This window comes from Pseudomonas knackmussii B13 (genome assembly GCF_000689415.1).
GTDB classification, from domain to species: Bacteria; Pseudomonadota; Gammaproteobacteria; order Pseudomonadales; family Pseudomonadaceae; genus Pseudomonas; species Pseudomonas knackmussii.
Window position 1 is genome coordinate 1791396 of record NZ_HG322950.1, and the last position, 55767, is coordinate 1847162.

Below are 55767 nucleotides of genomic sequence, written 5' to 3' on the forward strand. Positions count from 1 at the left end.
CGGCGACGCGGTGGAGCTGTCCGGCCCCTATGGCCAGTTCTTCGTCCGCGCCTCGCAGGCCGGCGACCTGATCTTCATCGCCGGCGGCTCCGGCCTGTCCAGCCCGCAGTCGATGATCCTCGACCTGCTGGCCCAGGGCGACACGCGGCAGATCACCCTGTTCCAGGGCGCGCGAACCCGCGAGGAGCTGTACAACCGCGAGCTGTTCGAGGACCTGGCCGCGCGGCATGCCAACTTCAGTTACGTGCCGGCCCTCAGCCAGGCCGCCGAGGACGGCGAGTGGGGCGGCTTCCGCGGCTACGTGCACGACGCGGCGAAGAAGCACTTCGACGGCCGCTTCGCCGGGCACAAGGCCTACCTCTGCGGCCCGCCGCCGATGATCGACGCCGCCATCAGCTGCCTGATGCAGGGCCGGCTGTTCGAGCGCGACATCTTCATGGAGCGCTTCCTGACCGCCGCCGACGGCGCGGGGGAAGGCACCCGCTCGGCCCTGTTCAAGCGCATCTGACCCGCAGCGTTCCGGCACCCCGTTGGCTCGGGGGGCCGGCCTGCACCCGACCGATAACAAAAACAAAGGTTGAATCCATGCACCAGCCCCTTGCGAACCTGTTCCGCTTCACCGTCTGCGCCTCGCTGTTCGGCCTCGCCAACCTGTCCCATGCCACCGAGAACGGCGGCACTTCCTACCCGCTCGGCGCGGAGAACTACATGTCCGGCGCCATGCCGCCGCCGGGCTTCTACGGCCAGGTCTTCGCCAACCACTACGAGGCCGACAACCTGCGCGGCAATGACGGCCGCAAGCTACCGGTGGACTTCAGCGTCCGCGCCAATGCCGTGGTGCCGCGGCTGATCTGGGTCAGCGACTACATGCTGTTCGGCGGTAGCTTCGCCCTGCACGCCATCGTCCCGCTGGTGGACCTCGACGTGCACCTCAACGGCCAGTCGCAGAGCAAGCGGGGCCTGGGCGACGTGATCTTCGGCCCGGCCCTGGGCTTCCACCACAGCGACAAGTTCCACAGCGTCCTGGCCTTCGACATGATCGCCCCCACCGGTAGCTACGATAAGCACGACCTGGCCAACACCGGGCGCAACTATTGGGTGTTCGAGCCGGTGTACGCGATGACCTACGTCGACCCCAACGGCCTCAACGTAGACGCGAAGGTGATGTACGACTTCAACCGCGAGAACCCCGCCACCGACTACCGCTCCGGCCAGGAATTCCACGTCGACTACGCCGTCGGCTGGGGCCTGGGCAACGGCTGGGTGGTGGGCGCGGGCGGCTACTACTACCGGCAGACCACCGACGACAGCCAGGACGGCGAACGCATCGAGGACAACAAGGGCCGCAGCTTCGCCATCGGCCCTTCGGTCAAGTACAGCGGCGAGGGCGGCTGGTTCGTCACCGCCAAGTGGTCCAAGGAAACGGATGTGCGCAACCGCGCCCAGGGCGATGCCTACTGGCTGAAACTGACGGTGCCCTTCTGACGCTCCGCTTGCTCGCCCGGCGCCCCTTGCCGGGCGGGTTTCAGGCGGACGCAAGTCCGCCTTTTTTCATCCGGCCACTTTCAGCTGCGCCACTGGCGGATCGCGATAACCCGCCGGCTAGGGCTCGACCCCCGCCAATGGCTGCACGGCCGGCGGTGTCGGGCTGGCGAGCTGGTCCAGCAGCGTGCGGTAGGTGGTTGCGTGGTGCTGGTAGAAATCGTCCTTGCTGTTTGCCGCTGGCGGCTTCTGGCCGTAGACCCACATCACCCGGCCGGCGCTGGTGAAGTTCCAGCTCGGGCTCACCGCGATCTGCTCCAGCTTGCGGTCAGGGCCGGCCAGCTGGAGGTAGTTGTAGTAGTAGGCGTAGCCCGCCGAACTCTCCCGCGTGTGCTTCTCCAGCACGTGGCCCAGCCCCCGGCGGATGTAGATGCCGAAGGTGGAGATGCCGCGCACCGCGCGCGAGAGGAGTGACTGGGTCCTGAAGTCGGTCGACAGGTCGCCGACGGTCTGCAGGGTCAGCGGCACCTGGACGATGGGGTCGAGGTCGTTGTTGATGACGAAGGCGTTGTCGGTGGCCTGGGTGATGCGCGCGAAGGACGCCGAGAAGCCCATGTCGCCCGGCTTGGGCTGGGCGAACTGGTAGGACTTGAGCCGGTAGCGCTTGCTCTTCAGGCCGAGTGCGTTGTCGCCCCTCACATCCCCGGCGAGCATTCCGTAGTGCAGCGCCGCGTGCACCAGCGTGGCGATGCCGGCGCCCTGGCTGTGGCCGATGACGTAGACGACGGCCCCTGGCGGGACCTGCTTTTCCAGCGCCGGAAGGATGCCGAAGCGCAGGTCGAGCAGGGTGCTGAAGGTGGCGTGGGCGAAGCCGCTGTGTACCGCTGCGCCCGGGTGGTCGGTGAGCTGGAAGTGTTTCGACAGGAACGAGCGCGCATAGGCCGGCTGGAAGTACACGTCGTCGACCACGCTCGGGTGGCTGGACATCACCGTGCCGCGAATCGCAACGGCAAAGCGCCCGGCGTTGACGCCCAGGCCCTGGTACAGCACCCAGGCGTTCTGCCAGGGGCCGAAGCCGTTGAGGCGCGGGTCGTTGTAGATGACGCTCGAGTCCATCAGCGATGCCATGTCGATCTTCAGCGACTCGGCGCGCTTCTCCAGGTCCTCGAAGAGTTTGTGCCAGTGGCGCAGGTCGTCCTCGGCGAGGTCGCCGCTGGCCTGGGCCGGCAGCTGCTTGTAGGCCAGGTAGGCGTCCGCCATGGCCTGGCGGCTGTCGAACAGCGGCTTGAGGTTCCAGCGCGCGGGATCGAGCTGCGGAGTGAAACCCTGAAGGTTGGCCTCCAGCGTTTGGCGCTGCTCGGGGGAGTTCTGCGCGTCCTTCAATGCCTCGCGGGTGAAGAGGCGGTCGTCCTGCGAGTCGAGGTCGACGCAGAACTCGATGGCGTCCTTCGCTTCCTGCAGATCGAACCCCTTGAAGGACGTATCGCCGCTGCTGTAGGCGAGCTCTTCGGCCGTGGGTTGCGGGAAGTTTCTGGGGGCGGACGAGCAGGAGGCGAGGGCGGCGAACAGCGGGGCGGCGAACTGTTGCCAGTGCGACAGGAATGACGTGTGCGGCATGGAGCACCTCCTTGTGTCGGGTGGGTCGAGCTTCCTCTTCGCCCTGCGTGCGCTGATCGCTCGCGCGCACTTTCCAGCGCCTGAGTGGGGGCCAGTTTAATGGCTAGGTGATGTCACGGAAGAGGGCGCACTCAAGAAAAAGCCCCGCACGGGGCGGGGCTTGGGGTCACTCCTTCTGGCTCACCACCGGCTGCTGCTCGGGGGCATTCCAGCCCAAAAGGCGCTGTTTGTAGCCGTGGCTGGCCGCCTGGTAGTAGGCGATGGCGCGGGCGATCAGCGGATCGTCGGCCTTGGCGTTGACCTCCACGCTCGCACCCAGTGCCTGGTTGTGGCGGCGCAGCGCCTGGCGCGGGCTGAGGATGGCGAGGTCGGTGCCGTCGAACAGGCCCAGGTGCTGGTAGTTGCCGATCACCACCCGCGGCGGCAGGGTGTTTTCGACCATCAGGTTGCGGCCGAAGAAGGTCGACTCGTAGCTCATGTTCAGCATCGCCAGCAGGGTCGGCGCCAGGTCCAGCTGGCTCGCCAGCTCGCCGCGCTCGCCGGTGGGCAGCAGCTTGGGCGCGTAGATGAACAGCGGGATCTGGTAGTTCTCCACCGGCAGGTCTTCCTTGCCCGCGCTGCCGGCCGTGTGGTCGGCGACGAAGATGAAGATCGTCTGGTCGAACCACGGCTTGCTGCGCACGTTCTCGAGGAACTTGCCGATGGCGTAGTCGGTGTACTTCACCGCGCCGTCGCGGCCCTTGCCCGACGGGATATCAATGCGCCCGTCCGGGTAGGTGTACGGGCGGTGGTTGGAGGTGGTCATCAGCTGCAGGAAGAACGGCTGCTGCTTGGCGAAGTCCTCGTCGGCCACGCGGGTGGCTTGGGCGTAGAGGTCTTCATCCGCCATGCCCCAGGCGTTCTTGAAGTGGATGTCCGCCTCCGGAACGCTGCTCTGGTCGACGATGCGGTAGCCGTTGCCGCCGAAGAAGGCGTTCATGTTGTCGAAGTAGCCGCGCCCGCCGTACATGAACACGGCGTCGTAGCCCTTGGCCTTGAACTGCTGGCCGAGGCTGGCGAAGCCGCTCTCGCGGCCGATGCGCTTGACGATGGAGCGGCCCGGGGTCGGCGGGATGGACAGGGTGATGGCTTCCAGGCCGCGGTCGGTACGGGTGCCGGTGGCGTAGAAATTGTTGAAGTACAGGCTCTGCTTGCGCAGCGCGTCGAGGTTGGGCGTGAGGTTGCGGTTATCGCCGTTGCTGCCCAGGTACTTGGCGCTGAGGCTCTCGATGGTCACCAGCACCACGTTCAGCTTGCGCGGCGTACCGGGGTTGCTGATGGTGCGGCGGATATCCATCGGATCGCTGCCGACGAAGTGCGCATTGGGCTCGGCCAGCTCGGAGCGGATCTGCTTGGCGACTTCGTCGGCCGGCAGGGTCGAGTAGAACTGCTGGTAGTCCAGCTCGTTGTTCCGGAAGGCGGCGAAGAACTGGTACGGGCCGTTGCTCGACAGCTCGCGCACGTAGGTGTTGCCACCGTCGCCGCGCGGATGATCCTGGTCGACCGTGAAGCCGGCCAGCAGCGCCGCGCTCCCCAGCACGACCATGCGCGCCATGCGATGGCGCAGCAGCGGCACGGGGGCGGCGCAGATGCGCGTCAGGGTGCCGTGCAGGGCCAGGGTCACCAGCAGCGAGGCGCCGGCCAGGAGGCTGAGCAACGTGCCGAGCGGGTAGGACTCGCGGATGTTGTTCAGGACTTCATCGGAATACACCAGGTAATCCACCGCGATGAAGTTGAAGCGCACGCCGAACTCGTCCCAGAACAGCCACTCGGCGACGGCGGTGAAGAGCATCACGTACACGCAGACGAACAGCGACGCTTCCAGCAGCCAGCGCCAGGCTCGCGAGCGCCAGATGCGCGCGGGCAGCAGGAGCAGGAACAACCCCATCGGCAGCAGTGCGTAGGCGAGGAAGCTCAAGTCATAAAGGATGCCGACGCCAAAGACGGTCAGGTTCGCGGCGCCGAACTCCGCCATGTGGCCAGCCAGCAGCGCCACGCGGGTCAGCAGGAAGATGACGAGCCACAGCAGGGTGGTCAGCGCCAGGAAGCGCATCGGCGCCGAGCGGAAGAGTTGCATGAGTTATTCCTTGTAATGAGTTGCCCGAGCGAGCCGGCGCACGATACCGGAAGGCGTGGCGCGGCGAAGCTCCGGGCGGGACCTTACAGGGCCGAAGGGCAAGAAAATGTCATGGTCGGACGAACGGATGTTTCGAGTTGTGTCAGCCATCGAGCAAGGTGCTTGTCCGGTGTTTCAGCGACGTTACCGGCGCAAACGCGTCCGGAAGACCGGCGTAGAGCGGATTCCCCGAAGACGCGCCGCGCGCGCTTGTCGTAGGAGCGAGCTTGCTCGCGAACCTGCAACGCACGGCGCTCCCTGTGGGCGCGGACCCTGTCCGCGATTCGCGCGCATGGCGCGCTCCTACAGGGGGCTTTGGCGCTGGGATTTCGCGGATGAGATCCGCTCCTACGGGCTGACACCGCATCTTTCGCCCACGCCGAACGGCCCCCTCTCCCGCTTGCGGGAGAGGGCTGGGGAGAGGGAACGGAGCCAATCCCGAACACCAGCGCATCCGGGTAGCGCCGTTCGCGAGCAAGCTCGCTCCTACAGGGCATGGGCGCTCGCCGGCCGTCACGTGGCCGGGGCGGCTGCCTGCCATTGCGCAATCGGTATCTAGACTCACTGGGGCCAAGGCTTTGCCTGCGCAATCAGAAGGAGCGTTTCATCATGAAAGGTCTTCCCCAACTCTTGCCCGTGCTGGCGGTGGGCGCCGCGCTGTCGGGCTGCATGAGCGATCAGGAGTTCATCGCTTCCAACCAGAAGGCTGCCCTCAGTGCCACCGAATCGCGGGCGAAGTTCGAGCTCAATTGCCAGCAGGTGGATGCCAGCGTCCTGACCAGCAAGGTCACCCATACCCGCTTCGGCTACCAACGCACCGAATACACCATCGGCGTACGCGGCTGCGGCCGGCAGGCGACCTATATCACCTATTGCCTCGAATCCACCAACTGCAACGCGATCAGCGACACGGCCCGTGTGGGCACGCAGCAGTAACCTCGCCTCCGCCCATCCGTACGGCGCATAACCGAAGGCGGTTATGCGCCGATTGGCCGATCTCGCCGGCAATCGCGCGAAGGGGCGGGCGGATCAGTCGTGCTGGCGCACTATGGCTTTGACGTAACGGGAGGGGATCTGCGCCTGGGCGTTGCTATCGCCATCCAGGCGCAGGATCAGGCTTTCGCCCAGCGACCAGACGACATGGACGTTCTTTAGCGTGCAGGCCTGATCGAGCTTCAGCATCTCGGGCGGGCTCTTTTCGCAGTAGTCATTTTTCAGGGCGATGGCGTTGGCCTCGTAAGCGCCCAGGCCCAGGCCCTTGACCACGCGTTCCGGCAGGCCTGCGAGCACACCGCTGTAGAACGCGATGGCCAGGGCGAAGAACAGTGAGAAGTGCAGGGCGTAGTTGAAGCCGCCGAAGCTTCCCAAGGCACTGATGGCGGCCAGCAGGCAGGCGCCGAGCGGGATCAGGTAGAACACGGCGATCTTCAGGTATTTGCCATCCAGCCCGTCGATGAACTTCGCCGTGTCCGCAATCACCGTGAAGGCGACGCCGCAGGCAATCAGGATGGGAACCCAGGCGTGATAGGCGAACCTGAGGATGTTGAAGCGGGCCAGGCGGAGGGTTCGTTGCAGCACAAGGCCGAATAGCAGAGCGACCAGCAAGGTCACGGTGAACAATACGAACAGGTACATCTTCGCCGAGTAGAGCAAGACCGAAGACAGGATCAGCGAGCAGAGGCAGTAAGGGCCCGCGTAGCAGATCAGAACCAGGATCACCGCTCTTCGTGTTCTGTGTTCTTCGTCGCGACCAAGCCAGTCAGCGATGTGACTGCGCACTTCTGAATGCTGGATGAAGCTGTGGAAGAACCAGAAGCCAGGCACCAGCATGCCGAACCACAACAGCCCGATGATCACGAACCCCATCAAGCCGGCTCCCAACAGCAGCGATGAGAACTGCAGCAGGTCGAAGCTCGGGTAGAAGTGGTTCGCGTAGAAGTACAGCAGGAAGACCGCGAAGCCTGCCGCAGGCGGCGCGAACTTGGCGATGGGGGAGAAGTACTGCTTGAAGAACGCCGAACTGGCGGCGGCGAATCGTTCGATCGGGTCCTGTTCCGGGACGGGGCGGTCGCTCCATCGTTCCATGCGGCTTCCTTGCTGGTGGGCTGGCTGAGTGGTGGCCATGGTATTGGGCTGCTCTCGGGCGTGTCACCTGGGCTTGTTGGGCGTGATGCGATCCGGTGTTGTTCCGGCGCCGCGATTCGTCTCCGCGTCATCCCCGCGAACGCGGGGGCCCAGTTGCCCACGGGTTGGGTGTTGCTGCGCCGCTTTGGCGTTTGTGGATGTTTCGCTGGAAGTCCTGCTCTTCGTAGGAGCGAGCTTGCTCGCGAACCCTTGGTCCCGCAGCGGCGCCGTTCGCGAGCAAGCTCGCTCCTACAGGGACGTTGCCAAGCCGGATTCCATCCAAGGGCGCACAACCGCAAGGCGGTTATGCGCCGATTCGCCAGGGTTGCCGGTCAGACGCTGGTTGGCGCGGGCAGGTCCGGCCATTGGCGGTAGGGCACCCACAACATTCCTTGCCAGTGCAGCACCGTGAGCGCTTGCGTCGGGCCGTGGAGGGTTTCGCGGCGGGGTTGGCGGGTGTCGTGGCGGTACAGGTCGCGCAGCGTCGGGATCACGTGTTGGGTGAGCCATTGGCGGATGCAGCGGTTTTCCGGGTGGTAATGGTGGATCAGCGTGGCGTACACGCCGGATTCGCTGAGCAGCAGGGCGTCCTCGTAGTCGCCGTGGCTGGCACGCAGCCAGGCCCAGCGGTGCTGGTCGTCGTCGAGGTTGCGGGTCACGCGGTCTTCCAGCAGCGGCAGGCCCATCAGGCGGCCGAGATCGTGGGCGCAGAACCAGCATTGGTCTTCCAGCAGCAGCGCGCGCAGCTGGCGCTTGTGGCGGGTGAAGACGGTGGGGATCAGGACCTCTTCAGACATGGCGCACCTCCGGGGTGGAGGGGGAAGAGGGCGGGTACAGCGAAGCGCCTTCGGGCTGAAGGCTCGGGTCGGTAGGCATATCCATTACCTCTGTGTGATTGCCCAGCTTTCTTAGGGCTGGGGTGCCGGGAGCTAAGAAACCCCACACAGAGGGCCGGACGTATTCCCCTTTCGGGTCTTGTATTAGCCCACTCCCGACGTCGCAGAGGTTTTTCGAGGACGAATGAAACCGGCGTGCTCGAAAAAGCCGCTTAACTTTCGGGAGCGGTCTGGCCGCTGTGTGACAGGCGTTTCTTAGGCGCCGGGCGAGATGTTAGGAGCTTGGGATGAGGGGGTCAACTACCAAACTTTTCTCGACTCTCAGTGAAGGCTCTATTGATTTTTTCGTGTAGAGGCGATGCGCTTGAGTTAATTGATTTTGCGTAGGTATTAACTAGCTCGGGGACGGGTAGTTCATTGATTACCTGGTATATGAATATGCTGATGTTTGTAGGGTAAAGAATTAATTGCTCAATGCAGGATTGATATTTTCCAGATATTGATTTTATTAGGTCGATGTCTTTGGGCTCTGCAATGGTATACACACCGTCCTGCTCGTTAATTAGCCAATCTATTGACTGTGCTGCAGGGTGGACTATTTGGCATAAATCTGAGTAGAAATTTTTGAAGGGTAGATTCGCCGAATCCAGTTCATCAATCATGCTGCTGGCGGTTTTTGCATTATGAGATTTAGGTGCCTTTTCATTTTTGCTGAGCTTTCGGGCAAAGATGAAGTGGATAAGAGCGTCTTCCAGTTCCTCACTAATTACGACTGACTTAAGCTCATTTCCTTGTAAGGCTTTTGCTATGTGGGCTGATACTTCAGCTAAAGTCAATGGCACTGAGCCAAGTGCGCTATACGCATCTGTGGTCGACTCCAGCAAGCCTCGCATTGACGAACAAAATGCAATGTAGTTCTCGCCTTCAATCGCTGAATTACAAGCATCTAGCCATTTTTTTGTTCTTATTAGGCTGCTTGTTGCAGCCCAGTGCGCTCTGTAAATAATCTCTTTCCAATACGTTTTTTGAATCTCACTGGGTGGAAGTTTGTTGAATTCGTCTTCGCATGCGAAGACGTAATTTCTGTCAATGGATGACTCTATCAGTGATTTGATTATTGGAGGGAGGGCGATGCCGGCTTTGGTTAGGGTTTGTTCAATAAGTTCTTTGTTCATCTAGTAAATTCCATAAAAAAGCCCCGCACAAGGCGGGGCTTTGGTCTTTCTATCGCTGCCCCAAAAATCCGTCTCGGGTATTAAGCGTTTCTAATGGTCTTGACTTGCTGCTTTGCTACTACTTCCGTCAGTCCCAGCTCAGCGCGCCGCCGGTCTGGTACTCGATCACGCGGGTCTCGAAGAAGTTTTTCTCTTTCTTCAAGTCCATGATTTCGCTCATCCACGGGAACGGGTTGCTGGTGCCCGGGTACTCTTCTTTCAGGCCGATCTGGGTCAGGCGGCGGTTGGCGATGAACTTGAGGTAGTCCTCCATCATCGCGGCGTTCATGCCCAGGACGCCGCGCGGCATGGTGTCGCGTGCGTATTCGATTTCCAGCTGGGTGCCCTGCAGGATCATCTGGGTCGCTTCGTCCTTCATCTGGGCGTCCCACAGGTGCGGGTTCTCGATCTTGATCTGGTTGATCACGTCGATGCCGAAGTTCAGGTGCATGGATTCGTCGCGCAGGATGTATTGGAACTGCTCGGCGGTGCCGGTCATCTTGTTGCGGCGGCCCATGGAGAGGATCTGGGTGAAGCCGCAGTAGAAGAAGATGCCTTCCAGGACGCAGTAGTACGCAATCAGGTTGCGCAGGAACTGGCGGTCGGTTTCCGGGGTGCCGGTCTGGAACATCGGGTCGGAGATCGAGCGGGTGTATTTCAGGCCCCAGGAGGCCTTTTTCGCGACGCTCGGGATCTCGTGGTACATGTTGAAGATCTCGCCTTCATCCATGCCCAGCGACTCGATGCAGTACTGGTAGGCGTGGGTGTGGATCGCCTCTTCGAACGCCTGGCGCAGGATGTACTGGCGGCACTCGGGGTTGGTGATCAGGCGGTACACGGCCAGCACCAGGTTGTTGGCAACCAGGGAGTCGGCGGTGGAGAAGAAGCCGAGGTTGCGCATGACGATGCGGCGCTCGTCTTCGCTGAGGCCGTCCTTGCTCTTCCACAGGGCAATGTCGGCGTTCATGTTCACTTCCTGCGGCATCCAGTGGTTGGCGCAACCATCCAGATACTTCTGCCAGGCCCAGTCGTACTTGAAGGGTACGAGCTGGTTGAGGTCGGCGCGGGCGTTGATCATCTGCTTGTCGCCGACGTGTACGCGGGCGCTGGCGCCTTCCAGGTCGTCCAGGCCTTCCTGAATGTCGAGGTCATCCAGGGCTTTCTTGGCGCGGGCGACGGCGTCGGAATCGTTGGCCGATACGGCGCGGGCGTCTTCGACGGAGCCGGCGGCTTCGTCATCCAGTTTGTCGGCGGCCTTGGCGGCGGCTTGGGCCACGGCCGGGGCGGCCTTGGCTTCGGAAGGGTCTTCCTTGTCGAATTCGTCCCAGCTGAGCATCGGTTCCTCTCCTGGTCTGGTTGCGTGATGGATGCACGCTAAAGCTTTCGTGGCTTCCCGGTTTCTGGGTTCCCGCGTTCGCGGGAATGACGAGGGGGAAGCTGTTATGTCTTGTGGGGGGGGGCTTCAAGAGCCCCTGTCCCTAGCCCTCTTCCGCAAGCGGGAGAGGGGGACTGCCTTTGCCATCTATCGGCGTGACGCTGAGCGAGTGACCGCTAGGCGCCCGGTTGGTCGGAGCCCCTGAGCGTACGACTGTACGTGATGGGGGCCGGCCAACCGGGCAACAACGCGGGCGCCGCTCAGCGCCGCGCTCGCACCCTTACTGGCAGGCTTCGCAGTCCGGGTTATCGATACTGCAGGCTTGCGGGACCGGTGCCGGTTTCGGCTCGGCCGGTGCGGCTTGCAGGCTCTCGTCGATCACCGAGGACACGGCGTTGAGCTTGCCGGTGTTGATGGTCGACTTCTCGGTGCTGGTCGCGGCCAGGGCACGGAGGTAGTAGGTGGTTTTCAGGCCACGGTACCAAGCCATGCGGTAGGTCACGTCGAGCTTCTTGCCCGAGGCGCCGGCGATGTAGAGGTTCAGCGACTGGGCCTGGTCGATCCACTTCTGGCGGCGGCTGGCGGCGTCGACGATCCACTTGGTCTCCACTTCGAAGGCGGTGGCGTACAGGTCTTTCAGGTCTTGCGGGATGCGCTCGATCTGCTGCACGGAGCCGTCGTAGTACTTCAGGTCGTTGACCATGACCGGGTCCCACAGGCCGCGGTTCTTCAGGTCGCGCACCAGGTAGGGGTTGATCACGGTGAACTCGCCGGAGAGGTTCGACTTCACGTAGAGGTTCTGGTAGGTCGGCTCGATGGACTGCGAGACGCCGGTGATGTTGGCGATGGTCGCGGTCGGCGCGATGGCCATGATGTTCGAGTTGCGGATGCCTTTCTTCACGCGCTCGCGCACCGGGGCCCAGTCCAGGCTCTCGCTCTGGTCGACTTCGATGTACTTGGCGCCACGGGCTTCGATCAGCAGCTTCTGCGAGTCGATCGGCAGGATGCCTTGCGACCACAGGGAGCCATTGAAGGTCTCGTAGGCACCGCGCTCGTCGGCCAGGTCGCACGACGCCTGGATGGCGAAGTAGCTGATGGCTTCCATGGACTTGTCGGCGAAGTCGATGGCGGCATCGGAGCCGTAGGCGATGTGCTGCAGGTACAGGGCGTCCTGGAAGCCCATGATGCCCAGGCCTACCGGGCGGTGTTTCAGGTTCGAGTTGCGAGCCTGGTCGACCGAGTAGTAGTTGATGTCGATGACGTTATCGAGCATGCGGACCGCGGTCTTCACGGTGCGGCCGAGCTTCTCGATGTCGAGCTTGCCGTCGACGATGTGGTTGACCAGGTTCACGGAGCCCAGGTTGCAGACCGCGATCTCGTCCTTGTTGGTGTTCAGGGTGATCTCGGTGCACAGGTTCGAGCTGTGGACCACGCCCACGTGCTGCTGCGGGCTGCGCAGGTTGCACGGGTCCTTGAAGGTCAGCCACGGGTGGCCGGTCTCGAAGAGCATGGAGAGCATCTTGCGCCACAGGTCTTTGGCCTGGACGACCTTGTGCAGCTTCAGCTTGCCGTACTGGGTCAGGGCTTCGTAGTACTCGTAGCGCTCTTCGAAGGCCTTGCCGTACAGGTCGTGCAGGTCGGGGACGTCGGACGGCGAGAAGAGGGTCCAGGTGCCGTCTTCGAACACGCGCTTCATGAACAGGTCAGGGATCCAGTTCGCGGTGTTCATGTCGTGGGTACGACGACGGTCGTCACCGGTGTTCTTGCGCAGCTCGAGGAATTCCTCGATGTCCAGGTGCCAGGTCTCCAGGTAGGCGCAGACGGCGCCCTTGCGCTTGCCGCCCTGGTTGACGGCGACGGCGGTGTCGTTCACCACTTTCAGGAACGGAACCACGCCCTGGGACTTGCCGTTGGTGCCCTTGATGTAGGAGCCCAGCGCGCGCACCGGGGTCCAGTCGTTGCCCAGGCCGCCGGCAAACTTGGACAGCATGGCGTTGTCGTGGATGGCGTTGTAGATGCCCGACAGGTCGTCCGGCACGGTGGTCAGGTAGCAGCTGGAGAGCTGCGGACGCAGGGTGCCGGCGTTGAACAGGGTCGGGGTCGACGACATGTAGTCGAAGGACGACAGCAGGTTGTAGAACTCGATGGCGCGTTCTTCTTTCTGCGGCTCTTCGATGGCCAGGCCCATGGCCACGCGCATGAAGAAGATCTGCGGCAGTTCGAAGCGCACGCCGTCCTTGTGGATGAAGTAGCGGTCGTACAGGGTCTGCAGGCCCAGGTAGGTGAACTGCTGGTCGCGCTCGTGGTTCAGCGCGGCGCCCAGTTTCGCCAGGTCGTAGGTCTTCAGCTTGCTGTCGATCAGCTCGAACTCGGAGCCTTTCTCGATGTACGCCGGCAGGGCCTTGGCGTAGATCTCGGCCATCTCGTGGTGAGTGGCGCTCTCGGCCACGCCGAGGAAGCCCAGGGCTTCGGCGCGCAGGGTGTCCATCAGCAGGCGGGCGGTGACGTAGGAGTAGTTCGGCTCACGCTCGACCAGGGTACGGGCGGTCATCACCAGGGCGGTGTTGACGTCCTTCTCGGCCACGCCGTCGTACAGGTTCTTCAGGGTCTCGCGCTCGATCAGCTCGCCATCGACCTCAGCCAGGCCTTCGCAGGCTTCGCGGATGATGGTCTGCAGGCGGCCCATGTCCAGCGGCTGGGTGCTGCCGTCGGCCTTGGTGATGCGGATGCTCGGGTGCGGCTGGGCGACGTCGCTGGCTACGGCGGCCTTGCTGCGCTCGTTGGCGCGGGCTTCGCGGTAGATCACGTAGTCGCGGGCGACTTTCTGCTCGCCGGCGCGCATCAGGGCCAGTTCGACCTGGTCCTGGATTTCTTCGATGTGGATGGTGCCACCGGAGGGCATGCGGCGCTTGAAGGTCGCGGTGACCTGTTCGGTCAGGCGCGCGACGGTTTCATGGATGCGCGACGAGGCGGCGGCGGTGCCGCCTTCCACGGCGAGGAACGCCTTGGTGATGGCTACGGTGATCTTGTCATCGGTGTAGGGAACTACGGTGCCGTTGCGCTTGATCACGCGCAGCTGGCCGGGCGCGGTGGCGGCCAGATCCTGGGCGGATTCGGCGGCCTGCGGCGCTGCGGCCTGCGGGTTCTCGCGAGTGGTGTCGATCTGCATGGGTGGTTATCTCCACATTCTCGTAATGGGTTTCTGTGCGGGCGCCGGGGCGCCTTCCCGAAAAACAACAAAAGAGCGTCGCGTCCGGCAGAACCGGCCACGTGAATCTTTGGACAGGGGATGGGGGACTCAGCGGCCTCCCTGGCCCTAGTCGGGTGTCCGCCCCTTATGGGCCGGAACCACAATACCTAGTGGTGTTGAACGAACGGTTGCAACACGCGTACCGCAGTGCCATCGACATCAATCGCTCCTTGCGGTCTGCGCCGCTTTGGACCTCAGTACGTCTGGATGCAGCTTTCGGGGAACCGGAGGAGCCATGGAAAAGGCTCGCGACTTCGTGCTTCTTCTTGTGTCCGGTTGTTGGCGGTCAACCCAAGATGTAGGGGTTATCCGCAACGGGGATACAAGATAATGCGCTGAGGGGGGCTTTGCAAGGTGAGGATCTGGGGAGAAGCTGTGGATAAAATGTGGGTGAAATGTGGGTGACTCGCGGGACTGCGCGGCAGGCCGCATGGCGCCGCTGTTTTGCCGTTCGTCATCTGTGACGAAGCGATTGCGGTGCCTGCGACGATGCGTTCAGGGCGTGAACCCTACCACAATATCTAGTGGTTATGGCCAGTGCCGGAACGCCCGTGCGGCCTGCCCGGCAATGTGGGTAGAATGCCGGCCTCTGCCAGGGCCTGCGCGGCCCGCTGTGCGTTGTTAGGAGGCGGTGTGGAACAAGAGGCGCGAATCCTGATCGTCGAGGACGACCAGCGCTTGGCCGAGCTGACCCAGGACTACCTGGAGAGCAACGGCCTGAAGGTCGGCGTGGAGTCCGATGGCGCGCGCGCGGTGGCGCGGGTGCTGGAGGAACGTCCGGACCTGGTGGTGCTCGACCTGATGCTGCCGGGCGAGGACGGCCTGTCGATCTGCAAGCGCCTGCGCCCGGACTACGACGGCCCGATCCTGATGCTGACCGCGCGTACCGACGACATGGACCAGGTCCAGGGCCTGGAGATGGGCGCGGACGACTACGTGTGCAAGCCGGTGCGTCCGCGCCTGCTGCTGGCGCGCATCCGTGCCCTGTTGCGGCGCAGCGACGGCGGCGAGGTTGCACCGTCGTCGGGCAAGCGCCTGACCTTCGGCAAGCTGGTGATCGACAACGCCATGCGCGAGGCCTGGCTCGACGAGGTGACCATCGAGCTGACCAGCGCCGAGTTCGACCTGCTCTGGCTGCTGGCGTCCAACGCCGGGCGCATCCTCTCCCGCGAGGAGATCTTCAACAACCTGCGCGGCATCGAATACGACGGCCAGGACCGCTCCATTGACGTACGCATCTCGCGCATCCGCCCGAAGATCGGCGACGACCCGATGCACCCGCGGCTGATCAAGACGGTGCGCAGCAAGGGCTACCTGTTCGTCGGCGAGTTGTAAGGCCCGGCCTTTTCGTCGTGGCCATCCCCGCGAAAGCGGGGACCCAATAAACAGAAAGCAACCCGGCAAGAGCGGCGATGAAATCCATCTTCCTGCGCATCTACGGCGGCATGCTCCTGACCCTGGTGGTGGTCGGCGCGCTCGGCTTGCTGACGTTGCGGGTGGTCAACGACGTGCGTGCGCAGGACTACCGCCAGGAGTTGGCGCGCGGCACCTTCCGCCTGATGTCCGACGAACTGGTGCCGATGGAGGAGGTCGACCGCAAGCGCGCCATCCTGCAGTGGAGCCGGCTGATGGGCATTCCCCTGAGCCTGCAGCACCTCGACAGCCTGGGCCTGGAAAGCCGCGCCCGTGCCCGCCTCATGAATGGCGAGGTACTGGTGGAGCAGAGCGCGCCGCACCTGTTCAAGGTCTATTCCCAGGTCAGCCTGCAGGAGAGCCTGGTGCTGGTGGGCGAGGTGGAGCAGGTCAGCGAGCAACTGGCGCGCGCCACCCTTTATATGGTGATGGACGAGCTGCGCCGCTACCCGGCGAGCGAACAGCCCTACCACCTGGCGCGCATCGTCCGCGACAAGCAGTTCGGCTACGACGTGCACCTCAAGCGGCTCAAGGAGGTCGACCTCGACGACGACCAGAGCCGCCGCGTGGAGGAGGGCGACACCGTGCTGGCGCTGGGCAAGAACGGCGATTCGCTGCGGGTGCTGGCCGGCATTGTCGGCACGCCCTGGGTGCTGGAACTCGGCCCCATCGAGCGCATGAACCCCTATCCGCCGCAGCTGCTGCTGTTGCTCGCGGCGCTCGGCCTAACGCTGATCGGCCTCACCCTCTACCTGTTGGTCAGCCGCCTGGAACAGCGCCTGCGCAGCCTCGAATCGGCCGCCGCGCGCCTGGCCCGCGGCAGCCTGGATGCCCGCGCGGAAGTCAGCGGCGCCGACTCGGTGGGGCGCCTGGCCGGTGCCTTCAACCACATGGCGGTGCAGATCCAGCGGCTGATCATGGTCCAGCGCGAGCTGGTGCGCGCGGTGTCCCACGAGCTGCGCACGCCGGTGGCGCGGCTGCGCTTCGGCCTGGAAATGATCGAGTCGGCGGAAACCGATACGGCGCGGCAGAAGTACATGGCCGGCATGGACGGCGACATCCAGGACCTCGATCAGCTGGTCGACGAGATGCTCACCTACGCGCGCCTGGAGCAGGGCTCGCCAGCGCTGAGCTACAAGGCCGTGGAACTGGGCGCGCTGATCGAGCAAGTGGTCACGGAGATCGCCCCCTTGCGCCGCGAGGTGCTGGTCACCTGCGAGGCCGGGCCGTTGGTGCCGTTCGACCAGGGCAGCTGGATCGAGGCCGAGCCGCGCTATCTGCACCGCGCCCTGCAGAACCTGCTGAGCAATGCCATCCGCTATGCCGAAGGGCGCGTGCGGGTGAGCTACCGGGTGAGCCTGGACCGCTGCCAGGTGGACGTCGAGGACGATGGCCCGGGCGTTCCCGAAGACCGTTGGGAGCGGCTGTTCACGCCGTTCTTCCGCGTCGACGACAGCCGTACGCGCGTCACCGGCGGGCACGGGTTGGGCCTTTCCATCGTGCGCCGGATCATTCACTGGCACGGCGGGCGCGCCTCGATCAGCCGTAGCGAAAGCCTGGGCGGCGCCTGCTTCACCTTGGCCTGGCCACGGCGCCAGGCATTGCTCAAGGAATAGGCCTGCGACGGGCGGTGGCTGGACAGTTTGCGACTTTATAGTATATAAATTTATATATTGTATTTTCGTAGACCGTTGCCATGTCGTCCACCGAATCCCCTGATCTGACCCGCATGCGCCAGTCCGCCGACGAAGCCGGACGCCTGCTCAAAGCCCTGGGCAATCCAGACCGCCTGTTGCTGTTGTGCCTGCTGTCGCAGGGCGAAAGCCATGTCGGCGGGCTGGAGGAGCGCCTGGGCATTGGCCAGCCGACGCTGTCGCAACAGTTGGGCGTGCTGCGCCGCGAAGGCCTGGTGGAAACCCGCAAGGATGGCAAGCAGGTCTACTACCGGATCAGCAGCCCGCAAGCGCTGGCGGTGATCCAGACCCTTTACCGGTTGTACTGCGCGGAGGATGGGCAATGAGCATCGACTGGACGGCTTTCACCCCCTGGAGCGCCTTGGCCGGCGGCGTGTTGATCGGCCTTTCCGCCGGCTTGTTCGCCGTGCTCAACGGCCGCATTGCCGGCATCAGCGGCTTGCTCGGCGGCGTGCTGGCGGGCAGCAGGGAAGGGCGCCTGGAGCGCCTGCTGTTCCTCCTCGGCCTGCTGGCCGCACCGGCGTTGTGGATGCTCTGGGGCAGGCTGCCCGAGCTGCATTACCAGAGCGGCTGGCCGACCCTGCTGGTGGCCGGCTTCCTGGTCGGCATCGGCAGCCGCTATGGCGCCGGCTGTACCAGTGGGCACGGCGTCTGCGGCCTCGCGCGGCTGTCGCCGCGTTCGCTGGTGGCCACGCTGTGCTTCATGGGCAGCGGCTTCGCTACCGTCTTCGTCCTGCGTCATCTGTTGGGAGTCTGAACATGGCTGCTGTGATCGCTCTTCTCTGCGGGCTGCTGTTCGGCATCGGCCTGCTGCTGGCCGGCATGGCCGACCCGACCAAGGTGCTGGGCTTCCTCGACCTGGCCGGCGCCTGGGACCCGTCCCTGGCGCTGGTGATGGTCGGCGCCATAGGCGCGGCCTTCCTGCCGTTCACCTGGGCACGCCGGCAAACGCGCAACCTGCTCGGTGGCGCCATGCAACTGCCGAAGGCGCGCGATCTGGATCGCCGGCTGATCGTCGGCAGCCTGGTGTTCGGCATGGGCTGGGGCGTCGCGGGGATCTGCCCGGGGCCGGCGCTGGTGGGATTGGGCGCCGGCTACTGGCAGGCGGGGTTGTTCGTCGCGGCCATGCTGGTGGGCATGGGCGTGTTCCAGAAGCTGCAGGGAGGCAAGTGATGTCAGGCCTCGACGACCCGCGCGTGTTATTCGCCGCCGAGCGCACGTTGCTGGCCTGGAACCGCACGGCGCTGGCTTTGATCGCCTTCGGTTTCGTCATCGAGCGCAGCGGCCTGTTGCTGCGCCTGCTGCACGGCGGGGCCGACACCGATGCGGTACGCCACTATTCGTTCTGGGTGGCGCTGGGCTTCATCCTGCTTGGCTGCTTCGCCGCTTGCAGCTCGGCGCTTCAATTCCGCCGGGTGGTGCGTGGATTGAAGCCGGTGGAGATTCCCGAGGGCTACCGGGTCAACGCCGGGCCCTGGCTCAACCTGCTGGTGGCCGTGCTGGGCCTGGTGCTGACGCTGTACCTGGCCTTCTGATGGATAAAGTTGACCTTCGGGTCAATGCATGCAAAATGCTCGCGGCGCGGCACCTTCCGTGCCCGCGCCGCATGCCTTCTCCCTGACTGACCCGCCCCATCGGACGCCGGAAACGGCCGCAGCGGCGAGGATGCGCCAAGCGGTATATCGTTTCTGATATAACGGATGTCCCACTCAGGAGCACCTCGATGAATCGCACCGCCGCACCTTTCACCCTGGCCCTTGCGGCTAGTCTGCTTGCCCAAGCCACACTCGCCGACGAGGTCCAGGTCGCCGTGGCGGCCAACTTCACCGCGCCCATCCAGGCCATCGCCAAGGACTTCGAGAAGGACACCGGACACAAGCTGGTGGCCTCCTTCGGCGCCACCGGGCAGTTCTACGCGCAGATCAAGAACGGCGCGCCCTTCGAGGTGCTCCTCGCCGCCGACGACGCGACTCCGGCCAAGCTCGAGCAGGAAAAGGCCACCGTCCCCGGTTCGCGCTTCACCTACGCCATCGGCAAGCTGGCGCTGTGGTCGGCGAAGGACGGTTATGTCGATGCCAAGGGCGATGTCCTGAAGAAGGGCGACTTCCAGCACCTGTCCATCGCCAATCCGAAGACTGCGCCCTACGGCCTGGCGGCCACCCAGGTGCTGGACAAGCTGGGCCTGAAGGACAAGCTGGCCGGCAAGCTCGTCGAGGGCCAGAACATCGGCCAGGCGTTCCAGTTCGTTTCCACCGGCAACGCCGAGCTGGGCTTCGTGGCGTTGTCGCAGGTCTACAAGGATGGCAAGGTGACCGCCGGTTCGGCCTGGATCGTCCCGGTCGACCTCTACGCACCGATCCGCCAGGACGCGGTGATCCTCGAAAAAGGCAAGGACAACGCGGCGGCCAAGGCCCTGGTCGAGTACCTGAAGGGGCCGAAGGCGGCGGCGGTGATCAAATCCTACGGCTACGAGCTGTAAGGCAAGGAAAGCGATGCCACTGACCGCGGCGGACCTCACGGCAATCCGGCTCACCCTCGAGCTGGCTTGCGTCAGCACCCTGATCCTGTTGCTGCTGGGCACCCCCGTCGCCTGGTGGCTGGCGCGCACCCGCTCGTGGCTCAAGGGCCCGATCGGGGCGCTGGTGGCGCTGCCGCTGGTGCTGCCGCCGACGGTTATCGGCTTCTACCTGCTGGTCACCCTGGGCCCCAACGGCCCCATCGGCCAGCTCACCGACGCGCTGGGTTGGCGGCGCCTGCCGTTCAGCTTCGCCGGGCTGGTGGTGGGCTCGGTGTTCTACTCGCTGCCCTTCGTGGTGCAGCCGCTGCAGAACGCTTTCGAGGCCATCGGCAAGCGTCCGCTGGAGGCCGCCGCGACCTTGCGCGCGAGCCCGCTGGACGCTTTCTTCAGCGTGGTCCTGCCGCTCGCGCGGCCGGGTTTCGTCACCGCCGCCATCCTTGGTTTTGCGCACACCGTCGGCGAGTTCGGCGTGGTGCTGATGATCGGCGGCAACATCCCCGGCCAGACCCGCGTGGTCTCGGTGCAGATCTTCGATCACGTCGAAGCCCTGGAGTACGCCCAGGCGCACTGGCTGGCCGGCGGCATGGTGGTGTTCTCCTTCTTCGTGCTGCTGGCGTTGTATTCCACGCGGCGCACGCGCGCGGCCTGGAGCTGAGATGAGCGCTGCCATCGAAGCGAAGTTCCGCCTCGACTACCGGGACTTTTCCCTGGATGTCGACCTTGAACTGCCGGGGCGTGGAGTGACTGCGCTGTTCGGCCATTCCGGCTCCGGCAAGACCACCTGCCTGCGTTGTTTCGCCGGCCTGGAGCGGCCGAGTCGCGCACGACTGCAAGTGAACGGCGAGACCTGGCAGGACAGCGAGCGCGGCCTGTTCCTGCCGCCGCACAAGCGCGCCATCGGCTATGTGTTCCAGGATGCCAACCTGTTCGAGCACCTGAGCGTGCGGCGTAACCTGGCGTACGGCATGAAGCGCGTGCCCACTCGTGAGCATCGCGTGGCGTTGGATCAAGCCTGCGAGCTGCTCGGCATCGGCCACTTGCTGGAGCGCATGCCAAGGCACCTGTCCGGCGGCGAGCGGCAGCGGGTCGGTATCGCCCGTGCGCTGCTGACCAGTCCGAGGCTGTTGCTGATGGACGAGCCGCTGGCTTCCCTTGATGTGAAGCGCAAGACCGAGATCCTGCCGTACCTCGAACGCCTGCACGACGAACTGGATATCCCGATCCTCTACGTCAGCCACTCGCCGGATGAAGTGGCGCGCCTGGCCGATCACCTTGTGCTGCTCGAAGGCGGCCGAGTGCTGGCCAGTGGTGCTGTAGGGGAAACCCTGGCGCGCACCGATCTGCCGACTTCGATGCTGGAGGATGCCGGCGTGGTGATCGATGGCCGCGTGCTTGGCCACGACAGCGCCTATGGCCTGCTCGACCTTGGCCTGCCCGGTGGCAACGAACGCATTCGCCTGGCCCATGCGGCGCTGCCCGAAGGCAAGGCGCTGCGCATCAAGGTGCAGGCCCGCGACGTCAGCCTGAGCCTGGATCGCCCCGAACACAGCAGCATCCTCAATCGTCTGCCGGCGTCGGTGGTGGAGATGGTCGCCACCGACAATCCGGCGCACCTGCTGGTGCGTCTGGAGGTGTCGGGCAATCCGCTGCTGGCGCGCATCACGCGCTATTCCGCCGACCAGCTCGGCCTGCGCGAAGGGCAGGGGCTGTGGGCGCAGATCAAGTCGGTGGCGGTGCTGGCCTGAGGCGAGGTCTCGCGACGTGGTTCATTGGGTCCCCGCGTTCGCGGGGATGACGCAGGAGGCGGGGATGGCCACGAGGCTGAGCAGGCGCTCGTCGAGGGTGGCGAACTGCGCGTCCAGTTCGCTTCCGCTGCACCATTGCTCGGAGAGGTCGCAGAGCAGGCGCAGGCGCGCTTGTCCCTGGTCGTTCCATTCCAGCAGTTCGGCGTGCTCGAAGTAGAAGCGCTTGCCCACTATCGGGTAGAGCGCCTTGAACAGGCTTTCCTTGAGCGAGAAGGTCAGGGTCACGGTGAACCCCAAAAGCGCCGGGTCCAGGCGTTCGCGCTCGGCGGGTGTGAGCAGTTCTTCCTGCAGTCGTGCAGCGCGTGCGTCGTCGAGCAGGCTTTCGACGTCGAGTCCCAAGCCTTGCCATTGGCTGCGCAGGGCGACCACCGCCGCGGCCCAGCCATCGCCATGGGTGATGGAGCCGCAGAGCCCGGCGGGCCAGATCGGCGAGCGGTCCGCCGCGAGGCCCGGCGCCACGGCCATGGTCTGCAATTGGCCGATGCTGGCGCGGGCGCAGAGGCGTCCGGCGAGGAATTCGGCGCGGCGCTTGGCCACCGCGCGGCCGATGTTGGCCGGCAGGTCCACGCCGTGGCGGACGAAGGCGTCGGCGTCGAGGCGCGCAGGTTGGAACTGGCTGCTGTGCAGGACGGCGCCCGGCACGGCCTGGGGCAGCGGCCAGTGCGCCTGGGGCGGGGTGAGGAAGTCGGCGGATTCGGACATGGCGCGAATTCTGCCGTTCGACGGGCGATCTGGCCAGAGGCTAGTAGTTGGTTTGTGACCGTACAGTCGCGTCCAGCCGGTCACAAACCCTTTACATTCGATTGCAAAGGTTAACGCAAGCGCTACGGATCGCCGGGCGCGGAATTGCCACACTGCGCCCCGCGTTCCTTAGGGAACGCAGGTGAGGTTGTTGTCGGAGCCGCGAGCTCCGGCTTTTTCACTGATCGTGTGCGGGAGTTCGTTTTTGCGGACTTCCGTTTTTTTTGGCCCGCGTTTTTGCATCGCCCGGCCCGCTCGGGGCCGGGCGCTTCGGGGACTAGCCGAAGACCTGCTTGAGGAACGCCTGCAGGTCGGCCCAGGACTTCTGGTCGGCGGTCTTGTCGTAGCCGACGTCCAGGCCATGGCCCTTGTGCTTGTCGGCGTCCGGGTTGGTGAAGCTGTGCTTGGCGCCTGGCTGCACGACGAACTTGTAGTCGGCGCCGGCCTGGTCCATTTCCTTCTTGAACGCCGCCACGCTGTCGGCCGGCACCAGGGTGTCGCCACCGCCGTGCTCCACCAGGATCTTCGCCTTCACCGCCCCGGCTTGCGCCGGCGTAGCGGTTGCCAGCACGCCGTGGAAGCTGGCCACGCCGAGCAGCGGCAGGCCCTGGCGCGCCATGTCGAGCACCACCTTTCCACCGAAGCAGTAGCCGATGGCGGCGATCTTGTTCGGGTCGGTCTGCGGCTGCTGCTTGAGCAGGTCGAGCCCGGCCTGGAAGCGCGCCTTGGCGGCGTCGGCGTTCTTCAGCGCTTCCTGCATGAAGGCGGTGGCCTCGTTGGGGTGCTCGGTGTGCTTGCCTTCGCCGTACATGTCGATGGCCATGGCGCTGTAGCCCAAGGCGGCGAGGTCGCGGGCGCGGCGCTTGGCGTAGTCGTTCAGCCCCCACCACTCGTGCACCACGATGATTCCCGGACGCGCGCCTTTGATGGCGTCGTCATAGGCGAAGTAGCCGATCATCTTGGTGCCGTCGGTGGCCTGGTAGGGGATCTCCTGGGTCTTGATCGCGGCTTGGGCACTCAGGCCCAGGGTCAGCAACAGCAAGGTGGCGAGCAGGCGCATGGCGCGTCCTCCCTGTGTGTGGAACTGAACAAGATAGTCGCTGCGGCGCGGCTCGCCCGGCGGGGCGCCTTCGGCTACCCTTGCCGCCCCGTGTCGCTGCTTCGAGGAAGGCCCCATGCGCTCCGTTCGTTTCCTGTCGCCCCTGCTGCTCTGCGCCGGCCTTTCGCAAGCCCCGGCGAGCCTGGCCGATGAGTTCGGCAGTTGCCTGGCGAGGCTGCAGCCGCAGGCCGCCGCCAAGGGCGTGGATGCCGCCAGTTACCGGCGCTACACCCAGGGCCTGCAGGCCGATCTGAGCGTGCTGCCGCTGCTCGATGCCCAGCCGGAGTTCGTCACGCCGCTGTGGGACTACCTGGCCGGACTGGTCGACGACCAGCGCGTGGCCGACGGCAAGGCGATGCTCGCCCAGCACGGCGAACTGCTCGACCGCGTCGCGCGGCAGTACCAGGTGGACAAGTACGCGGTGGTCGCGGTCTGGGGCGTGGAGAGCGATTTCGGCCGCATCGCCGGCAAGCGCCCGCTGCTGACTTCGCTGGGCACGCTGTCCTGCTACGGGCGGCGCCAGGCGTTCTTCCAGGGCGAGTTCTTCGCCACCCTCAAGCTGCTGCAGCAGGGCGACCTGCGCGACGCCGGCATCACCGGCTCCTGGGCCGGCGCCTTCGGCCAGACGCAGTTCATGCCCAGCACCTATGCGCGCATCGCGGTGGACTTCGACGGCGACGGCCATCGCGACCTGGTCGGCAGCGTGCCCGACGCCCTGGCGTCCACCGCCAACTACCTGAGCAAGGCCGGCTGGGTGCCGGGGCAGCCGTGGGGCTTCGAGGTGAAGCTGCCAGCGAGCTTCGCCGAATCCCAGGCCGGACGCACCAAGCGCCGCAGCGTGGCGGACTGGAAAGCCATGGGCGTGCAGCGCGCCGACGGCGGCCCGCTGCCATCGGGCGACACCCGCGCGGCCATCCTGATCCCGACCGGCAAGGCCGGCCCGGCCTTCCTGGTGCTGCGCAACTACGACGCCATCTATTCGTACAACGCCGCCGAGAGCTACGCGCTGGCGATCTCCCTGCTGTCTGACCGCCTGCGTGGCGGCCCCGGCCTGCGCACGCCCTGGCCGACCGATGACCCCGGCCTGAGCCGCGCCCAGCGCAAGGAGCTGCAGAAGCTGCTGCTCGCCCGCGGCTACGCCATCGGCGAACCCGACGGCATGATCGGCGACAACACCCGCCGCGCCATCCAGGCCGAGCAGCAGCGCCTGGGCCTGCAACCGGCCGACGGTCGCGCCGGGCAGAAGATCTTCAACGCGATGCAAGCCGCGCACTGAGCTTGCTCTTCGTAGGAGCGAGCTCCTCGCGAACGGCGTTCCCTGGCGACGCAGGTGGCTGGGACTGACGCAGATCTCTCTGCGGCATGCGCGGGATGGCTGGGTAGGGCAATTGCAGGCGCCTGGGGCAGCGAGGAGCGTTGATCGCGGGCCGGGCTCGTCTACGAGGCTGGCTTCCCGCGTTCGCGGGAATGACGATTGGTTGGGGACAGCCCCGCTCGAACTCCCAACTCCACTCCCGTCATTCCCATCATTTGCGTCATCCCCGCGTTCGCGGGGACGCACTGGCCCTCAGGCGAAATTCACCACCCCGGCACGCCGCTCATGTCCGGCAGGTGGTGGGCGATGCCCTTGTGGCAGTCGATGCAGGTTGCCTGGCCCGAGGCCAGGGCGGTGGAGTGCATCTGCCTGGCGCGCGGGCTCTGGCGGGTGAAGTCCATGAATTGGAAGTTGTGGCAGTTGCGACACTCCAGCGAATCGTTGGCCTTGAGCCGTGCCCATTCGTGTTCGGCTAGTTCGCGGCGGTGGTCGAGGAATTTCTCGCGGGTGTTGATGGTGCCGAAGATCTTGCCCCAGACCTCCTTGGACGCCTGCATCTTGCGGGCAATCTTGTCGGTCCATTTGTGCGGCACATGGCAGTCCGGGCAGGTGGCGCGCACGCCCGAGCGATTGGTGTAGTGGATGGTGTCCTTGAGCTCGACATAGACGTTGTCGCGCATCTCGTGGCAGGAGGTGCAGAACTTCTCGCTGTTGGTCGCCTCCAGCGCGGTGTTGAAGCCGCCCCAGAAGATGATCCCGGCGATGAACCCGGCCAGGGTCAGGAACCCCAGGCTGTAGTGCACGCTGGGCCGGCGCAGGACCGTCCAGTAACCGCCAAGCCAGGCGATGAGTGCTTTCATGGCCCCTCCTCAGGGTTTGCTGGCGGCGGCGTCGCGCTTGAGGATGCTGTCGATGTCTTCGAAGCTGTTGCCCACCAGCGGCTTCACGTCCTCCTGGGGCACGTGGCACTGCACGCAGAAGTAACGGCGTGGCGCCACCGAGGCCAGCACCTGGCCGTCGCGGTCCATGTAGTGGGTGATGCTGATCATCGGCGCCTGCACCTTCGCGCTGTTGGCGCGGCTGTGGCAGGACAGGCACTTGTTGCTGTTGGTGTCGATGCGATAGCCGGCGATGGTGTGCGGGATGGTCGGCGGCTGCTCGGGGTAGGCGCGTTCGCGGCGGATGTCCTTGTTCTCTTCCGGCGCCAGCGGCGGCGCCGGGCGGTCCTGGCTGATGGTTCCGCCGGGGCGGCGGCCGTCCGGGGCCGGGGCGTCCAGCGGGTAGTCCGGCTGCGCAGCCAGCAGCGGCAGGCCGAGCAGCAGGAGCAGGAACGGGATCAGGCGTTTCATGGCGGGCTCCTCAGGCCAGGCTGACCAGCTCGATGCGGACCGCGCACTTCTTGTAGTCGGTCTGCTTGGAGATCGGGTCGGTGGCGTCCAGGGTGACCTTGTTGATCAGTTTGTTGGCGTCGAAGAAGGGCACGAATACCAGCCCCTGAGGCGGTTTGTTGCGCCCGCGTGTTTCGATGCGCGCGCGGATCTCGCCGCGCCGGCTGATCACCTTTACCTCGCTGCCGCGCCTGAGTTTCAGCTTCGTGGCGTCGTCCGGGTGCATGTACACCAGGGCGTCGGGCACCGCCTTGTACAGCTCCGGCACGCGCTGGGTCATGCTGCCGGTGTGCCAGTGTTCGAGCACGCGGCCGGTACACAGCCAGAACGGGTAGTCGGCGTCTGGCGCCTCGGCCGGCGGCTCGTAGGGCAGGGCGAAGATGATCGCCTTCTTGTCCGGGTAGCCGTAGAACTGCACGCCGCTGCCCTTGGCGACGTAGGGGTCGAGTCCCTCGCGGTAGCGCCAGAGGGTTTCCTTGCCGTCCACCACCGGCCAGCGCAGGCCGCGCGCCTCGTGGTAGGCGTCGAAGGGCGCGAGGTCGTGGCCATGGCCGCGGCCGAAACGGGCGTATTCCTCGAACAGGCCCTTCTGCAGGTAGAAACCGAAGGCCTTGGCTTCGTCGTTGGCGTATCCCTTGGCCACCTGTTCGGCACCGAAGGCGTCCACCTGGCCGTTGCGGAACAGCACTTCGTAGAGGGTCTTGCCCTTGAGCTCGGGCGCCTTGGCCAGCAGGTCGGCGGGCCATACCTCGTCGGTGGTGAAGCGCTTGGAGAATTCCACCAGTTGCCAGAGGTCGGACTTCGCCTCGCCCGGCGCGCTCACCAGTTGGTGCCAGAACTGCGTGCGTCGCTCGGCGTTACCGTAGGCGCCTTCCTTTTCCACCCACATCGCGCTGGGCAGGATGAGGTCGGCGGCCTGGGCCGAGACGGTCGGGTAGACGTCGGAGACGATCACGAAGTTTTCCGGGTTGCGCCATCCCGGCAGCACTTCCTGCATGACGTTCGGCCCGGCCTGCATGTTGTTGCACACCTGGGTCCAGTAGACGTTGAGCACGCCGTCCTTGAGCTTGCGGCTCTGCTCCACGGCGTGGAAGCCGACTTTCTCCTGGATGGTGCCGGCCGGGACCTTCCAGATCTTCTCGGCGGTTTCGCGGTGTTTCGGGTTGGTCACCACCAGGTCCGCCGGCAGGCGGTGGGCGAAGGTGCCGACCTCGCGCGCAGTGCCGCAGGCCGAAGGCTGGCCGGTGAGCGAGAAGGGGCTGTTGCCCGGCTCGCTGATTTTCCCGGTGAGCAGGTGGATGTTGTAGATCAGGTTGTTGGCCCAGACACCGCGGGTGTGCTGGTTGAAGCCCATGGTCCAGAACGACACCACCTTGCGTTTCGGGTCGGCGTAGAGTTCGGCCAGGGCCTTGAGGCGTTCGGCCGGCACGCCGCTTTCCTTGGCTGTGCGCTCCAGGGTGTAGGGCTTGACGAAGGCGGCGAAGGCGTCGAAATCGATATCGCTCCAGGTATTGGCCTTGGCGGCGTTCTGCGCCTTCTTCTCCATGGGCTCATCCGGGCGCAGTCCGTAGCCGATGTCATCGACGCCCTTCGCGAAGCGCACGTGCTGGCTGACGAAGTCGCGGTTCACCGCGCCGCTCTGGATGATGTGGTTGGCGATGTAGTTGAGGATGTGCAGGTCGGTCTGCGGCGTGAACACCATGGGGATGTCGGCCAGGTCGAAGCTGCGGTGCTCGAAGGTGGAGAGCACCGCCACCTTGACGTGCGGCGCGCTGAGGCGGCGGTCGGTGACCCGCGACCAGAGCACCGGGTGCATCTCGGCCATGTTCGAGCCCCAGAGCACGAAGGCGTCGGTGGCCTCGAAGTCGTCGTAGCAGCCCATGGGTTCGTCCATGCCGAAGCTGCGCATGAAGCCCATTACCGCCGAGGCCATGCAGTGGCGCGCGTTGGGGTCGATGTTGTTGCTGCGCAGGCCGGCCTTGAACAGCTTGTTGGCGGCGTAGCCTTCCCACACCGTCCACTGCCCGGAGCCGAACATGCCCACCGAGGTCGGCCCCTTGGCCTTGAGCGCGGCCTTGAACTTCTCGGCCATGATGTCGAAGGCGGCGTCCCAGCTGATCGGCTGGAATTCGCCCTGCTTGTCGTACTTGCCGTCTTTCATGCGCAGCAGCGGGCGGGTCAGGCGGTCGCTGCCGTACATGATCTTCGACAGGAAGTAGCCCTTCACGCAGTTGATCCCGCGGTTGACCTCGGCCTTGATGTCGCCGTGGGTGGCGACCACCTTGCCGTCGCGGGTGGCGACCATGACGCTGCAGCCGGTGCCGCAGAAGCGGCAGGGCGCCTTGTTCCAGTCCAGCGTGGTCATGTCCGCCTCGGTGACCAGGTTGCTGGCGGAACTGAGGATCGGCAGCCCGGCGGCGGCCGCGGCCATGGCGGCGGCGTTGGCCTTGGCGAACTGGCGGCGGGTGAGGTTCATCGTGTACCTCCGGCGGCGAGACCGACGGGGGCGTCGGCGGCTGGTTTCTGCGGGGCGTCGGGCTGCTCCACGGTCTCGTGGTAGACCAGCACCGCGTTGAGCACCCCGGGCAGGCTGTGGATGGCTTCGAGGGTCGCGAGGATCTGTTCCTCTTGCTCGGCCTCCAGCACCACCACGAGCTTGCCCAGCGGGCTTTCCTGGTGCAGTTCGAGGTGCGGCAGGCGGGCCAGGTTTGCCTTCACCGCGCCGAGCAGTTCCGGGCGCGCGTGGACCAGCAGACTGGCTATCTGGATGCAGTCAGGCATCGGCGGTCATCTCCTCGCTGAGTTGGATGGCCTGGCTCGGGCAGGGCGCGAGGCACGCGCCGCAACCCGTGCAGGCCAGGGAGTCGAGTTGCGGCAGCGGTGGGCCGCCGAGCTGCGGGCGGAAACGGATGGCGCGGGCCTCGCAGCTGTCTTCGCAGGCGCGGCAATGGATGCCGGCCAGCGCCAGGCAGCGTTCGCCAATGCGCGCGCGCCAGGGAAAGGCCGGTTGCGCGCGGTCGAACAGGCCGGCGTCGCAGCTGTCGGCACAGGCGCCGCAAAGGCTGCAGCCAGCGTGAGTCAGGTCGAGTTGCGGAAAGCCGCCGTCACCCAGGCGCAGCACCTGTTCCGGGCAGGTGCGCACGCAATCGCCGCAGCGCGTGCAGCGGTCGCTGAAGTCGTCGGCGGTCCACGGCGGTAGGCGCGGGGTTTCCGCGCCAGCCAGGCGGCGCAGCAGGGCGCGTCGGGGATGCACGGCGCGCACCTAGCCTGGCGGTCCCGGCGGGCCGGCCAACAGCTGGTACATCCAGACGATGAATCCGTAGCCGCCGACGACAGCCACGGACAAAAGCGGGAACAGGCAGATCACGAGAAACAGGAACAGCCGGGTCTCCTTGCCCTTCGCCACTTCCACTGGGCTCTTTTCGCTCATGTGGCAGCCTCCAAGCGATGCCGTCAGGGAGTATAGACCGCAGTAGAAATGTGGCTTTCGGTGTCCCACAAGCGGACGAGCGGTTCGTTCAGCCGAGGTTCAGAGAGCTGACAGGTTGCGTTCAGTCGCCCCCGCTTAACCTGTTCTCCGTCAACTACTTACACACCTCTCTGACGGAGAATGACGATGAAAACCCTGAAGAAGCTCGCTCTCGCCACTGCCATCCTCGGCGCCAGCATCGGCATGGCCCAGGCCTCGGAAAACTTCGTAGGTCTGACCTGGGGTGAAACCAGCAACAACATCCAGAAATCCGCAGACCTGAACCGCAACCTCAACGATCCGAAGCTCGACAGCGTGATCAACAACAGCAGCACCTGGGGCGTGCGCGCCGGCCAGCAGAACGAACAGGGCCGCTACTACGCGACCTACGAGAACACGTCCGATACCTACAGCGGCATGAAGCTGCGCCAGCAGAACCTGCTCGGCAGCTACGACGCCTTCCTGCCGATCAATGAACAGGGCACCAAGCTGTTTGGCGGCGGTACTGTCGGCCTGACCAAGCTGGAACAGGAGTCGCGTGGCTTCAAGCGTGACAGCGATGTCGGCTACGCCATCGGCGCCCAGGCGGGTGTCCTGCAGGATATCGGCAAGAACGCTTCCATCGAAGGCGGCTATCGTTACCTGCGGACCAATGCCAGCACGGAGATGAGCCCGCACGGTGGTTCCAAGGTCGGATCGCTTGACCTGCACAGCAGCTCGCAGATCTACCTGGGCGCCAACTATCGGTTCTGACTGGCAACCGGCCGGGCCTCGCGCCCGGCCACCGCATAAGGAGGTTTACCCATGAAGTTACTGGTAGTGGAGGACGAGGCGCTGCTGCGCCATCACCTGTTCACCCGTCTCGGCGAGCAGGGCCATGTGGTCGACGCCGTGGGCGATGCCGAAGAGGCCCTGTACCGGGCCAGCGAGTACCACCACGACCTGGCGGTGGTCGACCTCGGCCTGCCGGGCATGAGCGGCCTGGACCTGATCCGCGAGTTCCGCAGCCAGGGCAAGACCTTCCCGATCCTGATTCTCACCGCGCGCGGCAACTGGCAGGACAAGGTCGAAGGACTGGCCGCCGGCGCCGACGACTACGTGGTCAAGCCGTTCCAGTTCGAGGAACTGGAAGCGCGCCTGAACGCTTTGTTGCGTCGCTCCAGCGGCTTCGTCCAGGCGACCATCGAGGCCGGCCCGCTGGTGCTCGACCTCAACCGCAAGCAGGCCGCCGTGGACGGTGAAGCGCTCAACCTGACCGCCTTCGAGTACCGCATCCTCGAATACCTCATGCGTCATCACCAGCAGGTGGTGAGCAAGGAGCGCCTGATCGAGCAGCTGTACCCGGACGACGACGAGCGCGACCCCAACGTCATCGAAGTGCTGGTCGGCCGTTTGCGGCGCAAGCTGGAGACCCATGAAGGCTTCCGCCCGATCGACACGGTGCGCGGCCAGGGCTACCTGTTCACCGAGCGCTGCCGATGATGCGCTCGCTGCGGGTTCGCCTGATGATCGGCGCGGCGACGCTGGCGATCCTTTTCATGCTGGCCTTGCTGCCGGCGCTGCAGCGGGCCTTCAGCATCGCCCTGGAGGACGCCATCCAGCAGCGCCTGGCCGCCGACGTCGCGACCCTGGTGTCTTCCGCGCGGATCGAGGGCGATCGCCTCGACATGCCCGAGCACCTGGCGGTCGAAGACTTCAACCTGCCCGAGTCCAAGCTCCTGGGCTTCATCTATGACCGCGATGGCACGCTGGTCTGGCGTTCGAGTTCCGCCCAGGACGAAAGCGTCAGCTACCGCCCGCATTACACCGGCAAGCTCGACGTCTTTACCCGCACCCGCGACGAAAAAGGCAGCGAGTTCTTTGTCTACGACGTGGAGATCGACCTGCTGGGCGGCCAGAAGGCGGCCTACAGCATCGTCACCATGCAGCCGGTGAGCGCCTTCCGCGAGCTGGTGCACGGCTTCCGCGAGCAGCTCTACCTGTGGCTGGGCGGTGCCCTGCTGATACTGCTGGGCATGCTCTGGCTGGGGCTGGGTTGGGGTTTTCGCTCGATGCGCGGGCTGCGCGACGAGCTGGACCAGATCGAGTCCGGCGAGCGCGAGCGGCTGAGCGACGACCATCCCCGGGAAATGCTGCGACTGACCGATTCGCTGAACCGCCTGCTGGACAGCGAACGCACCCAGCGCGAGCGCTACCGCAACTCCCTGGCCGACCTCGCGCACAGCCTGAAGACGCCGCTGGCGGTGCTGCAGGGCGTGAGCGAGAACCTCGCCGGCCACGCGCAGAACCGCGAGCAGGTGCAGGTGCTGCAGAGCCAGATCGAGCGCATGAGCCAGCAGATCGGCTACCAGCTGCAACGCGCCAGCCTGCGCAAGAGCGGCCTGGTGCGCCACCGCGTGCAACTGGGGCCGCTGCTCGACACCCTGAGCGGTGCGCTGGACAAGGTCTACCGCGACAAGCAGGTGATCCTCGAGCGCGACTTTCCGGAAAGTCTCAGCCTGCCGTTGGAGCGCGGCGCGCTGCTGGAGCTGCTCGGCAATCTGCTGGAGAACGCCTACCGCCTGAGCCTGGGCCGTGTGCGCGTCGGTGCCAGCAAGCGCAACGGCAATTTCGAGCTGGTGGTGGAGGACGATGGTCCGGGCATCCCACCCGACCAGCGCCAGCGCATCCTGCGCCGCGGCGAGCGCCTGGACACCCAGCACCCGGGGCAGGGCATAGGCACGGCGGTGGTGATGGACATCCTCGACAGCTACGGCGGCAGCCTGGAGCTGGACGACTCCGACCTGGGCGGCGCTTGCTTCCGCATGCAGCTGCCGGGGTAGCGTGTACAACCGTTCGCGGTTGTGCGCCGCTGCGCCTCTCCCTGTAGGAGCGCGCCATGCGCGCGATTTCGCGGCCATGGGCCGCTCCTACAGGTGATCCCCGACGCCTCACTCCCCCTGTTGCGTCCGGTAGGCGCCGGGGGTCAGCCCGGTCCACTTCTTGAACGCCCGGTGGAAGGCCGAGGGCTCGGAGAAGCCGAGCTGTTCGGCGATGTCCTGGATCGACAGCTCGTCGCGGCCCAGGTGATAGATCGCCAGGTCGCGGCGCAGCTGGTCCTTCAATTCCTGGAAGTTCGGCCCTTCCTCGCGCAGGTGGCGGCGCAGGGTCTGCGGGCTCATGTGCAACTGCTGCGCCACGCTTTCCAGGTCCGGCCAGTTGCGGCAGTCGCGGCCGAGCAGGCGGCGGATCTGGCTGGTCAGGCTGTCGCCGCCGTCCGGGCGGGCCAGCAGGTCGGCCGGGGAATCCTTGAGGAAGTGCTTGAGGCTGCGTTCATCCTGCAGCAGCGGCATGTCCAGGTAACGCGCCTGGAAGCTCAGCCCGGTGCTCTCCGCGCCGAAGCGTCGCGGGCAGGGGAAGAGCAGGTCGTACTCGCTCGCGTGGGCTGGCTCGGGGTAGGTGAAGCGAGCCTCCTCCAGGCGGATGCGCTGGCCGATCAGCCAGCTGCCCAGGCGATGCCAGATCACCAGCAGGCTTTCGGTCAGGAAGTGCTCCGGGTCGTGCAGCCGGCTGTGGTCGAGGACCAGCTCGGCGCGCTCGCCAACGCGGCGCAGCTCGATGTGCGGCGCTTCGGGGAACAGGTCGTAGAACAGCGAGCCGCGGGTAAGCGCCTTGTCCAGGGTGCGGCACTGGATGATGGCGTGGCACATCATGGCGAAGGTGCCGCGCTTGCTGCGTAGCTCGCCAAAGCCCATGTATTCGTCGTCGAGGCTTTCCCAGATCACCTGGATCAGCCGGCCGAACTGCTCCGGCGACACCCGCGCGCGCGCTTCCTCGAGCAGCGCCGGCTGGATACCGGCTGCGCGCAGCAGGGGCTGGATGTCCTGGTCGCGCCGCTGCGCACCGCGCAAGGCGGCGCGAACGAAATGGCTGGCGATGGTGCGTTCACGCATGGGGTGTCCTTGTTGTTGTTCGGTGGCCGGCGCGGCGAACAATCTACGGCAGCCATGGCCCTGGCGGATACCCGCCAAGTGGCGGGAAATCCGCCGCGGCTATGGCGGGTTTCCGCCAAACCAAAGGTCTTTCTGAAACTGGATGTATTTATAAGTTATTGAATTGTAAGAAATAAATAGGATTTGCTCAGGTTGGCGCAGGCATTGCTATACCTCATGTAAGACCTGCCGACGGGCAGGGCGAAAAACAAATTCTCCCATTGAAGGGAGATAACGCTTCGGCGCCCGCGCCGGCATCAGGACGATGCCCCGCCGCCCGAGAGGACCCTGCCGCCATGACCAAGCAACCCTTCTACAAGAGCCTGTACGTGCAGGTGCTGATCGCCATCGCCATCGGCATCGCCCTGGGCCATTTCTACCCGCACACCGCCGTGCTGATGAAGCCCCTGGGCGACGGCTTCGTCAAACTGATCAAGATGGCCATCGCGCCCATCATCTTCTGCACCGTGGTCACCGGCATCGCCGGCATGCAGAGCATGAAGGCGGTCGGCAAGACCGGCGGCATGGCGCTGCTGTACTTCGAGGTGGTCTCCACCATCGCCCTGATCATCGGCCTGGTGGTGGTCAACGTCGTGCAGCCCGGCGCCGGCATGCACGTCGATCCGGCCAGCCTGGATACCAGCAAGATCGCTGCCTACGCCGCCGCCGGCGAGAAGCAGAGCACCATCGACTTCCTGATGAACATCATCCCAAGCACCATCGTCGGCGCCTTCGCCAACGGTGACATCCTGCAGGTGCTGTTCTTCTCCGTACTGTTCGGCTACGCCCTGCACCGCATGGGCAGTTACGGCCAGCCGATCTTCCAGTTCATCGAGCGCTTCACCCAGGTGATGTTCAACATCATCAACGTGATCATGAAGGTTGCCCCGATCGGTGCCTTCGGCGCCATGGCCTTCACCATCGGCGCCTACGGCGTGGGCTCGCTGGTGCAGCTCGGCCAGCTGATGCTGTGCTTCTACATCACCTGCCTGCTCTTCGTGCTGCTGGTCCTGGGCAGCATCGCCCGCGCCCACGGCTTCAGCATCGTGAAGTTCATCAAGTACATCCGCGAAGAGCTGCTGATCGTGCTCGGCACCTCGTCCTCGGAGTCGGCGCTGCCGCGCATGATCGCCAAGTTGGAGAAGCTCGGCTGCGACAAGAGCGTGGTCGGCCTGGTGATCCCCACCGGTTACTCCTTCAACCTCGACGGCACCTCGATCTACCTGACCATGGCCGCGGTGTTCATCGCCCAGGCCACCGACACGCCGATGGACATCACCCACCAGCTGACCCTGCTGGCGGTGCTGCTGATCGCCTCCAAGGGCGCCGCGGGCGTCACCGGTTCGGGCTTCATCGTGCTGGCCGCCACCCTGTCCGCCGTCGGCCACCTGCCGGTCGCGGGCCTGGCGCTGATCCTCGGCATCGACCGCTTCATGTCCGAAGCCCGCGCCCTGACCAACCTGGTCGGCAACGGTGTGGCCACCGTGGTGGTCGCCAAGTGGTGCAAGCAGCTCGACGCCAGCAAGCTGCACAAGGAACTGGCCAGCGGCCCGTCCGCCGTCGAGGCCCAGGAAGCCCGCGCCGCCTGATGACGATTCTCCGGTTAGGCGTGGCGACGTGAAGCGCCGCGCCGCCTTCAAGCCCGCTCTCGTAGCGGGCTTTTTTATTTCCGAGCCATGCCCGGAGGGCCTGTGTAGCGCCGGAGATAACGGGTTTTGAGACTAGAATGGCGGGGTCGGAAATGGGGGGCTTTAAGCGCTTCCTGGAGGCCTTGGCGGCGTTTATCGGAAAGTGATTTTCAGAGGGGCTTGGTAAGTGAAGAAAGTGCAGAAGGGGCAGAAGCTGCCGGAACCGCACCCGCATATCGGGCTGTATACGCACGCGCCGGCCGAGCGTTCGCCCCATGGCTGGCCGCTGTGCGTCTACTGCGGGCAGCCAGCCGATGCGCTGGATCACCAGCCGCCGCTGTCGCGTGTCGACGATTACCAGAAGCTCTACCTGGAGCGCGAACAATACTGGCAGGTGAAGGCTTGCAAGCCTTGCTGCGAGCTGCTCGGCGATGACCTGCAGAAGGATATCTTCGTCCGAATCGAGGCGCTGAAATACCGATTGCAGCGGACGTTGCGCAGGCATGACGCGGCATTGTCCTGGGCAGACGATGACCTTGCGGAGCTGGGGCATTCACTGCGCTCCAAGGTGTCCGTCAGCGCTGCGGTGGTGTCTGCGACTCAGCCGAGGATCGATTACCAGGGCGGCTTGCGGCTGCTGCGTGAGGCTGCACGGCGGACCTGATGCCACGCTCGACGACCCACTCGTAGGCGTGGAAGGGAGCGTGACTGTAGGAGCGGACCTTGTCCGCGAAAGTGATCGCGGATGAATCCGCTCCTACGGGGAGCATCGCGCGTGAACATCGCGGATGAGATCCGCTCCTACGCCGGAGATTGGTGCAGGGCCGGACAGATCAGAGAATGATCTTGTCCTTGAGCTTCTCCACCGCCTGCTGCAGCACCTGGATCACCCGATCCTTGTCGTAGTTCTGCACGTTGTTGGTGTCGAGGTACATGGAGAAGCCCGGCAGCTCCTGCTCGATGAAGCTGGGGTTGGCGCCCAGGTCGCGGCGGAAGTCGACCACCTGGTAGATCTGCACCGGCTTGCTGAAGCCCTTCACCGCGATCTGGCCCTTGTCGCGGCACATGATCACGTCCTTCACCAGCGAATAGGTCTCGTGGCTGAGGAGGATCTCGCCGGCTTCGGCGGCGCTTTCCAGGCGGCTGGCGAGGTTCACTTCGCGGCCGATGATGGTGTAGTCCATGCGCGTGTCGGCGCCGAAGTTGCCCACCGTGCAGTAGCCGGTGTTGATGCCCATGCGCACTTCCAGCGGCTTGGTGATGCCCTGGGCGCGCCACTGCTGGCGCATCACTTTCATGTGCTTGCGCATGGCCACGGCCATGGACACGGCGGCCACGGCGTCCTTCTTCGCGCCCTGGGTGGTCGGGTCGCCGAAGAACACCATCACGCAGTCGCCGACGAACTTGTCGATGGTGCCGCCGTACTTGAGGGCGATCTTCGACATCTCGTTGAGGTAGTTGTTGAGCATGTCGGTGAGCACTTCGGCTTCCAGTTCCTCGGACAGCTCGGTGAAGCCCTTGATGTCGGAGAAGAACACCGTGAGCTTCTTGCGCTGGGTCTCCAGGCGCACGCTCTTCTTGCCGCTGAAGATCGACTCCCAGACCTGCGGCGACAGGTACTTGGCCAGGTTGCTCGCCAGCCGCGCGGCCTTTTCCTGCTCGCGGGCGATTTCGCCGCGGGCCTGGGCCAGGCGCAGGCCTTGCTGATGGACGAAGAAGGCGCCGATGAAGATGTACAGGGTGGAGAAGGCGATGCTCGCCAGGTTCACCAGCAGCGGCGGGTTGCCTTTGAAGCCCGGGCCGAGCAGGGCGCCGGTCACTGCAGCGGTGGACAGCGATACCAGCATGGCGCCGCCCAACAGGCGCAGGCCGCCGATGATCAGGCTGGTGAAGCCCAGGGTCAGCAGCAGCATCAGCGCCGGCACCACGGCGAAACCGAGCAATGCGGCGCTGGCGCCGGCGTGCACGGCGTCCGCACCTTGCAGGAACTGGCGGGTGCGTTCGGGGTACTGGATCTTGAAGCGGTTGTCCAGTTGTTGCGCGAGGTGCGGGTAGAGCAGGGCGTACGGCACCATCCACAGCAGTTCGTAGCTGAAGTAGCCGCTGAAGGTCCCGGCGGCGACCGTCGCGGCGATGCTGATGTAGGCCAGCACGCGGGCATGGTACTCGCGCAGGGGCGAGGACGACCCGTGCGACTGTGGCCGTTCCAGGACGGAGGACTTCATGCGCTGCTGGCTTCCCTGGTCAGTTCAGCGTCTCTGTAGGACGCTTCCCGCGATTGCGGTAGGAAGAATCTTAACCAAGCGTCTGTCCGGGAGCCAGCGCCGGCCCGAAACATCTTGTCGCGGACCGGCGGTCACTTTGTGGCTCAGGCCATGCTGCCGTCGGGCCGGGCGTAGATGGTCTGCCGTGGCTTGGCGAAGACGCGGCGCAGCATCGGCTCGAAGAAATCCAGCGGCAGGGTTTCGCCTTCCGGGTCGAAGGCAGCGGCGTCGTAGCGTGCGCAGAACTCGATGGTCTGCTCGAACTGCGGGTGGTCCTTGAACTGCTCGCGCAGGTGCCGGTCCAGGCCCAGGTGGTGGAAGAAGTAGTAGCCCTGGAAGATCGCGTGCTTCTCGACCATCCAGTGGTTTTCCGGGCTGACGAACGGCTTGAGGATGGCCGCGGCGATGTCGGCGTGGTTATACGAGCCCAGGGTGTCGCCGATGTCGTGGAGCAGGGCGCAGACCACGTACTCCTCGTCGCGGCCGTCGCGGTGGGCGAGGGTGGCGGTCTGCAGCGAATGGGTCAGGCGATCCACCGGGAAGCCGCCGAAGTCGCCGTCGAGCAGGCGCAGGTGGGCGAGGATGCGGTCGGGCAGCAGGGCGGCGTACTGGGCGAAGTCCTGGGCGATGATCGCCCAGTCCGCGGCGCTGCCGTCTTCCATGTGGGTGAAGGTGGCGCGGGCATTCATCGGGCTGTCCTCTTGTGCTTGTTGGGATTGGACGGCCTCCAGTCTAGGAGCGTGGCGCGCCGCGGCCAGTGTCCATGCGCGCCGTTCGGCTGTCTTGGCGGTGCGCGAATGCCCCGTCATCGCCGCCGCTGATCGCTTCAGGGGTTCTCCGGGTCGTGGCCGAGGGACTGCAGGAACAGCGAGAACAGCTCCGGTTGCGAGGAGATGTCCAGCTTGGTGTAGAGGTGCCGGCGGTGGACCTTGATGGTCTCGGGGGAAATCGCCAGGCGCTCGGCCATGGCCTTGGACGAGTAGCCACGCAGGATCAGCCGGGCGATCTCCAGCTCACGCTCGGACAGCACGTTGGCGCCGAAATGGCTGAGTGCATCGCGCACCTGGGTGGCCACGCCTTCCGCATTGGCCGGTAGCAGACGCTGGCTGCGCAGCTGCCAGTGCTGCTGCATCAGCGCCAGGACCCAGGGGCAGAGCATGGCCAGCAGGCCGCACTGCTCGCCGTCGAACGGCTTGCGCATGCCCAGCGACAGCGACAACGCGCCCTGGCCGGGCAACTGGAGGATGAACTGCACCTCGTCCTCCAGCACGTTCTCGTGGAAGTAGTTGAGGAAGTACTCGCTCTGGCGGAAATGGTCCGGGGCGATCTCTTCCAGGCGATACAGGCCGCTGGGCAGTCCCTCACGGCAGGCCTGGTAGAAGGGATCGAGCTGGTACAGGCCGTCGAGGTAGACGGACATGGCCGCCGGGCCCGCCTGCGGGTCGGCGTCGTATTCCTCCAGCCACACGGGTGTACCGCCAGCGGGGTAGTAGGCGGCCAGCGCGTTGTCGAACGGCAGCCACTGGTGCAGCAGCAGGATCAACTGCTTCCAGAAGCGCGGTTCGCCGATCTGCTCGATGGCGCGGGCAAGGTTGGCGTGCATGCCGACCTCGCGGAACAGGTTCTGCATCCCAGGGCACTCCGGAAAAAGGTGCTCCGGTTTCCTCCTTTTGGCGGCCTGCCGTCAAGGGGCGTAACCCCAAATGGTGATTGGCCGCCAGCTGCGGCAGGCCTAGATTGCGCCCCATGCAGCGTCCCAAGCAGAGGACACGCACAAGGGTTTTCGTACCTGCCTCAACCAACAATGACAATTCGAGGAAAACGACATGAGCTCTTCCGCGGCGCCCGAGGGCGCGCTCAAGCCCAGTCTGGGCATGCTCGATGTGGTAGCCATCACCGTCTCGGCGGTCACTCCGGCCAGTTCGGTCTTCGTCATCGCCCCTTTCGCCATCCAGCAAGCCGGCAGCGGCGCCTTCCTGAGCTTCGTGCTGGCCGCCGTGCTGGCGCTGATGTTCGCCTGGTGCTACGCGGAGCTGGGCCGCGCGCACAGTTCCGCCGGTGGTGAATACGTCTATGCCAAGCGCGTGTTCGGCGGCATGGCCGGCTACGCCACCTTCCTCACCGTGATGGTCTCGCTGCTGTTCATTCCACCGGTGCTGGCGACGGGCGCGGCGACCTACCTCAACGGCGCACTGGGCACGCAGTTCGATACCCAGACCGTGGCGCTGGTCATCGTGGCAGCCAGCTACGCCCTGGGCATCCTCAATATCCGCGTCAACGCCTGGGTCACCGGGCTGTTCCTGGTCTGCGAAGTGGCGGCGCTGCTGGTGATAGTCGCGCTGGGCTTCGGCAACGTCAGCCAGCCGCTCAGCGTGCTGTCGCATCCACAGTTCCTCGACAATGGCGTGATGTCGGTAGCGCCGATGGCGCTGGTGATTGGCGCGATGGGCACGGCGCTGTTCTCCTACAACGGCTTCGGCGCGGCGGTGATGCTCACCGAGGACATGAAGGACGGCGGCCGTGGCGTGCACCGCGCGGTGCTCTGGTCGCTGGTGCTGGTGGTGATCATCGAACTGGTGCCGATCACCGCGTTGTTGCTGGGCGCGCCCTCGCTGCAGGACATGCTCGCCAGTCCCGACCCCATCGGCTACCTGCTCACCACCCACGGCAACGCCACGCTGTCGCGGCTGGTCAGCGCCGGCATCTTCCTCTCGGTGTTCAACGCCATCATCGCCATCGTCATCCAGTCGGGCCGGGTGATCTTCAGCAGCGGCCGCGACGAGCTGTGGACGCCCTCGCTGAACCGCCTGTTCACCCGCATCCACCCGCGCTGGGAATCGCCGTGGCTGGCCACGCTGTTCCTCGCGGTGCCCTCGGCAGCCCTGAGCTTCAGCTCGAACCTGGCCGACCTGACCTCGTTCACCGTGCTGCTGCTGGTCATGGTCTACCTGGCGGTAGCGCTGAGCGCGCTGTTCAGCCGCGTGCTGCGCCGTGACCGCGAGCATCCGTACCGCATGCCGCTCTGGCCGGCGCCGGCGCTGCTGGCGGTAGTCGGTGCCGGCTATCTGCTGCTCAACAACATGCTCGCGGCTTCCTTGCGAGACAACATGATCATTGGCGGGATCCTCGCCGTATCGGTGATTCTCTACAGCACCTACGGCAAGTTCAGCCCGGCCTTCCAGAAACTCTGAAGACACGACAGGAGTCCGCATGCGCGCTCGTCAACTCGGCATCACCCTGGGGTTGGGTACACCCGGTGAGTTCAACGCCATTACCGATGTACCCGGCGTCCGGGTCGGCCACAGCACACTGATCGCCGACCGCGACGGCAAGCAGGTTCGTACCGGTGTCACCACGGTGCAGCCGCGAGTCGGCGAGGCGCGCCTGCAACCCTGCTTCGCCGGCGTTCACGTGCTCAACGGCAACGGCGACGCCACCGGCCTGGAATGGATTCGCGAGGCCGGCGTGCTGACCACGCCCATCGCCATCACCAACACCCACAGCGTCGGCGTGGTCCGAGACGCACTGGTCGCAGCCGAGCGCGATGCCCTGGCCGATCCGTCGGTGTACTGGTGCATGCCGGTGGTGATGGAAACCTACGATGGCCTGCTGAACGACATCTGGGGCCAGCACGTCGGCCCGGAGCAGGTGCGCGAAGCCCTGGCCCGCGCGGAGTCCGGCCCGGTGGAGGAAGGTGCAGTAGGTGGCGGCACCGGGATGATCTGCCACGAGTTCAAGGGCGGCATCGGCACGGCGTCGCGCAAGCTGTCGACGGAGCAGGGCGGCTGGACCGTCGGCGCGCTGGTGCAGGCCAACCACGGCAAGCGCGAGGAGTTGCGGGTCGACGGCTACCCGGTTGGACGCCAGCTGCGCGGGATCGCCTCGCCCTTCGCCGACCGTGGCGAGCCGGGCATGGGCTCCATCGTGGTGATCCTCGCCACCGACGCGCCGCTGCTGCCGCACCAGTGCCAGCGCCTGGCGCAGCGCGCCTCCATTGGCATCGCTCGCACCGGCGGCGGCACCGAGGACTCCAGCGGCGACATCTTCCTGGCCTTCGCTACCGGCAACACCGATCTGCCGCCGGCCAACTACGGGCGCAAGGGCCTGCCGCAGGACACCGCGGTGCGGATGCTCAACAACGACCACATCTCGCCGCTGTTCGCTGCCGCGGCCGAGGCGGTGGAAGAGGCCATCGTCAATGCGCTGCTGGCGGGCATCGACATGCACACTGCCGACGGCGTGCTGGTGCCGGCGCTGGGCGACGAGCGTCTGCTGGGTGCCCTGCGCAAGTCGGGTTGGCACGGCTGATCGTCGAGCAGCAATAAAAAGCCGGGAGCGCTCGCACGGTCCCGGCTTTTTTGCGTCTGCGTCAGGCGTGCGTCAGCTGTGCTCGCCTACGCCGGCGTCCTCCGGCTCCTCGGCCAGGCAGGCCGCGGCGGTGAAGAGCACGTCGGTGGAGGAGTTCAGGGCGGTTTCCGCCGAGTCCTGCAGGATGCTGATGACGAAGCCCACGGCCACCACCTGCATGGCCACTTCGCCGGAAATGCCGAACAGGCCGCAGGCCAGCGGGATCAGCAGCAGCGAGCCACCGGCCACGCCGGAGGCACCGCAAGCGCAGAGCGCGGACACCACGCAGAGCAGCAGCGCGCTGGGCAGGTCGACGGCGATGCCCAGGGTATTGGCCGCGGCCAGGCTGAGCACGCTGATGGTCACGGCCGCGCCGGCCATGTTGATGGTCGCGCCCAGCGGGATGGAGACCGAATAGGTGTCCTCGTGCAGGCCCAGGCGCTCGCACAGCTGCAGGTTGACCGGGATGTTGGCCGCCGAGCTGCGGGTGAAGAAGGCGGTCACGCCGCTCTCGCGCAGGCAGGTGAACACCAGCGGGTATGGATTGCGGCGCAACTTCCAGAACACGATCAGCGGGTTCACCACCAGCGCCACGAAGAGCATGCAGCCCAGCAGTACCGCGAGCAGGCGCAGGTAGCCGAGCAGCGCATCGAAGCCGGATTCGGCCAGGGTGCTGGCGACCAGGCCGAAGATGCCCAGCGGGGCGAAGGCGATGACCACGCGGACGATCAGGGTGACGCCGCCGGCCAGGTCGTCGAGCAGGTCGCGGGTGCTCTGCCGCGCGTGGCGCAGGGCGATGCCCAGGCCCACGGCCCAGCCGAGGATGCCGATGAAGTTGGCCTCCAGCAGTGCCTTGACCGGGTTGCTGGCGATGCTGAAGAGCAGCGTGCGCAGCACTTCGCCGATGCCGCCCGGTGGCGCCGTCTCGCTGGCAGCCGCAGTGCTCAGGACCAGTGTCGAGGGGAAGGCGAAGCTGACGGACACGGCGACCACGGCCGCGGCGAAGGTGCCCAGCAGGTAGAGCACCAGGATCGGCCGGATGTGCGTGCGCTGGCCGGCCTTGTGGTTGGCGATGGAGGCGCAGACCAGCACCAGTACCAGGACCGGAGCCACGGCCTTGAGCGCCGAAATGAACAGCTTGCCGAGCAGGCCGACGGCCAGCGCCGCCTGCGGGGCGAGGAAGGCGAGGGCGATGCCGGCCAGCATGCCGACGAAGATACGCATGACCAGGCTGCTGCGCTGGATGCGTTGGACGAGAGTTGGAGCCGGAAGAGTCATGACCTTACCGCTGCTTGAGAATGGGAACGCGAACCGTACGGGCCGCGGAAGGGCGCGGATTATGCCGTCATGGGCGGGGAAATGCTCGGCAGTCGTCGGAAAGCGCGTGCGCATTGGGGGTTGGGACCGGCTCAGTATCCCCTGCGCACTCCGCCATTGCGTTGACCTATGCCAGCCTTGTCGGAGAACGCCGCGTGCCTTCAGTCACGCAGGCACTCCGCATCCAGATGCAGTTCACCGATGCGCTGCACGGCGCCACGCATATGCACGCGATAGTCGTCCTCGACCCGGATGCGCAGCAGGCCGCCGGCCAGGTGAACGGTAATCTCGCTGTCGCAGTAGCCTTTCAGCCGGGCCACGGCCGCCGCCGCGCAGCTGCTGGTGCCCGAAGCGAGGGTGTAGCCGGCGCCGCGCTCCCAGATTTCCACGCGCAGGTCGTTGCGCCCGAGCACCTGGACGAACTGCACGTTGGTGCGGTTGGGGAACAGCGCATGGGATTCCAGCAGCGGCCCCAGTGTTTTCGCCAGTTGCGCCTCGGTGTGTTCGACGAAGACCACGCAATGCGGATTGCCCATGGAGACCGCGTTCAGGCGCAGGTCGTGGCCGTCCAGTTGCAGCGGAATGTCCAGCGCCTGCGGGGTGTCGACCCGCACCGGGATGGCGGCGCTGGCGAACTGCGCGTGGCCCATGTCCACCTCGACCTCGCGGCCCTGGTCGAACACCTGGCTGGTGACCGGCCCGGCCACGGTGACGATGCGGAACGGCTGTTCATCCACCAGACCCTGGTCCCACAGGTAGCGGGAGAAGATGCGCAGGCCGTTGCCGCTGCGCTCGGCGAGCGAGCCGTCGGGATTGAGGATGCGCAGGCCGAAGGCGCCGGCGTCGCGGCCCTCGGGGACGAGGATGCCGTCCGAGCCCAGGCCGCGATGGCGGTCGCAGATGCGCACGACCGCTGCGTCATTGAAGGGGAAGGGCTCGCTGCCGGCGTAGACCAGGTAGTCGTTGCCCAGGGCGTGGTACTTGAGGAAGCGCATCGCGGATCGGGTCCCAGGTGGCGGAGCCCAGCACTATAGCCAGGCCCGCGCGCGCCCGCCCGATTCGCCTCAGCTGTTGGGCAGCGGGGCGCGCCGCGACGCCGGGCGCAGCAGGCGTTCGCCGAGGATCACCAGCAGGCAGGCGAAGATGAACGGCGAGGTCATGAACGGAATGCCGAGGGTGACCATCGCCCGCTGCAGCAGCAAGGCCAGCACGGCGCCGGCGGCTGGGGCGATCAGGCTCGGGCTGCGCAGGGCCAGGGCGAGGGCGGCCAGGGCGCTGTTCATGCCGAGCAAGCCGCTCTGCACGTCGCCTTGCGGGATGCCGGCGAAGACCGCCACCGGCAGCACCATCACCGCGCCGAACAGGGCCCATGTCGCCGCACGCGGCGCGCCGAGCAGCAGGCCGAGGAAGATAAGCGCGCCGGCCAGGGGCGCGTCGAGGAAGATCACCTGGCCGAAGGCGCGGCTGGTGGCTTCGAGGAAGGCCGGCAGCGGCAGGTTCAGCAGGCCCGCGCCGGGCGCGGCGGCGCCCAGGCCGAGCCAATGGCCCAGCGGCTGCAGGCTCCAGCCGAGCAATACGAAGGCCAGGGTGTAGGGCGGCAAGCCACGGCGGTGACGCGAGGCGTTCAGCAGCAGGTGCTGCAGCAGCACGCTGGCGATGCTGGCGAGCAGCACCAGGATCACCAGCGCCGGCGACCAGGCGAACTTCAATGGCAGCAGCATTCCGATGAGCACGGCGTTGTAGCCGTACAGGCCGGCGTCGATGTCGTCCGCGCGGTAGCGCAGCAGGCTGGCGCAAGCCGGGCCGGCGATGGCGCCGAGCAGGGCGCCGGGCAGCAGGGCGGGCGCGCAGGCGCCGATCAGGGCCAGGCAAAGCAGGCCGAACAGCGGAGCGGGCTGCAGGAATACCTGGCTGAAGCCGCGCAGCCAGAGGGTCAATAAAGGAAGTGGGCGCATCTGAGGTCTGGGCAGTCAAGGGGGATCCGGGCTTCTCCGGTTCCGCGTCGGCGGCCGTGCCTTCCATCGGGGGAGGGCATCGCGGGAAGCTCCGTGGGCAGAATCTGCGGGCGCCATTCTGCCACGGCACCATTTTGGGGCGTGAATAAAAAAGAGGCCGGTCGCCGGGATCGCCGGCGGGTGGCCTCGAATGTCCATAGCCTGCGTGGGAGGTTGCGAGGATGGCTATGGCCGACAGTCGTTGCGGGCCGTTCAAGGCCAATCCCGGACGGACGGGGTCGCGGCCCCGTTTTCCCGGCCCCGTCCGTCCGGGAGTGACGCTGTGTGGAGGCACGCCTTGGCGTGGCTCCGGAATGCTTTTTCTCGCGCCGTCAGGCGCGAGGCTATTCGCGAGCAAGCTCGCTCCTACGAAGCGGAGAGTGCCGGCGCTACTGTCTCGATGCGCAGCATGTTGGTGCTGCCCGGCTGGCCGAACGGCAGGCCGGCGGTGACCACCACGGTGTCGCCACGCTGCGCCATGCGCTGGGCGAGGGCGATTTCCAGGGCGGTGGCGCAGATTTCGTCGACATGCGCCAGCTGTTCGTTGACCACCGAGTACACGCCCCAGGCCACGCTCAGCCGCCGCGCCGCGCGCAGGTTGGGCGTGAGGCTGAGGATCGGCGCCTTCGGCCGCTCGCGGGAGGCGCGCAGGGTGGAAGCGCCGGACTCGGTGTAGTTGACCAGCACCGCCACCGGCAGGATGCGGCTGATGCGGCGGATGGCGCAGCTGATGGCGTCGGAGACCGTGGCTTCCGGCTCCGGGCGGTTCAGCTCCAGCTGGCCCTGGTAATCCGGCTCGGCTTCGACCTGGCGGATGATCTTCGCCATCATCTCCACCGCTTCCACCGGGTACTGGCCGGAGGCGGTCTCGGCGCTGAGCATCACGCAGTCGGCGCCTTCGCTGACGGCGGTCGCCACGTCAGTCACTTCTGCGCGGGTCGGTGCCGGCGAGAAACGCATGGATTCGAGCATCTGCGTGGCCACCACCACCGGGCGCCCCAGCTCGCGGCAGACCTGGATGATGCGTTTCTGGATGCCCGGTACGTTCTGTGCCGGCACCTCCACGCCGAGATCGCCCCGGGCAACCATGATGGCGTCGGCCAGGCGGGCGATCTCCTCGATGGACTGCACCGCCGAGGGCTTCTCGATCTTGGCCATGATGAAGGCCTTGTCGCCGATCAGCGCGCGGGCTTCTTCTATATCTTCCGGCCGCTGCACGAAGGACAGCGCCACCCAGTCCACGCCCAGCTCCAGGCCGAACTCCAGATCACGGCGGTCCTTGGCGGTCAGCGGGCTGAGCTTGAGCACCGCCTCGGGAACGTTGACGCCCTTGCGGTCGGACAGCTCGCCGCTGTTGAGCACGCGGGTCTCGATGGCGTCGCCGTGGTTGTTCAGCACCTGCAGGCGGATGCGGCCGTCGTCCAGCAGCAGGCTCATGCCTGGCTCCAGCGCCTGGATGATTTCCGGGTGCGGCAGCTTCACGCGGCGCTCGTCGCCCGGTGCGTCGTTGAGGTCGAGGGTGAAACTCTGGCCCTTGTTCAGTTGCACCGCGCCGCTTTCGAAGCGGCCGACACGCAGCTTCGGCCCCTGCAGGTCCATGAGGATGCCGATGGGCGTATTCAGCTCGGCCTCGACTTCACGCACCCACTGGTAGCGCTGGGCGTGGTCGGCGAATTCGCCGTGGCTGAAGTTCAGGCGGAACAGGTTGGCGCCGGCGTCCACCAGGGCGCGGATGTCCTCGCGGCCCTTGATGGCCGGGCCGAGGGTGGCGAGGATCTTGACCTTCTTGTCGCTGTTCATTGCTCGGCACTCTCGAGAATCAGGATGGCGCGGAAGTCGTTGACGTTGGTGCGGGTCGGCCCGGTGGTGACCAGGTCGCCCAGCTCGGCGAAGAAGCCGAAGCCGTTGTTGTCGTCCAGTTCGTGCAGCGGATTCAGCCCGGCGGCGAGGGCGCGCTTGTAGCTGCACGGGCTCATCAGCGCGCCGGCGTTGTTCTCCATGCCGTCGATGCCGTCGGTGTCGCCGGCCAGGGCCCAGATACCCGGCTCGCCCTTGAGCGCGGCGGTGAGGCTGAGCAGGAATTCGGCGTTGCGCCCGCCACGGCCCTTGCCGCGCACGGTCACGGTGGTCTCGCCGCCGGAGAGGATCAGGCAGGGCGCTTTGAGCGGCTGGCCATGCTTGCGCACCTGGCGGGCGATGCCGGCGTGGACCTTGGCCACGTCGCGCGATTCGCCCTCCAGGTCGCCCAGGATCAGTACCTCGAGGCCGGCTTCGCGAGCCTTGGCGGCGGCCGCGTCGAGGGCCTGCTGCGGGGTGGCGATCAGCGTGAAGTAGCTGCGTGCCAGGCACGGGTCGCCGGGCTTCACGGTCTCCGAGCGCGGGTCTTCCAGCCAGGCACGGATGTGTGCGGGCACTTCGATGCCGTAGCGCTTGAGGATCGCCAGGGCGTCGGCGGAGGTGGTCGGGTCGCCCACGGTGGGGCCGGAGGCAATCACCGTGGCCTCGTCGCCGGGCACGTCGGAAATCGCGTAGGTGTAGACGCTCGCCGGCCAGCAGGCGCGGGCCAGGCGACCGCCCTTGATCGCCGAGAGGTGCTTGCGCACGCAGTTCATCTCGTCGATGGCGGCGCCGGACTTGAGCAGCGCTTTATTCAGCGCGCGCTTGTCGTCGAGGCTGATGCCTTCGGCGGGCAGTGCGAGCAGGGCCGAGCCGCCGCCGGAAAGCAGGAAGATGACGCGGTCGTCCTCGGTCAGGCCGCTGACCAGCTCCAGCACGCGGCGGGCGACGCGCTCGCCGGCGTCGTCCGGCACTGGGTGCGCGGCTTCGACCACTTCGATGCGCTGGCAATTGGCGCCGTAGCCGTAGGGGGCGACCACAAGGCCGTCGACCTCGCCGTTCCAGTGCGCTTCGGCCACCTCGGCCATGGCGCCTGCAGCCTTGCCGGCGCCGATGACGATGGTGCGCCCGCCGTGCACGCGCGGCAGGTGGCGGGCCAGGGTCTGCGCCGGGTGGGCGGCGGCGATGGCGGTGTCGAACAGCTCGCGCAGCAGGGTGCGTGGGTCGAGGCTCATGTCGGGTTCCTCAGGTTCTTGTTGTCCTTGCGGCATTCCGCAGGCGCCTGGCGAGAAGCGCCTGGGGGATGCCTTCGAAACACCCGGCCGGCGAGGCCGTGATTCACACCGGCCGGGGTTCGAAAGCTTCGTTGCTGCCTGCCGGCCCCGGTCACTCCCATAACCAGGGGCAGCAGGTGGCAGCCGATTCCTCAGTCCTTGCGGATCGAGAAGTTGGCCATGTGCTCCAGGCCCTTGATCAGGCCGGAGTGGTCCCAGTTGGCGCCGCCGATGGCCGCGCAGGTGCTGAACACCTGCTGGGCGTTGGCGGTGTTGGGCAGGTTCAGGCCCAGTTCGCGGGCGCCGGCCAGGGCCAGGTTGAGGTCTTTCTGGTGCAGGGCGATGCGGAAGCCCGGGTCGAAGGTGCCCTTGATCATGCGTTCGCCGTGGACCTCGAGGATGCGCGAGGAGGCGAAGCCGCCCATCAGCGCTTCACGCACCTTGGCCGGGTCGGCGCCGTTGCGGGCGGCGAACAGCAGGGCTTCGGCCACTGCCTGGATGTTCAGCGCGACGATGATCTGGTTGGCCACCTTGGCGGTCTGGCCGTCGCCGTTGCCGCCGACGCGGGTGATGTTCTTGCCCATGGCCTGGAACAGCGGCAGGGCGCGTTCGAAGGCGTTCGGGCAGCCGCCGACCATGATGCTCAGGCTGGCCGCCTTGGCGCCGACTTCACCGCCGGACACCGGGGCGTCCAGGTATTGCGCACCGGTGGCCTTGATCTTCTCGGCGAAGGCCTTGGTCGCGGTGGGCGAGATCGAGCTCATGTCGATCACCACCTTGTTCGGGCCGACGCCCTCGGCGATGCCGTCCTTGCGGAACAGCACGTCTTCGACCTGCGGGGTGTCCGGCACCATGACGATGATGAACTCGGCTTCCTGGGCCACTTCCTTCGGATTGGCCAGGCCGATGGCGCCGCCGGCGACCAGGGCGGCCGGAGCGGCATCGTGATGGGTGGAGATGAAGAGCTGGTGGCCGGCTTTCTGCAGGTTCTGCGCCATGGGCAGGCCCATGATGCCGGTGCCGATGAATCCGATCTTGGCCATGAGGGTATCTCCTGGTTTCTCGTGTGGGGTTCGCGCTGGGCGCGGCGTGTTTGTGGTTTTTGGGCCCCCAGGTTCGCGTGGACCCAGCAAAAAGCATCAGATCGCGTTATGGCTCTTCAGCCAGCCGAGGCCCGCCTCGGTGGTGGTCGCCGGCTTGTATTCGCAGCCGACCCAGCCCTGGTAGCCGATGCGGTCCAGGTGGCCGAACAGGAAGCGGTAGTTGATCTCGCCGGTGCCCGGTTCGTGGCGGCCAGGGTTGTCGGCGAGCTGGATGTGGTTGATCGCCGGCAGGTGTTTTTCCATGGTCCGGGCGAGGTCACCTTCCATGATCTGCATGTGGTAGATGTCGTACTGCAGGAACAGGTTGGGGCTGCCGACCTTCTCGCGAATCTCCAGGGCCTGCTTCGTGGTTTGCAGGTAGAAGCCGGGGATGTCGAGCGTGTTGATCATCTCCATGACCAGCTTGATGCCCGCGGCCTCGAGCTTCTCGGCGGCGTACTCCAGGTTGTTCAGGAAGGTGTTCTCGATGGTCGCGCAGTCGTAGCCCTGCGGGCGGATGCCGGCCAGGCAGTTGACCTGCTGGTTGCCCAGCACCTTGGCGTAGGCGATGGCCTTGTCGACGCCGGCGCGGAATTCCTCGACGCGGTCCGGATGGCAGGCGATGCCGCGTTCGCCCTTGCCCCAGTCGCCGGCCGGCAGGTTGAACAGCACCTGCTGCAGGCCGTTGACGTCCAGCTTCGCCTTGATGGCTTCGGCCTGGAAGTCGTAGGGGAATAGATACTCGACACCACTGAAGCCGGCCTTGGCGGCGGCGTCGAAGCGGTCGAGGAAGTCCACTTCGGTGAACAGCATCGAGAGGTTGGCGCAGAAACGGGGCATGTCGGGGCCTCCTGGTGATGATTCTTGTTTCCTGGGGTGGGCCTGCGATGGGCGGGTCGTGGCTTTCCCTGCCACGGGATCCGCCCACGCGGGGCCCGGTACTTGCGTCAGTCCAGCAGCGAGATCGCAGTCGGGGCGTCGTCGCGGCTCTCGGCCAGCGCTTCGAACTCGTTGATGGCGTTGATCTCGGTGCCCATGGCGATGTTGGTCACGCGCTCCAGGATCACTTCCACCACCACCGGCACGCGGTGCTGTTGCATCAATTCGCGGGCTTGGGCGAAGGCGGCGCCGATCTGGTTCGGGTCGAACACACGGATCGCCTTGCAGCCGAGGCCTTCCACCACCGCGACGTGGTCGACGCCGTAGCCGTTGAGTTCCGGTGCGTTGACGTTGTCGAACGCCAGCTGCACGCAGTAGTCGATCTCGAAGCCGCGCTGCGCCTGGCGGATCAGGCCCAGGTAGGAGTTGTTCACCAGCACGTGGATGTACGGCAGGTTGAACTGCGCACCGGCGGCCAGCTCCTCGATCATGAACTGGAAGTCGTAGTCGCCGGACAGCGCAACGACCTGGCGGCTCGGGTCGGCTTTCACCACGCCCAGCGCTGCCGGGATGGTCCAGCCGAGCGGGCCGGCCTGGCCGCAGTTGATCCAGTGGCGCGGCTTGTAGACGTGCAGGAACTGCGCGCCGGCGATCTGCGACAGGCCGATGGTGCTGACGTAGCAGGTGTCCTTGCCGAAGAACTCGTTCATCTCCTCGTACACGCGCTGCGGCTTGACCGGCACCTCGTCGAAGTGGGTCTTGCGCTGCAGGGTGCGCTTGCGCTCGCGGCAGGCTTCGACCCAGGCGCTGCGGTCCTTCAGCTTGCCGGCGGCTTTCCACTCGCGGGCCACTTCGAGGAAGGCATCCAGGGCGGAGCCGGCGTCGGAAACGATGCCCAGGTCCGGGGTGAACACGCGGCCGATCTGGGTCGGTTCGATGTCCACGTGAACGAAGGTGCGGCCCTTGGTGTAGACGTCGACCGAGCCGGTGTGGCGGTTGGCCCAGCGGTTGCCGATGCCGAACACCATGTCCGATTCCAGCAGGGTGGCGTTGCCGTAGCGGTGCGAGGTCTGCAGGCCGCACATGCCGGCCATCAGCGGGTGGTCGTCGGGAATGGTGCCCCAGCCCATCAGGGTCGGGATGACCGGCACGCCGGTGATCTCGGCGAACTCGACCAGCTTGGCGGAGGCATCGGCATTGATGATGCCGCCACCGGCGACGAGCAGCGGACGCTCGGCGGCGTTGAGCATGGCCAGCGCTTTCTCGGCCTGGGCGCGGGTGGCGCGCGGCTTGTGGACGGCCAGCGGCTCGTAGGCGTCGATGTCGAACTCGATCTCGGCCATCTGCACGTCGAACGGCAGGTCGATCAGCACCGGGCCGGGACGGCCGCTGCGCATCTCGTAGAAGGCTTTCTGGAAGGCATAGGGCACCTGGCCCGGCTCCAGGACGGTGGTCGCCCACTTGGTCACCGGCTTGACGATGCTGGTGATGTCGACGGCCTGGAAGTCTTCCTTGTGCATGCGGGCACGCGGCGCCTGGCCGGTGATGCAGAGGATCGGGATGGAGTCGGCGGAGGCGGAGTACAGGCCGGTGACCATGTCGGTGCCGGCAGGGCCGGAGGTGCCGATGCACACGCCGATGTTGCCGGCGTTGGTGCGGGTGTAGCCTTCGGCCATGTGCGAGGCGCCTTCGACGTGGCGGGCCAGCACGTGGTCGATGCCGCCGATTTTCTTCATCGCGGCGTACATCGGGTTGATGGCAGCGCCCGGCACGCCGAACGCGGTGTCCACGCCTTCGCGACGCATGACCAGAACGGCTGCCTCGATTGCTCTCATTTTGGCCATGGCCTTTCCCCTTGAGTCGGTGGTTTTTCTCGTTGGGGGCAAGGATGCCGACTGTGCCAAACCGGCGGAATTGATGGATACTTCAGTTCTGTCGATATCTGGAGTATCGAATGGACCGCTATACCCTCATTCGCAGTTTCGTCCTGGTAGCGGACAATGGCAGCTTCGCCGCGGCCGCCTTGAGCGAAGGCGTGACCCCGGTGGTCATGGGCCGGCGCCTGGACGCCCTGGAGCAGCACCTCGGGGTCAAGCTGATGCACCGCTCGACCCGCGGCCTGCAGTTGACCGACCTCGGCGAGCAGTACCTGGAGCGTGCGCGCAGCCTGCTGAAAGACTTCGACGAGGCCGACGCCAGCGTTACCCGCGGCGGCAACTCGGTGCGCGGGCACCTGGTGATATCGGCACCGGCGGCGTTCGGCCGCCGGCACATCGCGCCGCATGCGCCGGCCTTCCTGGCGCGCTACCCGGACTTGAAGCTGTCGTTCAACTTCACCGACAGCCTGGTGGACCTGGTGCGCCAGGGCTACGACATGGGCATCCGCATCGGCGAGGTCACCGACCCCAACTACGTGGCGATCAAGCTCTTTCCCAATCGCCGCGTGGTCTGTGGCGCGCCGCGCTACTTCGAGCTGCACGGCGTGCCGCGCACCCTCGAGGACCTGGTGCGGCACAACTGCCTGGCGTTCAACCTGCAGGGCGGCCAGCAGCGCGGCTGGACCTTCCTGCGCGACGGCAAGCAGGTGGCGGTGCGGGTGTCGGGCAACCTCGACTGCAACGACGGCGAGCTGCTTTACGACTGGGTCAAGCAGGGCCTGGGCATCGGCTGGCGCTCGACCTGGGAGATCCAGGCCGAGCTCAAGGCCGGCGAACTGGTGACGGTGCTCGACGAGTACGAGATCCCGGCCTACGACATCCAGGCGGTGTATCCGCAGCAGCGCTACCTGCCGGCCAAGGTGCGTTTTTTCATCGACTACCTGAAGGCGATCTACAACACCCCGGGATACTGGGAAGCCCGGCATTCTTGAGCGGCTAGTCGATACTTTGATTGTCGATTTTTAGCTTGAAATGTTGTGTACAGATTGTCGCAGGATTGTATTTATCGATTGCGTCCGGGATTGCCTTCGGCTATTGCATTAGGGGGCTTGCCATGCCGCGTCCACCCGCCGGGTGGGTGCGGGCCAACGCCTACTACAACTCCAAGAGGAAATTCCCGATGAGCGAAATCAACCTGAACACCGCGCTGGACATCACCCGCAACGCCTTGGCCGCAGGGCGCGAGTTGCACACCGCGCCGCTGACCGTGGCGGTGCTGGACGCCGGCGGCCACCTGGTGGCCCTGCAGCGCGAGGACGGCGCCAGCCTGCTGCGTCCGCAGGTGGCCATCGGCAAGGCCTGGGGCGCAGTGGCGCTGGGCAAGTCGGCGCGGGCGCTGGCGGCGGACGCTCAGCAGCGCCCGTCGTTCATCGCGGCGGTGAACACCCTGGCCCAGGGCAATGTGGTGCCGGCACCGGGCGGCGTGCTGATCCGCGATAGCGACAACCGCGTGCTGGGCGCCATCGGCATCAGCGGCGACGCTTCGGACATCGACGAACAATGCGCGATCCGCGGCATCCAGGCCGCCGGGCTGTTTGCTGACGCGGGCTAAGACTGCTGTTTACTGGGCTCCCGCGTTCGCGAGAGTGACGGAACTGAATCGTCATCCCCGCGAACGCGGGGACCCAAAGAAGTAGGGCGATAACCCGTTAATTGCCAAAGGGCGGGATGGACCTGTAGGAGCGAGCTTGCTCGCGAACGGTCCCGCAGCGGACTCGTTTCGCGAGCAAGCTCGCTCCTACGAAAAGCCGTTCAAACCCGTTGCGGGGTTGGCGCTTAGGCGCGAGTGCTAGAGCGGCAATGGCCGCAACCGCGCCTCGCCCTTGTCGGCCTCGCCGCCTTCCGGCGCGGTGCCGCGCAGCACCAGGCGGGTGATGGTCTCGGCGGCCGCCTCGAAGTCGGCGTCGCTGAGGCTTTCCTTGCCGGTGACCATGGATATCTGCCAGTCGAAGTCGGCGTAGGTCTGGGTCGCCGCCCAGATGGTGAACAGCAGGTGGTGCGGGTCCACCGGCGCCAGCAGGCCACGGTCGATCCAGCTTTGCAGGCAGGCGATGTTGCGCTGCGCCTGGGCGTTCAGCTCGTCCAGGTATTCCTTCGGCAGGTGCGGCGCACCGTGCATCAGTTCGCTGGCGAACACCTTCGATGCGTGCGGCAGTTCCTGGGAAATGCGCACCTTGGAGCGGATGTACGACTTCAGCGCCTCGGCCGGCTCATCGTCATCGCGGAACGGCGCGGAAGCCTGCAGCAGCGGCTCGACCACGCTCTCCAGCACGCTGCGGTAGAGGTTTTCCTTGGACTGGAAGTAGTAGTAGACGTTGGGCTTGGGCAGTCCGGCGCGGGCCGCGATATCGCTGGTCTTGGTCGCGGCGAAGCCCTTCTCGGCGAACTCTTCGCTGGCGGCGCGGAGGATCAGGCGTCGGTTGCGTTCGCGGATGCTGGTCATGGTCCTGAGGCTACTCGTGCGCGGGTTGCCGCGTAGGTGGGGCGGGGATGGTAGCACCGGGCCGGCGGGCCTCTCAAGCAAGGTGCCGGAGAGAAGTTGACCCGCCGTTCAGTTTTTCTTTACAGTCGGCCGCTCCGGTGTCCCGCCGGTGATCCACTTCCGCGAGCCTGCCGCCGCCATGACCGATACCCGCCTGGTCGACCCCTTCGGCCGTCGTATCACCTACCTGCGGTTGTCGGTCACCGACCGCTGCGACTTCCGCTGCACCTATTGCATGAGCGAAGACATGCAGTTCCTGCCGCGCGACCAGGTGCTCAGCCTGGAAGAGCTCTACGCCGTGGCCGACGCATTCATCGGCCTGGGAGTGCGGCGTATCCGCATCACCGGTGGCGAGCCGCTGGTGCGCAAGGGGCTTACCGGGCTGCTGGCGCGGCTGGGCGCACGCAACGAACTGGACGACCTGGCGATCACCACCAACGGCTCGCAACTGACCGAGCGCGCCGCCGAGCTGCGCGCCGCCGGCGTGCGCCGCCTGAACGTCAGCCTCGACTCGCTGCGCCGCGAACGCTTCGCCGCCTTCACCCGCAGCGATCGGCTGCCGCAGGTGCTGGATGGCATCGAGGCGGCGCGTGCGGCGGGCTTCGAGCGGATCAAGCTGAACTGCGTCGTGCAGAAAGGCCGCAATGACGACGAGGTCTGCGAGCTCGCCGCCTTCGCCCTGAAGCGGGGCCTGGATATCAGCTTCATCGAGGAAATGCCGCTGGGCAGCATCGACAGCCACAGCCGCGCGCAGACCCTGTGCAGCAGCGACGAAGTGCGTGCGCGATTGGCCGAACGCTGGGCGTTGCTGCCAAGCGCTGAACGCACGGGCGGCCCGTCGCGCTACTTCCGCGTCGACGGTTTCGCCAGCCGCATTGGCTTCATCTCACCGCACAGCCACAACTTCTGCGGCGACTGCAATCGCGTGCGCGTCACCGCCGAAGGCAAGCTGGTGCTTTGCCTGGGGCACGAAGGTGCGCTGGATCTTCGCCAGTTGCTGCGCAGCCATCCCGGCGACAGCGAGCGCCTGCGCGCGGCGCTGGTCGATGCACTGCAGCTCAAGCCGCAGCGCCACCATTTCGACGCCGCCGAGCAGGTGCAGGTGCTGCGCTTCATGAGCATGACCGGCGGCTGAGCCGCGCCGCGCGAAACAAGAACAACAAGATCGACAAGGAGAGAGCATGAAACTCCAGGGTTTCGGCTGGGCGATGGTTGCCGCGCTGCCATTGCCGGCGCTGGCGCAGACCTACGTGGTGGGTGT

52 protein-coding genes (2 of these 52 running past the window's edge) are annotated in these 55767 nt (G+C 65.9%); 24 read left to right on the forward strand and 28 right to left on the reverse strand.

Annotated features, from left to right (window positions below):
- Positions 1 to 508, forward strand: partial view of an NADH:ubiquinone reductase (Na(+)-transporting) subunit F gene (locus PKB_RS08610; RefSeq protein ID WP_043250816.1) — the final stretch only. The gene continues 554 nt to the left of window position 1, outside the view; 508 of the gene's 1062 nt are visible here — the last part of the coding sequence; the start codon falls outside the window, past its left edge; its stop codon occupies positions 506 to 508.
- A 77-nt stretch (positions 509 to 585) separates the two neighbouring features.
- Positions 586 to 1485 (forward strand): SphA family protein, encoded by a 900-nt coding sequence (locus PKB_RS08615; RefSeq protein WP_052355217.1) that lies wholly within the window; start codon positions 586 to 588, stop codon positions 1483 to 1485.
- A 117-nt stretch (positions 1486 to 1602) separates the two neighbouring features.
- Here PKB_RS08615 and PKB_RS08620 read toward each other — a convergent pair whose 3' ends face one another.
- Both PKB_RS08620 and PKB_RS08625 read right to left on the reverse strand, forming a co-directional pair.
- Entirely contained in the window at positions 1603 to 3099 is a 1497-nt protein-coding gene (locus PKB_RS08620; protein WP_043250818.1) for a lipase family protein, read from the reverse strand.
- A gap of 166 nt (positions 3100 to 3265) precedes the next feature.
- Complete coding sequence (locus PKB_RS08625) at positions 3266 to 5215, reverse strand: LTA synthase family protein (protein WP_043250820.1); 1950 nt, start codon at positions 5213 to 5215, stop codon at positions 3266 to 3268.
- A gap of 648 nt (positions 5216 to 5863) precedes the next feature.
- Here PKB_RS08625 and PKB_RS08630 point away from each other — a divergent pair.
- A complete protein-coding gene (locus tag PKB_RS08630) occupies positions 5864 to 6190 on the forward strand; it encodes a hypothetical protein (protein ID WP_043250823.1) in 327 nt (108 codons plus the stop codon).
- Between the two features lie 93 nt (positions 6191 to 6283).
- Here PKB_RS08630 and PKB_RS08635 read toward each other — a convergent pair whose 3' ends face one another.
- From PKB_RS08635 to PKB_RS08650, 5 genes are all read right to left on the reverse strand, one after another.
- A complete protein-coding gene (locus PKB_RS08635) occupies positions 6284 to 7339 on the reverse strand; it encodes a hypothetical protein (RefSeq protein ID WP_043250825.1) in 1056 nt (351 codons plus the stop codon).
- Positions 7340 to 7710: 371 nt separating this feature from the next.
- Positions 7711 to 8175 (reverse strand): BRO-N domain-containing protein, encoded by a 465-nt coding sequence (locus tag PKB_RS08640; RefSeq protein ID WP_043250827.1) that lies wholly within the window; start codon positions 8173 to 8175, stop codon positions 7711 to 7713.
- Positions 8176 to 8510: 335 nt separating this feature from the next.
- Positions 8511 to 9389, reverse strand: a complete 879-nt coding sequence (locus PKB_RS29550) for a hypothetical protein (RefSeq protein ID WP_156958010.1) — start codon at positions 9387 to 9389, stop codon at positions 8511 to 8513.
- 127 nt (positions 9390 to 9516) lie between these two features.
- Positions 9517 to 10764 (reverse strand): ribonucleotide-diphosphate reductase subunit beta, encoded by a 1248-nt coding sequence (locus tag PKB_RS08645; RefSeq protein WP_043250829.1) that lies wholly within the window; start codon positions 10762 to 10764, stop codon positions 9517 to 9519.
- 319 nt (positions 10765 to 11083) lie between these two features.
- On the reverse strand, positions 11084 to 13972 hold the full coding sequence (locus PKB_RS08650) for a ribonucleoside-diphosphate reductase subunit alpha (protein WP_043250831.1): 2889 nt from the start codon (positions 13970 to 13972) through the stop codon (positions 11084 to 11086).
- 714 nt (positions 13973 to 14686) lie between these two features.
- Between PKB_RS08650 and PKB_RS08655 the strand changes: the two genes are divergently transcribed.
- The 9 genes from PKB_RS08655 to modC all read left to right on the forward strand — a co-directional run bounded on the left by PKB_RS08655 (position 14687) and on the right by modC (position 21423).
- Positions 14687 to 15388, forward strand: a complete 702-nt coding sequence (locus tag PKB_RS08655; RefSeq protein ID WP_043250833.1) for a response regulator — start codon at positions 14687 to 14689, stop codon at positions 15386 to 15388.
- 77 nt (positions 15389 to 15465) lie between these two features.
- A complete protein-coding gene (locus PKB_RS08660) occupies positions 15466 to 17082 on the forward strand; it encodes an ATP-binding protein (RefSeq protein WP_043250835.1) in 1617 nt (538 codons plus the stop codon).
- Between the two features lie 80 nt (positions 17083 to 17162).
- Positions 17163 to 17486 (forward strand): ArsR/SmtB family transcription factor, encoded by a 324-nt coding sequence (locus tag PKB_RS08665; RefSeq protein WP_043250837.1) that lies wholly within the window; start codon positions 17163 to 17165, stop codon positions 17484 to 17486.
- Positions 17483 to 17917 (forward strand): YeeE/YedE family protein, encoded by a 435-nt coding sequence (locus PKB_RS08670; RefSeq protein ID WP_043250839.1) that lies wholly within the window; start codon positions 17483 to 17485, stop codon positions 17915 to 17917. The genes PKB_RS08665 and PKB_RS08670 overlap by 4 nt, the downstream gene beginning before the upstream one ends.
- 2 nt (positions 17918 to 17919) lie before the next feature.
- Positions 17920 to 18333 carry a DUF6691 family protein gene (locus tag PKB_RS08675; protein ID WP_043250841.1) on the forward strand — a complete coding sequence of 138 codons (414 nt, stop codon included), beginning with the start codon at positions 17920 to 17922 and terminating at the stop codon, positions 18331 to 18333.
- Positions 18333 to 18695: a YidH family protein gene (locus PKB_RS08680; protein WP_043250843.1), complete on the forward strand. Its 363-nt coding sequence runs from the start codon at positions 18333 to 18335 to the stop codon at positions 18693 to 18695. Before PKB_RS08675 ends, PKB_RS08680 begins: the two co-directional genes overlap by 1 nt.
- Positions 18696 to 18883: 188 nt before the next feature.
- Positions 18884 to 19639: a molybdate ABC transporter substrate-binding protein gene (gene modA, locus PKB_RS08685; RefSeq protein ID WP_043250845.1), complete on the forward strand. Its 756-nt coding sequence runs from the start codon at positions 18884 to 18886 to the stop codon at positions 19637 to 19639.
- 13 nt (positions 19640 to 19652) lie between these two features.
- The gene (modB, locus tag PKB_RS08690) at positions 19653 to 20333 is read left to right on the forward strand and encodes a molybdate ABC transporter permease subunit (RefSeq protein ID WP_043250846.1); all 681 of its coding nucleotides are present in this window, start codon (positions 19653 to 19655) and stop codon (positions 20331 to 20333) included.
- A gap of 1 nt (position 20334) precedes the next feature.
- The gene (modC, locus tag PKB_RS08695; protein WP_043250848.1) at positions 20335 to 21423 is read left to right on the forward strand and encodes a molybdenum ABC transporter ATP-binding protein; all 1089 of its coding nucleotides are present in this window, start codon (positions 20335 to 20337) and stop codon (positions 21421 to 21423) included.
- A 21-nt stretch (positions 21424 to 21444) separates the two neighbouring features.
- On the opposite strand, the gene PKB_RS08700 is transcribed toward modC, so the two are convergent.
- The gene (locus tag PKB_RS08700) at positions 21445 to 22194 is read right to left on the reverse strand and encodes a 4'-phosphopantetheinyl transferase family protein (RefSeq protein ID WP_052355423.1); all 750 of its coding nucleotides are present in this window, start codon (positions 22192 to 22194) and stop codon (positions 21445 to 21447) included.
- A 307-nt stretch (positions 22195 to 22501) separates the two neighbouring features.
- Positions 22502 to 23284, reverse strand: coding sequence for a dienelactone hydrolase family protein (locus tag PKB_RS08705; protein WP_043250850.1), 783 nt, complete (start codon positions 23282 to 23284; stop codon positions 22502 to 22504).
- Positions 23285 to 23399: 115 nt separating this feature from the next.
- On the opposite strand from PKB_RS08705, the gene PKB_RS08710 reads away from it, so the two are divergent.
- Positions 23400 to 24599 carry a lytic murein transglycosylase gene (locus PKB_RS08710; protein WP_043250851.1) on the forward strand — a complete coding sequence of 400 codons (1200 nt, stop codon included), beginning with the start codon at positions 23400 to 23402 and terminating at the stop codon, positions 24597 to 24599.
- A 302-nt stretch (positions 24600 to 24901) separates the two neighbouring features.
- Here the strand turns inward: PKB_RS08710 and PKB_RS08715 are convergent, their stop codons facing one another.
- Genes PKB_RS08715 through napE form a run of 6 tightly spaced genes read right to left on the reverse strand, consistent with a single transcriptional unit; the run spans position 24902 to position 29456 of the window.
- Positions 24902 to 25498, reverse strand: coding sequence for a cytochrome c3 family protein (locus PKB_RS08715; RefSeq protein ID WP_043250853.1), 597 nt, complete (start codon positions 25496 to 25498; stop codon positions 24902 to 24904).
- Between the two features lie 9 nt (positions 25499 to 25507).
- Positions 25508 to 25987 carry a nitrate reductase cytochrome c-type subunit gene (locus PKB_RS08720; RefSeq protein WP_043250854.1) on the reverse strand — a complete coding sequence of 160 codons (480 nt, stop codon included), beginning with the start codon at positions 25985 to 25987 and terminating at the stop codon, positions 25508 to 25510.
- Between the two features lie 10 nt (positions 25988 to 25997).
- Positions 25998 to 28502: a nitrate reductase catalytic subunit NapA gene (napA, locus tag PKB_RS08725; protein ID WP_043250857.1), complete on the reverse strand. Its 2505-nt coding sequence runs from the start codon at positions 28500 to 28502 to the stop codon at positions 25998 to 26000.
- Entirely contained in the window at positions 28499 to 28807 is a 309-nt protein-coding gene (locus PKB_RS08730; protein ID WP_052355218.1) for a chaperone NapD, read from the reverse strand. The genes napA and PKB_RS08730 overlap by 4 nt, the downstream gene beginning before the upstream one ends.
- A complete protein-coding gene (gene napF / locus PKB_RS08735) occupies positions 28800 to 29279 on the reverse strand; it encodes a ferredoxin-type protein NapF (RefSeq protein ID WP_043257085.1) in 480 nt (159 codons plus the stop codon). The genes PKB_RS08730 and napF overlap by 8 nt, the downstream gene beginning before the upstream one ends.
- 9 nt (positions 29280 to 29288) lie before the next feature.
- Positions 29289 to 29456 (reverse strand): periplasmic nitrate reductase, NapE protein, encoded by a 168-nt coding sequence (gene napE / locus PKB_RS08740; RefSeq protein WP_043250859.1) that lies wholly within the window; start codon positions 29454 to 29456, stop codon positions 29289 to 29291.
- A 186-nt stretch (positions 29457 to 29642) separates the two neighbouring features.
- On the opposite strand from napE, the gene PKB_RS08745 reads away from it, so the two are divergent.
- From PKB_RS08745 to PKB_RS08755, 3 genes are read left to right on the forward strand one after another with little or no spacing between them, the layout of a single operon-like run.
- Positions 29643 to 30248, forward strand: coding sequence for an outer membrane protein (locus PKB_RS08745; RefSeq protein WP_043250861.1), 606 nt, complete (start codon positions 29643 to 29645; stop codon positions 30246 to 30248).
- A gap of 51 nt (positions 30249 to 30299) precedes the next feature.
- Entirely contained in the window at positions 30300 to 30977 is a 678-nt protein-coding gene (locus tag PKB_RS08750) for a response regulator (protein WP_043250863.1), read from the forward strand.
- The gene (locus PKB_RS08755; RefSeq protein WP_043250865.1) at positions 30974 to 32317 is read left to right on the forward strand and encodes an ATP-binding protein; all 1344 of its coding nucleotides are present in this window, start codon (positions 30974 to 30976) and stop codon (positions 32315 to 32317) included. Before PKB_RS08750 ends, PKB_RS08755 begins: the two co-directional genes overlap by 4 nt.
- Positions 32318 to 32425: 108 nt before the next feature.
- Here the strand turns inward: PKB_RS08755 and PKB_RS08760 are convergent, their stop codons facing one another.
- Entirely contained in the window at positions 32426 to 33427 is a 1002-nt protein-coding gene (locus PKB_RS08760; RefSeq protein WP_043250866.1) for an AraC family transcriptional regulator, read from the reverse strand.
- A 335-nt stretch (positions 33428 to 33762) separates the two neighbouring features.
- Between PKB_RS08760 and PKB_RS08765 the strand changes: the two genes are divergently transcribed.
- The gene (locus PKB_RS08765) at positions 33763 to 35055 is read left to right on the forward strand and encodes a dicarboxylate/amino acid:cation symporter (protein ID WP_043250868.1); all 1293 of its coding nucleotides are present in this window, start codon (positions 33763 to 33765) and stop codon (positions 35053 to 35055) included.
- A gap of 226 nt (positions 35056 to 35281) precedes the next feature.
- The gene (locus PKB_RS08770) at positions 35282 to 35758 is read left to right on the forward strand and encodes a hypothetical protein (protein ID WP_043250870.1); all 477 of its coding nucleotides are present in this window, start codon (positions 35282 to 35284) and stop codon (positions 35756 to 35758) included.
- 169 nt (positions 35759 to 35927) lie between these two features.
- On the opposite strand, the gene PKB_RS08775 is transcribed toward PKB_RS08770, so the two are convergent.
- From PKB_RS08775 to PKB_RS08785, 3 genes are all read right to left on the reverse strand, one after another.
- Complete coding sequence (locus PKB_RS08775; protein WP_043250873.1) at positions 35928 to 37319, reverse strand: adenylate/guanylate cyclase domain-containing protein; 1392 nt, start codon at positions 37317 to 37319, stop codon at positions 35928 to 35930.
- A 143-nt stretch (positions 37320 to 37462) separates the two neighbouring features.
- On the reverse strand, positions 37463 to 38047 hold the full coding sequence (locus PKB_RS08780) for an HD domain-containing protein (protein ID WP_043250875.1): 585 nt from the start codon (positions 38045 to 38047) through the stop codon (positions 37463 to 37465).
- Positions 38048 to 38184: 137 nt separating this feature from the next.
- Positions 38185 to 38988 carry a helix-turn-helix transcriptional regulator gene (locus PKB_RS08785; RefSeq protein WP_043250876.1) on the reverse strand — a complete coding sequence of 268 codons (804 nt, stop codon included), beginning with the start codon at positions 38986 to 38988 and terminating at the stop codon, positions 38185 to 38187.
- A gap of 196 nt (positions 38989 to 39184) precedes the next feature.
- Here PKB_RS08785 and PKB_RS08790 point away from each other — a divergent pair, with 196 nt between their 5' ends.
- Positions 39185 to 40549 carry an APC family permease gene (locus PKB_RS08790; RefSeq protein WP_043250878.1) on the forward strand — a complete coding sequence of 455 codons (1365 nt, stop codon included), beginning with the start codon at positions 39185 to 39187 and terminating at the stop codon, positions 40547 to 40549.
- A 19-nt stretch (positions 40550 to 40568) separates the two neighbouring features.
- Entirely contained in the window at positions 40569 to 41666 is a 1098-nt protein-coding gene (locus PKB_RS08795; protein WP_043250881.1) for a DmpA family aminopeptidase, read from the forward strand.
- Positions 41667 to 41738: 72 nt separating this feature from the next.
- Here PKB_RS08795 and sstT read toward each other — a convergent pair whose 3' ends face one another.
- The 8 genes from sstT to gcl all read right to left on the reverse strand — a co-directional run bounded on the left by sstT (position 41739) and on the right by gcl (position 51931).
- Positions 41739 to 42983 carry a serine/threonine transporter SstT gene (sstT, locus tag PKB_RS08800; RefSeq protein ID WP_043250883.1) on the reverse strand — a complete coding sequence of 415 codons (1245 nt, stop codon included), beginning with the start codon at positions 42981 to 42983 and terminating at the stop codon, positions 41739 to 41741.
- Positions 42984 to 43183: 200 nt separating this feature from the next.
- Positions 43184 to 44017, reverse strand: a complete 834-nt coding sequence (gene dapF, locus PKB_RS08805; protein WP_043250885.1) for a diaminopimelate epimerase — start codon at positions 44015 to 44017, stop codon at positions 43184 to 43186.
- 69 nt (positions 44018 to 44086) lie between these two features.
- Positions 44087 to 44977: an urea transporter gene (locus tag PKB_RS08810; RefSeq protein WP_043250886.1), complete on the reverse strand. Its 891-nt coding sequence runs from the start codon at positions 44975 to 44977 to the stop codon at positions 44087 to 44089.
- 405 nt (positions 44978 to 45382) lie between these two features.
- Positions 45383 to 46816, reverse strand: a complete 1434-nt coding sequence (gene pyk, locus PKB_RS08815; protein ID WP_043250888.1) for a pyruvate kinase — start codon at positions 46814 to 46816, stop codon at positions 45383 to 45385.
- Entirely contained in the window at positions 46813 to 48087 is a 1275-nt protein-coding gene (locus PKB_RS08820; protein WP_043250891.1) for a glycerate kinase type-2 family protein, read from the reverse strand. Before PKB_RS08820 ends, pyk begins: the two co-directional genes overlap by 4 nt.
- 191 nt (positions 48088 to 48278) lie before the next feature.
- A complete protein-coding gene (locus tag PKB_RS08825; protein ID WP_043250893.1) occupies positions 48279 to 49169 on the reverse strand; it encodes a 2-hydroxy-3-oxopropionate reductase in 891 nt (296 codons plus the stop codon).
- 96 nt (positions 49170 to 49265) lie between these two features.
- Positions 49266 to 50048: a hydroxypyruvate isomerase gene (gene hyi, locus PKB_RS08830; RefSeq protein ID WP_043250896.1), complete on the reverse strand. Its 783-nt coding sequence runs from the start codon at positions 50046 to 50048 to the stop codon at positions 49266 to 49268.
- Positions 50049 to 50155: 107 nt separating this feature from the next.
- Positions 50156 to 51931 carry a glyoxylate carboligase gene (gene gcl / locus PKB_RS08835; RefSeq protein WP_043250898.1) on the reverse strand — a complete coding sequence of 592 codons (1776 nt, stop codon included), beginning with the start codon at positions 51929 to 51931 and terminating at the stop codon, positions 50156 to 50158.
- A gap of 110 nt (positions 51932 to 52041) precedes the next feature.
- On the opposite strand from gcl, the gene PKB_RS08840 reads away from it, so the two are divergent.
- A complete protein-coding gene (locus tag PKB_RS08840) occupies positions 52042 to 52956 on the forward strand; it encodes a LysR family transcriptional regulator (protein ID WP_043250901.1) in 915 nt (304 codons plus the stop codon).
- A gap of 188 nt (positions 52957 to 53144) precedes the next feature.
- Positions 53145 to 53576: a GlcG/HbpS family heme-binding protein gene (locus tag PKB_RS08845; protein WP_043250903.1), complete on the forward strand. Its 432-nt coding sequence runs from the start codon at positions 53145 to 53147 to the stop codon at positions 53574 to 53576.
- Positions 53577 to 53813: 237 nt separating this feature from the next.
- On the opposite strand, the gene PKB_RS08850 is transcribed toward PKB_RS08845, so the two are convergent.
- Positions 53814 to 54467 (reverse strand): TetR/AcrR family transcriptional regulator, encoded by a 654-nt coding sequence (locus PKB_RS08850; RefSeq protein ID WP_043250905.1) that lies wholly within the window; start codon positions 54465 to 54467, stop codon positions 53814 to 53816.
- Between the two features lie 178 nt (positions 54468 to 54645).
- Between PKB_RS08850 and moaA the strand changes: the two genes are divergently transcribed.
- Positions 54646 to 55641, forward strand: coding sequence for a GTP 3',8-cyclase MoaA (moaA, locus tag PKB_RS08855; protein WP_043257087.1), 996 nt, complete (start codon positions 54646 to 54648; stop codon positions 55639 to 55641).
- A 46-nt stretch (positions 55642 to 55687) separates the two neighbouring features.
- A protein-coding gene (locus PKB_RS08860) for a substrate-binding periplasmic protein (RefSeq protein ID WP_052355219.1) crosses the window boundary here: on the forward strand, positions 55688 to 55767 show its start. Its footprint extends 748 nt past the window's final position; 80 of the gene's 828 nt are visible here — the first part of the coding sequence; it begins with the start codon at positions 55688 to 55690; its stop codon lies beyond the right edge, outside the window.

Coding starts and splice junctions, on each gene's coding strand:
- PKB_RS08615 (WP_052355217.1), top strand. CDS start 586: ATGCACCAGCCCCTTGCGAACCTGTTCCGCTTCACCGTCTGCGCCTCG.
- PKB_RS08620 (WP_043250818.1), bottom strand. CDS start 3,099: ATGCCGCACACGTCATTCCTGTCGCACTGGCAACAGTTCGCCGCCCCG.
- PKB_RS08625 (WP_043250820.1), bottom strand. CDS start 5,215: ATGCAACTCTTCCGCTCGGCGCCGATGCGCTTCCTGGCGCTGACCACC.
- PKB_RS08630 (WP_043250823.1), top strand. CDS start 5,864: ATGAAAGGTCTTCCCCAACTCTTGCCCGTGCTGGCGGTGGGCGCCGCG.
- PKB_RS08635 (WP_043250825.1), bottom strand. CDS start 7,339: ATGGAACGATGGAGCGACCGCCCCGTCCCGGAACAGGACCCGATCGAA.
- PKB_RS08640 (WP_043250827.1), bottom strand. CDS start 8,175: ATGTCTGAAGAGGTCCTGATCCCCACCGTCTTCACCCGCCACAAGCGC.
- PKB_RS29550 (WP_156958010.1), bottom strand. CDS start 9,389: ATGAACAAAGAACTTATTGAACAAACCCTAACCAAAGCCGGCATCGCC.
- PKB_RS08645 (WP_043250829.1), bottom strand. CDS start 10,764: ATGCTCAGCTGGGACGAATTCGACAAGGAAGACCCTTCCGAAGCCAAG.
- PKB_RS08650 (WP_043250831.1), bottom strand. CDS start 13,972: ATGCAGATCGACACCACTCGCGAGAACCCGCAGGCCGCAGCGCCGCAG.
- PKB_RS08660 (WP_043250835.1), top strand. CDS start 15,466: ATGAAATCCATCTTCCTGCGCATCTACGGCGGCATGCTCCTGACCCTG.
- PKB_RS08665 (WP_043250837.1), top strand. CDS start 17,163: ATGTCGTCCACCGAATCCCCTGATCTGACCCGCATGCGCCAGTCCGCC.
- PKB_RS08670 (WP_043250839.1), top strand. CDS start 17,483: ATGAGCATCGACTGGACGGCTTTCACCCCCTGGAGCGCCTTGGCCGGC.
- PKB_RS08675 (WP_043250841.1), top strand. CDS start 17,920: ATGGCTGCTGTGATCGCTCTTCTCTGCGGGCTGCTGTTCGGCATCGGC.
- PKB_RS08680 (WP_043250843.1), top strand. CDS start 18,333: ATGTCAGGCCTCGACGACCCGCGCGTGTTATTCGCCGCCGAGCGCACG.
- modA (WP_043250845.1), top strand. CDS start 18,884: ATGAATCGCACCGCCGCACCTTTCACCCTGGCCCTTGCGGCTAGTCTG.
- modB (WP_043250846.1), top strand. CDS start 19,653: ATGCCACTGACCGCGGCGGACCTCACGGCAATCCGGCTCACCCTCGAG.
- modC (WP_043250848.1), top strand. CDS start 20,335: ATGAGCGCTGCCATCGAAGCGAAGTTCCGCCTCGACTACCGGGACTTT.
- PKB_RS08705 (WP_043250850.1), bottom strand. CDS start 23,284: ATGCGCCTGCTCGCCACCTTGCTGTTGCTGACCCTGGGCCTGAGTGCC.
- PKB_RS08710 (WP_043250851.1), top strand. CDS start 23,400: ATGCGCTCCGTTCGTTTCCTGTCGCCCCTGCTGCTCTGCGCCGGCCTT.
- PKB_RS08715 (WP_043250853.1), bottom strand. CDS start 25,498: ATGAAAGCACTCATCGCCTGGCTTGGCGGTTACTGGACGGTCCTGCGC.
- PKB_RS08720 (WP_043250854.1), bottom strand. CDS start 25,987: ATGAAACGCCTGATCCCGTTCCTGCTCCTGCTGCTCGGCCTGCCGCTG.
- napA (WP_043250857.1), bottom strand. CDS start 28,502: ATGAACCTCACCCGCCGCCAGTTCGCCAAGGCCAACGCCGCCGCCATG.
- PKB_RS08730 (WP_052355218.1), bottom strand. CDS start 28,807: ATGCCTGACTGCATCCAGATAGCCAGTCTGCTGGTCCACGCGCGCCCG.
- napE (WP_043250859.1), bottom strand. CDS start 29,456: ATGAGCGAAAAGAGCCCAGTGGAAGTGGCGAAGGGCAAGGAGACCCGG.
- PKB_RS08745 (WP_043250861.1), top strand. CDS start 29,643: ATGAAAACCCTGAAGAAGCTCGCTCTCGCCACTGCCATCCTCGGCGCC.
- PKB_RS08750 (WP_043250863.1), top strand. CDS start 30,300: ATGAAGTTACTGGTAGTGGAGGACGAGGCGCTGCTGCGCCATCACCTG.
- PKB_RS08755 (WP_043250865.1), top strand. CDS start 30,974: ATGATGCGCTCGCTGCGGGTTCGCCTGATGATCGGCGCGGCGACGCTG.
- PKB_RS08760 (WP_043250866.1), bottom strand. CDS start 33,427: ATGCGTGAACGCACCATCGCCAGCCATTTCGTTCGCGCCGCCTTGCGC.
- PKB_RS08765 (WP_043250868.1), top strand. CDS start 33,763: ATGACCAAGCAACCCTTCTACAAGAGCCTGTACGTGCAGGTGCTGATC.
- PKB_RS08775 (WP_043250873.1), bottom strand. CDS start 37,319: ATGAAGTCCTCCGTCCTGGAACGGCCACAGTCGCACGGGTCGTCCTCG.
- PKB_RS08780 (WP_043250875.1), bottom strand. CDS start 38,047: ATGAATGCCCGCGCCACCTTCACCCACATGGAAGACGGCAGCGCCGCG.
- PKB_RS08785 (WP_043250876.1), bottom strand. CDS start 38,988: ATGCAGAACCTGTTCCGCGAGGTCGGCATGCACGCCAACCTTGCCCGC.
- PKB_RS08790 (WP_043250878.1), top strand. CDS start 39,185: ATGAGCTCTTCCGCGGCGCCCGAGGGCGCGCTCAAGCCCAGTCTGGGC.
- PKB_RS08795 (WP_043250881.1), top strand. CDS start 40,569: ATGCGCGCTCGTCAACTCGGCATCACCCTGGGGTTGGGTACACCCGGT.
- sstT (WP_043250883.1), bottom strand. CDS start 42,983: ATGACTCTTCCGGCTCCAACTCTCGTCCAACGCATCCAGCGCAGCAGC.
- dapF (WP_043250885.1), bottom strand. CDS start 44,017: ATGCGCTTCCTCAAGTACCACGCCCTGGGCAACGACTACCTGGTCTAC.
- PKB_RS08810 (WP_043250886.1), bottom strand. CDS start 44,977: ATGCGCCCACTTCCTTTATTGACCCTCTGGCTGCGCGGCTTCAGCCAG.
- pyk (WP_043250888.1), bottom strand. CDS start 46,816: ATGAACAGCGACAAGAAGGTCAAGATCCTCGCCACCCTCGGCCCGGCC.
- PKB_RS08820 (WP_043250891.1), bottom strand. CDS start 48,087: ATGAGCCTCGACCCACGCACCCTGCTGCGCGAGCTGTTCGACACCGCC.
- PKB_RS08825 (WP_043250893.1), bottom strand. CDS start 49,169: ATGGCCAAGATCGGATTCATCGGCACCGGCATCATGGGCCTGCCCATG.
- hyi (WP_043250896.1), bottom strand. CDS start 50,048: ATGCCCCGTTTCTGCGCCAACCTCTCGATGCTGTTCACCGAAGTGGAC.
- gcl (WP_043250898.1), bottom strand. CDS start 51,931: ATGGCCAAAATGAGAGCAATCGAGGCAGCCGTTCTGGTCATGCGTCGC.
- PKB_RS08840 (WP_043250901.1), top strand. CDS start 52,042: ATGGACCGCTATACCCTCATTCGCAGTTTCGTCCTGGTAGCGGACAAT.
- PKB_RS08845 (WP_043250903.1), top strand. CDS start 53,145: ATGAGCGAAATCAACCTGAACACCGCGCTGGACATCACCCGCAACGCC.
- PKB_RS08850 (WP_043250905.1), bottom strand. CDS start 54,467: ATGACCAGCATCCGCGAACGCAACCGACGCCTGATCCTCCGCGCCGCC.
- moaA (WP_043257087.1), top strand. CDS start 54,646: ATGACCGATACCCGCCTGGTCGACCCCTTCGGCCGTCGTATCACCTAC.